At 53.5% G+C, this 57,671-nt stretch carries 48 protein-coding genes, 1 tRNA gene and 5 pseudogenes (1 of these 54 running past the window's edge); 36 read left to right on the plus strand and 18 right to left on the minus strand.

Annotated elements, in window-relative coordinates; all coding sequences use genetic code 11:
- Positions 1-160: 160 nt before the first annotated feature.
- Complete coding sequence (locus Q1W15_RS09235; protein WP_300726725.1) at positions 161-1,081, minus strand: 1-aminocyclopropane-1-carboxylate deaminase/D-cysteine desulfhydrase; 921 nt, start codon at positions 1,079-1,081, stop codon at positions 161-163.
- Positions 1,082-1,277: 196 nt separating this feature from the next.
- Between Q1W15_RS09235 and mrdA the strand changes: the two genes are divergently transcribed.
- The 20 genes from mrdA (at position 1,278) to tnpB (ending at position 26,645) form a co-directional block, all read left to right on the plus strand.
- Positions 1,278-3,173, plus strand: a complete 1,896-nt coding sequence (gene mrdA / locus Q1W15_RS09240; RefSeq protein ID WP_300726729.1) for a penicillin-binding protein 2 — start codon at positions 1,278-1,280, stop codon at positions 3,171-3,173.
- Positions 3,174-4,051: 878 nt separating this feature from the next.
- Positions 4,052-4,492: a low molecular weight protein-tyrosine-phosphatase gene (locus tag Q1W15_RS09245; RefSeq protein ID WP_300726733.1), complete on the plus strand. Its 441-nt coding sequence runs from the start codon at positions 4,052-4,054 to the stop codon at positions 4,490-4,492.
- A gap of 39 nt (positions 4,493-4,531) precedes the next feature.
- Positions 4,532-6,760 carry a polysaccharide biosynthesis tyrosine autokinase gene (locus Q1W15_RS09250; RefSeq protein ID WP_300726735.1) on the plus strand — a complete coding sequence of 743 codons (2,229 nt, stop codon included), beginning with the start codon at positions 4,532-4,534 and terminating at the stop codon, positions 6,758-6,760.
- 314 nt (positions 6,761-7,074) lie between these two features.
- Positions 7,075-8,202, plus strand: coding sequence for a non-hydrolyzing UDP-N-acetylglucosamine 2-epimerase (gene wecB, locus Q1W15_RS09255; protein WP_300726992.1), 1,128 nt, complete (start codon positions 7,075-7,077; stop codon positions 8,200-8,202).
- Positions 8,203-8,273: 71 nt separating this feature from the next.
- A complete protein-coding gene (gene wecC / locus Q1W15_RS09260) occupies positions 8,274-9,533 on the plus strand; it encodes a UDP-N-acetyl-D-mannosamine dehydrogenase (protein WP_300726738.1) in 1,260 nt (419 codons plus the stop codon).
- Positions 9,534-9,649: 116 nt separating this feature from the next.
- Positions 9,650-10,675, plus strand: coding sequence for a nitroreductase family protein (locus Q1W15_RS09265; RefSeq protein ID WP_300726741.1), 1,026 nt, complete (start codon positions 9,650-9,652; stop codon positions 10,673-10,675).
- A 95-nt stretch (positions 10,676-10,770) separates the two neighbouring features.
- Complete coding sequence (locus Q1W15_RS09270) at positions 10,771-12,048, plus strand: oligosaccharide flippase family protein (protein WP_300726744.1); 1,278 nt, start codon at positions 10,771-10,773, stop codon at positions 12,046-12,048.
- A gap of 108 nt (positions 12,049-12,156) precedes the next feature.
- Positions 12,157-13,257, plus strand: coding sequence for a polysaccharide pyruvyl transferase family protein (locus tag Q1W15_RS09275; RefSeq protein ID WP_300726747.1), 1,101 nt, complete (start codon positions 12,157-12,159; stop codon positions 13,255-13,257).
- A gap of 1,062 nt (positions 13,258-14,319) precedes the next feature.
- Positions 14,320-15,339 carry a hypothetical protein gene (locus Q1W15_RS09280; RefSeq protein WP_300726751.1) on the plus strand — a complete coding sequence of 340 codons (1,020 nt, stop codon included), beginning with the start codon at positions 14,320-14,322 and terminating at the stop codon, positions 15,337-15,339.
- Positions 15,336-16,328 (plus strand): glycosyltransferase, encoded by a 993-nt coding sequence (locus tag Q1W15_RS09285; protein ID WP_300726754.1) that lies wholly within the window; start codon positions 15,336-15,338, stop codon positions 16,326-16,328. The genes Q1W15_RS09280 and Q1W15_RS09285 overlap by 4 nt, the downstream gene beginning before the upstream one ends.
- Before the next feature lie 216 nt (positions 16,329-16,544).
- Positions 16,545-17,240: a WecB/TagA/CpsF family glycosyltransferase gene (locus Q1W15_RS09290; protein WP_300726757.1), complete on the plus strand. Its 696-nt coding sequence runs from the start codon at positions 16,545-16,547 to the stop codon at positions 17,238-17,240.
- A 307-nt stretch (positions 17,241-17,547) separates the two neighbouring features.
- Complete coding sequence (locus Q1W15_RS09295; RefSeq protein WP_300726759.1) at positions 17,548-17,910, plus strand: hypothetical protein; 363 nt, start codon at positions 17,548-17,550, stop codon at positions 17,908-17,910.
- An 82-nt stretch (positions 17,911-17,992) separates the two neighbouring features.
- A complete protein-coding gene (locus tag Q1W15_RS09300; RefSeq protein ID WP_300726995.1) occupies positions 17,993-19,105 on the plus strand; it encodes a polysaccharide biosynthesis/export family protein in 1,113 nt (370 codons plus the stop codon).
- A gap of 13 nt (positions 19,106-19,118) precedes the next feature.
- On the plus strand, positions 19,119-19,778 hold the full coding sequence (locus Q1W15_RS09305) for a YjbF family lipoprotein (RefSeq protein WP_300726762.1): 660 nt from the start codon (positions 19,119-19,121) through the stop codon (positions 19,776-19,778).
- On the plus strand, positions 19,775-20,542 hold the full coding sequence (locus tag Q1W15_RS09310; protein ID WP_300726765.1) for a capsule biosynthesis GfcC family protein: 768 nt from the start codon (positions 19,775-19,777) through the stop codon (positions 20,540-20,542). The genes Q1W15_RS09305 and Q1W15_RS09310 overlap by 4 nt, the downstream gene beginning before the upstream one ends.
- Positions 20,539-22,620 carry a YjbH domain-containing protein gene (locus Q1W15_RS09315; protein ID WP_300726768.1) on the plus strand — a complete coding sequence of 694 codons (2,082 nt, stop codon included), beginning with the start codon at positions 20,539-20,541 and terminating at the stop codon, positions 22,618-22,620. Before Q1W15_RS09310 ends, Q1W15_RS09315 begins: the two co-directional genes overlap by 4 nt.
- 329 nt (positions 22,621-22,949) lie before the next feature.
- The gene (locus Q1W15_RS09320; protein WP_300726771.1) at positions 22,950-23,720 is read left to right on the plus strand and encodes a helix-turn-helix domain-containing protein; all 771 of its coding nucleotides are present in this window, start codon (positions 22,950-22,952) and stop codon (positions 23,718-23,720) included.
- A gap of 57 nt (positions 23,721-23,777) precedes the next feature.
- Positions 23,778-24,596, plus strand: coding sequence for a hypothetical protein (locus Q1W15_RS09325; protein ID WP_300726774.1), 819 nt, complete (start codon positions 23,778-23,780; stop codon positions 24,594-24,596).
- 238 nt (positions 24,597-24,834) lie between these two features.
- Positions 24,835-26,151 (plus strand): undecaprenyl-phosphate glucose phosphotransferase, encoded by a 1,317-nt coding sequence (locus Q1W15_RS09330; protein WP_300726778.1) that lies wholly within the window; start codon positions 24,835-24,837, stop codon positions 26,149-26,151.
- A gap of 134 nt (positions 26,152-26,285) precedes the next feature.
- Entirely contained in the window at positions 26,286-26,645 is a 360-nt protein-coding gene (gene tnpB / locus Q1W15_RS09335; RefSeq protein ID WP_300726782.1) for an IS66 family insertion sequence element accessory protein TnpB, read from the plus strand.
- Positions 26,646-26,759: 114 nt separating this feature from the next.
- On the opposite strand, the pseudogene Q1W15_RS09340 reads toward tnpB, so the two are convergent.
- Positions 26,760-26,939: pseudogene (locus Q1W15_RS09340) on the minus strand (transposase); the annotation flags it as partial.
- A 167-nt stretch (positions 26,940-27,106) separates the two neighbouring features.
- Between Q1W15_RS09340 and Q1W15_RS09345 the strand changes: the two are divergent.
- Positions 27,107-28,963 carry an acyltransferase family protein gene (locus tag Q1W15_RS09345; RefSeq protein ID WP_300726785.1) on the plus strand — a complete coding sequence of 619 codons (1,857 nt, stop codon included), beginning with the start codon at positions 27,107-27,109 and terminating at the stop codon, positions 28,961-28,963.
- 131 nt (positions 28,964-29,094) lie between these two features.
- Here Q1W15_RS09345 and Q1W15_RS09350 read toward each other — a convergent pair.
- Positions 29,095-29,275, minus strand: a pseudogene (locus Q1W15_RS09350) (transposase domain-containing protein); the annotation flags it as partial.
- A 55-nt stretch (positions 29,276-29,330) separates the two neighbouring features.
- On the opposite strand from Q1W15_RS09350, the pseudogene Q1W15_RS09355 reads away from it, so the two are divergent.
- A pseudogene (locus Q1W15_RS09355) lies at positions 29,331-30,659 on the plus strand (IS66 family transposase); the annotation flags it as partial.
- A gap of 7 nt (positions 30,660-30,666) precedes the next feature.
- Here Q1W15_RS09355 and Q1W15_RS09360 read toward each other — a convergent pair.
- A pseudogene (locus Q1W15_RS09360) lies at positions 30,667-30,831 on the minus strand (phage holin family protein); the annotation flags it as partial.
- 93 nt (positions 30,832-30,924) lie between these two features.
- Between Q1W15_RS09360 and Q1W15_RS09365 the strand changes: the two are divergent.
- Positions 30,925-31,245: a type II toxin-antitoxin system RelE/ParE family toxin gene (locus Q1W15_RS09365; RefSeq protein WP_300726788.1), complete on the plus strand. Its 321-nt coding sequence runs from the start codon at positions 30,925-30,927 to the stop codon at positions 31,243-31,245.
- Positions 31,242-31,529: a NadS family protein gene (nadS, locus tag Q1W15_RS09370; protein WP_300726791.1), complete on the plus strand. Its 288-nt coding sequence runs from the start codon at positions 31,242-31,244 to the stop codon at positions 31,527-31,529. Before Q1W15_RS09365 ends, nadS begins: the two co-directional genes overlap by 4 nt.
- 205 nt (positions 31,530-31,734) lie before the next feature.
- Here nadS and Q1W15_RS09375 read toward each other — a convergent pair whose 3' ends face one another.
- A complete protein-coding gene (locus Q1W15_RS09375; RefSeq protein WP_300726794.1) occupies positions 31,735-32,148 on the minus strand; it encodes a hypothetical protein in 414 nt (137 codons plus the stop codon).
- 46 nt (positions 32,149-32,194) lie between these two features.
- Entirely contained in the window at positions 32,195-32,389 is a 195-nt protein-coding gene (locus Q1W15_RS09380) for a hypothetical protein (RefSeq protein ID WP_300726998.1), read from the minus strand.
- Between the two features lie 64 nt (positions 32,390-32,453).
- Between Q1W15_RS09380 and Q1W15_RS09385 the strand changes: the two genes are divergently transcribed.
- Both Q1W15_RS09385 and Q1W15_RS09390 read left to right on the plus strand, forming a co-directional pair.
- Positions 32,454-32,735, plus strand: a complete 282-nt coding sequence (locus Q1W15_RS09385; RefSeq protein ID WP_300726797.1) for a BrnT family toxin — start codon at positions 32,454-32,456, stop codon at positions 32,733-32,735.
- A 3-nt stretch (positions 32,736-32,738) separates the two neighbouring features.
- Positions 32,739-33,107, plus strand: coding sequence for a BrnA antitoxin family protein (locus Q1W15_RS09390; RefSeq protein WP_300726800.1), 369 nt, complete (start codon positions 32,739-32,741; stop codon positions 33,105-33,107).
- A gap of 473 nt (positions 33,108-33,580) precedes the next feature.
- On the opposite strand, the gene Q1W15_RS09395 is transcribed toward Q1W15_RS09390, so the two are convergent.
- Positions 33,581-33,654, minus strand: a tRNA-Cys gene (locus tag Q1W15_RS09395).
- 355 nt (positions 33,655-34,009) lie between these two features.
- Between Q1W15_RS09395 and Q1W15_RS09400 the strand changes: the two genes are divergently transcribed.
- A complete protein-coding gene (locus tag Q1W15_RS09400) occupies positions 34,010-34,441 on the plus strand; it encodes a hypothetical protein (RefSeq protein WP_300726803.1) in 432 nt (143 codons plus the stop codon).
- A 154-nt stretch (positions 34,442-34,595) separates the two neighbouring features.
- On the opposite strand, the gene Q1W15_RS09405 is transcribed toward Q1W15_RS09400, so the two are convergent.
- The gene (locus Q1W15_RS09405; protein WP_300726806.1) at positions 34,596-35,159 is read right to left on the minus strand and encodes a helix-turn-helix domain-containing protein; all 564 of its coding nucleotides are present in this window, start codon (positions 35,157-35,159) and stop codon (positions 34,596-34,598) included.
- Here Q1W15_RS09405 and Q1W15_RS09410 point away from each other — a divergent pair.
- The 7 genes from Q1W15_RS09410 (at position 35,118) to Q1W15_RS09440 (ending at position 42,440) form a co-directional block, all read left to right on the plus strand.
- A complete protein-coding gene (locus Q1W15_RS09410) occupies positions 35,118-36,182 on the plus strand; it encodes a DMT family transporter (protein WP_300726808.1) in 1,065 nt (354 codons plus the stop codon). The two genes, Q1W15_RS09405 and Q1W15_RS09410, sit on opposite strands and share 42 nt — an antisense overlap.
- A 179-nt stretch (positions 36,183-36,361) precedes the next feature.
- Positions 36,362-39,286 (plus strand): monovalent cation/H+ antiporter subunit A, encoded by a 2,925-nt coding sequence (locus tag Q1W15_RS09415; protein ID WP_300726813.1) that lies wholly within the window; start codon positions 36,362-36,364, stop codon positions 39,284-39,286.
- On the plus strand, positions 39,286-39,630 hold the full coding sequence (locus Q1W15_RS09420; RefSeq protein ID WP_019829081.1) for a Na+/H+ antiporter subunit C: 345 nt from the start codon (positions 39,286-39,288) through the stop codon (positions 39,628-39,630). Before Q1W15_RS09415 ends, Q1W15_RS09420 begins: the two co-directional genes overlap by 1 nt.
- Entirely contained in the window at positions 39,627-41,312 is a 1,686-nt protein-coding gene (locus tag Q1W15_RS09425; protein ID WP_300726831.1) for a monovalent cation/H+ antiporter subunit D, read from the plus strand. Before Q1W15_RS09420 ends, Q1W15_RS09425 begins: the two co-directional genes overlap by 4 nt.
- On the plus strand, positions 41,309-41,797 hold the full coding sequence (locus tag Q1W15_RS09430; RefSeq protein ID WP_300726834.1) for a Na+/H+ antiporter subunit E: 489 nt from the start codon (positions 41,309-41,311) through the stop codon (positions 41,795-41,797). The genes Q1W15_RS09425 and Q1W15_RS09430 overlap by 4 nt, the downstream gene beginning before the upstream one ends.
- A complete protein-coding gene (locus tag Q1W15_RS09435) occupies positions 41,794-42,072 on the plus strand; it encodes a K+/H+ antiporter subunit F (RefSeq protein WP_300726836.1) in 279 nt (92 codons plus the stop codon). The genes Q1W15_RS09430 and Q1W15_RS09435 overlap by 4 nt, the downstream gene beginning before the upstream one ends.
- Entirely contained in the window at positions 42,069-42,440 is a 372-nt protein-coding gene (locus tag Q1W15_RS09440; RefSeq protein ID WP_300726839.1) for a Na+/H+ antiporter subunit G, read from the plus strand. The genes Q1W15_RS09435 and Q1W15_RS09440 overlap by 4 nt, the downstream gene beginning before the upstream one ends.
- Positions 42,441-43,062: 622 nt before the next feature.
- Here Q1W15_RS09440 and nadA read toward each other — a convergent pair.
- Positions 43,063-44,121 (minus strand): quinolinate synthase NadA, encoded by a 1,059-nt coding sequence (gene nadA / locus Q1W15_RS09445; RefSeq protein ID WP_300726842.1) that lies wholly within the window; start codon positions 44,119-44,121, stop codon positions 43,063-43,065.
- Positions 44,122-44,398: 277 nt separating this feature from the next.
- Between nadA and Q1W15_RS09450 the strand changes: the two genes are divergently transcribed.
- On the plus strand, positions 44,399-46,594 hold the full coding sequence (locus Q1W15_RS09450) for an OsmC domain/YcaO domain-containing protein (protein WP_300726845.1): 2,196 nt from the start codon (positions 44,399-44,401) through the stop codon (positions 46,592-46,594).
- A 60-nt stretch (positions 46,595-46,654) separates the two neighbouring features.
- On the opposite strand, the gene Q1W15_RS09455 is transcribed toward Q1W15_RS09450, so the two are convergent.
- Both Q1W15_RS09455 and eutH read right to left on the minus strand, forming a co-directional pair.
- Positions 46,655-47,011: a DUF1937 family protein gene (locus Q1W15_RS09455; protein ID WP_300726848.1), complete on the minus strand. Its 357-nt coding sequence runs from the start codon at positions 47,009-47,011 to the stop codon at positions 46,655-46,657.
- Positions 47,012-47,065: 54 nt separating this feature from the next.
- Positions 47,066-48,313, minus strand: a complete 1,248-nt coding sequence (gene eutH / locus Q1W15_RS09460) for an ethanolamine utilization protein EutH (protein ID WP_300726850.1) — start codon at positions 48,311-48,313, stop codon at positions 47,066-47,068.
- Positions 48,314-48,800: 487 nt separating this feature from the next.
- Here eutH and Q1W15_RS09465 point away from each other — a divergent pair, with 487 nt between their 5' ends.
- The gene (locus Q1W15_RS09465) at positions 48,801-49,580 is read left to right on the plus strand and encodes a DeoR/GlpR family DNA-binding transcription regulator (protein ID WP_300726851.1); all 780 of its coding nucleotides are present in this window, start codon (positions 48,801-48,803) and stop codon (positions 49,578-49,580) included.
- Positions 49,581-49,659: 79 nt separating this feature from the next.
- Here the strand turns inward: Q1W15_RS09465 and Q1W15_RS09470 are convergent, their stop codons facing one another.
- The 7 genes and pseudogenes from Q1W15_RS09470 to Q1W15_RS09505 all read right to left on the minus strand — a co-directional run.
- The gene (locus tag Q1W15_RS09470) at positions 49,660-51,075 is read right to left on the minus strand and encodes an FGGY family carbohydrate kinase (protein ID WP_300726853.1); all 1,416 of its coding nucleotides are present in this window, start codon (positions 51,073-51,075) and stop codon (positions 49,660-49,662) included.
- A 26-nt stretch (positions 51,076-51,101) separates the two neighbouring features.
- Positions 51,102-52,340: an NAD(P)/FAD-dependent oxidoreductase gene (locus tag Q1W15_RS09475; RefSeq protein WP_300726856.1), complete on the minus strand. Its 1,239-nt coding sequence runs from the start codon at positions 52,338-52,340 to the stop codon at positions 51,102-51,104.
- Positions 52,327-53,736: an NAD(P)/FAD-dependent oxidoreductase gene (locus tag Q1W15_RS09480; RefSeq protein ID WP_300726859.1), complete on the minus strand. Its 1,410-nt coding sequence runs from the start codon at positions 53,734-53,736 to the stop codon at positions 52,327-52,329. The genes Q1W15_RS09475 and Q1W15_RS09480 overlap by 14 nt, the downstream gene beginning before the upstream one ends.
- Positions 53,737-54,947: 1,211 nt before the next feature.
- Entirely contained in the window at positions 54,948-55,451 is a 504-nt protein-coding gene (locus tag Q1W15_RS09490) for a peptidoglycan recognition family protein (RefSeq protein WP_300726864.1), read from the minus strand.
- A 248-nt stretch (positions 55,452-55,699) separates the two neighbouring features.
- Positions 55,700-55,969, minus strand: a pseudogene (locus tag Q1W15_RS09495) (PAAR domain-containing protein); the annotation flags it as partial.
- 670 nt (positions 55,970-56,639) lie between these two features.
- Positions 56,640-57,458 carry an alpha/beta hydrolase gene (locus tag Q1W15_RS09500; RefSeq protein ID WP_300726867.1) on the minus strand — a complete coding sequence of 273 codons (819 nt, stop codon included), beginning with the start codon at positions 57,456-57,458 and terminating at the stop codon, positions 56,640-56,642.
- Between the two features lie 90 nt (positions 57,459-57,548).
- Positions 57,549-57,671 carry the 3' portion of a LysR family transcriptional regulator gene (locus Q1W15_RS09505; protein WP_300726870.1) on the minus strand. The gene runs 777 nt beyond the window's last position, so 123 of the gene's 900 nt are visible here — the last part of the coding sequence; the start codon falls outside the window, past its right edge; the stop codon is at positions 57,549-57,551.

The raw sequence follows: 57,671 nt of genomic DNA on the forward strand, positions 1-57,671 counted from the left end.
CGGTACACAAGTAGCCCGCCCCTCCTGCCAGATCCGGGACTTAGGCTTTACGATCGCTGCGCAATCGGACGTAGCCTCGCCCGGCTCGGCAACTGCTACGGAACACACCGCACGCGCTGTTGATCTTGATCTTGATCTTGAGGCCCCCTTTCAGCAGGCCTCACCCCACCTCAAACCCACGCCGCCCTTGCAACCCTCCGGTGTGCACAAACACCACACGCTGCCCTCTGGCAAACCGCCCCGCCGCCACGGCCTGCACCAACGCCAACAGCGCCTTGCCGGTATACACAGGCTCCAACGGCACGCTGCTGGCCGCTTCTGCCTCGCGCATAAACGCCAACAACTCATCATCAACCCGGGCAAAGCCGCCACGGCTGGCATTCAGCAATTCAACCGCGCACGTCGTGCGACCAGCCGCTCGAACAATGGCTTCGATATGAGGCACCACACCGTGGCCATCCGGCACGGCCAAGGCTCCATATACCCGGCGCCCGGCACTTTCTGCCAACGCTAGCCCGGCCAGGGTGGTGCCCGTGCCGGCGGCCAGCCACCAGCCGTCGTAATCCGCCCAGCCAAGGGTCGCCAACTGCTGTCGTACTATCGTCACCAGCGCTTCACACCCCAGCGCCCCCGCCAACCCGCCGCCGCCTTCAGGCACCGGGTGCAGGTGCGGGTACTGCGCAAGCCAGGGGGCCCAAAAGCCGGGCGCATGCCGCGCCCGGTAACCGGCAAACCCCAGCCAATGCAGGTGCATACCAAACCGCTCGAGGTCTCGGGTGGTCGGCGTGTGCTGCGCATGCCCGCGCATGAGCCCGACAGTGCTAAAACCAAAACGCTGCCCCGCCGCCGCCAGGGCATGCAAATGGTTGGAATGCGCACCACCCAGGCTGATGAGCCCCTGCGCGCCACTCGCCTGGGCAGCACGTACATGCTCAGTCAGCTTGAACCATTTGTTGCCACTGATCAGCGGGTCGATCCGGTCCAGGCGCAATACCGCCACGTCTACCCCGGCCGCCTCGAACGCCGGCAGGTGAAGGCAGTGCAGCGGCGCACGCGGGTGCCAGTCGATCAAAGGCCACATGCAGGCAAGCTCCCAACAAAAAACAACAGTTTACCCCACCGTACGCCTATAGCAGCCTGTCGGCTTTCATCAATATGTGCAGTAATTAACCGACTCACCGGGCCGCTTCTTGATAAGGTATGCGCCCTCTTTTGTAGCCCGCCCGTGTCAGGGCGAGCGACTGTTTTTCTGTTGACCGATGTGAGACACCCCCGAGATGCCCGAACCGATCCCTCTTAAAGATCACGACACCGAAAAACGGCTGGTCAATAAAAGGCTGATTGCCTGCGCCGTGCTCGTGCTGGCGATCAGTTGCGCCCTGATCGGCCGGATGTACTTTTTGCAGGTCACCGAGTTCAGCTACAACTCCACCGTATCGGAAAATAACCGGGTGCATGTGTTGCCGATCCCGCCAGAACGCGGGTTTATCTATGACCGCAATGGCGTGCTGCTGGCCGACAACCAGCCCAGCTTCAACCTGACCCTCACCCGCGAGCGGGCTGGCGACACCGCCAAGGTGCTGGACACGGTCATTCATATTCTGCAATTGCCCGAAGAAGACCGCGCCGTGTTCGCCAAGGCCATGAAGCAGGCGCGCCACCCCTTCGACCCGTCTACGCTGCTGTACGAGCTGAACGAAGAGCAAATTGCGCTGCTGGCGGTGAACCAGTTCCGCCTGCCCGGCATTGATGTCGAAGCGCAATTTGTGCGCCATTACCCACAGGGTGATCACTTTGCCCATTCGGTCGGGTATGTGGGCCGTATCAATGAAAAAGAAGCCAAGCAACTGGACACGGCGCAGTACCGCGGTACGCAGTCCATCGGCAAGACCGGCATCGAGCGGTTTTATGAGAACGAGCTGCATGGCAAGGTCGGCTTTGAAGAAGTCGAGACCAACGCCCAGGGCCGGATCATGCGCGTACTGCGCCACACCGATGCCGTGGCGGGCAAAAATATCGTACTCAGCCTCGATATCAAGCTGCAGGAAGCCGCCGAAGAAGCCCTGGGTGACCGGCGCGGGTCAATCATCGCCCTGGACCCGAAAACCGGCGAAGTACTGGCCATGGTCAGCAAGCCCAGTTTCGACCCCAACCTGTTTGTCACGGGCATCAGCACCAAGGACTACTCGGGGCTGCGCGACTCCCTCGACAAGCCCCTGTTCAACCGGGCCTTGCGCGGGTTGTATGCACCCGGCTCAACCATCAAGCCGGAAGTGGCCATTGCCGGCCTGGACAGCGGGGTGATTTCAGCTTCGACCCGGGTGTTTGACCCCGGCTACTTCCAGCTACCCAACGTCGACCACAAATACCGCAACTGGAACCACAGCGGCGACGGCTGGGTTGACTTGAACGCGGCGATCATGCGCTCCAACGACACCTACTTTTACGACCTGGCCTCCAAACTGGGCATCGACCGCATGCACGATTACCTGTCGATGTTTGGCGTGGGGCAGCACGTGTCACTGGACATGTTTGAAGAATCTGCCGGCCTGATGCCCTCCCGCGAATGGAAACGCAATACGCGGCGCCAGGCATGGTTCCCCGGCGAAACCGTGATTCTGGGCATTGGCCAAGGTTATATGCAGATGACCCCGCTGCAACTGGCGCAAGCCACGGCACTGATTGCCAACAAGGGCGTGTGGAACCGCCCGCACCTGGCCAAAACCGTTGACGGCACACCACCGGTGGACGAACACCCGATGCCCGATATCGTGCTGCACGACCCCAAGGAATGGGAACAGGTCAACCATGCCATGCAACTGGTCATGCACGACCCGCGCGGCATCGCCCGCGCGTCGGCCACCGGCGCGCAATACCGCATAGCCGGCAAAAGCGGCACCGCCCAGGTGGTCGCCATCAAGCAGGGTGAACGCTACGACCGCCTGAAAACCGCCGAGCGCAATCGCGACAATGCCCTGTTCGTGGGCTTTGCCCCGGCCGAAGACCCGCACATCGTCATTTCGGTGATGATTGAAAACGGCGAAGCCGGTGGCCGCGTGGCCGGGCCCGTGGTGCGCAAGGTGATGGACGCCTGGCTGCTGGACAATCAGGGCACCCTGAAACCGCAATACGCAAGCCCGCCGGCCAAACCCCACACAACCCCGTCGGTGTAACCCCGCCCAGGCTCAGGCCCGCTCATCGCTGCCACACACCAGCGCGCGCGGGCCTGACCCAGATCAAGCCGGGCATAATTGGCAGACCGGCCGGTACAGATCTAAACACCCAAAAAGAATACTTAACAGGCTGAATACAACAACAGTGTGATAAATCGTCAAACTTGCCGCCGCCTAAATAGCGCTTTATCCCTGTGCAACACCGCACTCCAGGCACTAACTTGATGCGCTGTATATTGAACTCATCTTCTGAGCTTATTGCGCCGGGTTATTAAACCCATTCACCGTCAAACATCAAAGTGCCATCACCGAAGTTTCACTGCGTTTTTACAGCAACTCAAACACCTCACACACGGGTTCAAAAGCGAGCGTGGCACGCTTGCCCCAGGCACCGCGCAGGTGTTCGCGCGATTGACACGGCACACTCAACGTACACCCGCGCGCCCTGCACCACCCACAGGCCTGGAAGCCACGGAATGCATCGCTTCGAGCCCTACCACACGCCGATCACCGTCGTAGGCACATACAGCAAAATGTTATTTTTAGTCAGTGTTAATCCGTCAAAATGTTATTTATTGTCGGACAAAAGTCATTGAAAAGCCCTATATATAGCGCCTGTCTGCCTGAAGGGATATAAAGGTTGATATCTGCAACGCTTCGCAGTTAATATTTTCCGATCCAACACTTCACAACGCCCTTTTATACGCATGATTAAAGAGGGGGCTGCAGTCCTCTTGTGAAGGGCGTGACCCCAACAAACATGATGCACATGGCTTTGGCGGGTGAACATGAACCACTTCCTTAAACAGGTTGCCGGGTTCTGAGGACACGTTAAATGCTCTTGCCGGCTGAGCATGTTTGGCACAAAGGAATCTGCCTTGTTTAAACGAATCATGATTGTCTGCGTTGGCAATATATGCCGCAGCCCCACCGCCGAGATCCTGCTGAGGGAGGCCCTGAAGCCTGCCGGCATCGCCGTGTCTTCGGCGGGCCTCAGCGCACTCAAAAACAAGCCCATCGAGGCCACCGCCCGCCTTGTGCTTGAAGAACACGGGCACACCGTGACCGAGCACAGCGGCACGCAATTGACCGCCGCCCTCATCAACGAGTCAGACCTGATCCTGGTGATGGAACCGGCGCACCAACACGCAGTCCTAGAGCTGGCCCCCGAAGCCAGAGGCAAGGTGCTGTTATTGGGCAAATGGCAAAACGACCGCGAAATTTCAGACCCATACCGTCAAGGCAAGCCTGCCTTCGAACACGCGTATGCGCTAATCAAAGAAGCTGTGAATGCATGGGCTGCGCGCCTGGTGCGCTGATCCATTTCTCGAATTACTTGTGAAGAAAAGAACCGACTTATGCAGCAAGCACCCGTAACAAAGCCTATCGACAACGATGTCGACAATGACGAAATTGACCTGATGGGCTTGCTGGGCACGCTGATCGACCACAAATGGCTGATCGCAGGCGTGACCGGTGTATTTATGGCTGCAGGCGTGGCATATGCCCTGCTGGCGACACCGGTCTACCAGGCTAATGCACTGATTCAGGTAGAGCCCAAGAAAGGCGACCCACTAGGTTTCTCTGATATCGGCAGCATGCTGGGCAAAGAATCGCCGTCGGCAACAGAAATTGAACTGATCAAGTCGCGTAAAAATATTGGTGCTGCGGTTGATAACTTGCAGTTGGATATTGAGATTGAGCCTAACTACTTCCCAATTCTTGGAGAGTTTGTTGCCCGTCGATTTAAACCCGAAGCAGGCACTAGTGTGGCCAGCCCAGTGCTTGGAATGAACAGCTACGCATGGGGCGGTGAGAAACTAGCAATTACCGCATTAGAATTGCCCGAAGAGCTACTAGGTAAAGACCTGACCCTGATTAACGGCGAGGCCGGGAACTTTGTCTTGCAGGACGAAGACAACAATATTCTGATCAGAGGCAAAGCCGGTCAGACTTATGACAACAATGGTATTAAGTTAATAATTGAACAGTTGCAGGCTAACCCAGGAACTGAGTTCACTATAACTCGCTACCCTCGGTTAACGGCCATTTTAAAGTATCAAAAAGCATTAGATGTTGCTGAGCGCGGCAAAGAATCCGGCATGATTAGTCTTGCGTTAGAGAGTTCTGAACCCCCTAAAGCCATCCAGACCCTAAATGAAATTACTCGCCTGTATGTCCAGCAAAATATCGAGCGCACCTCCGCCGAAGCTGCGCAGAGCCTGGGCTTTCTAAAAGACCAACTGCCGCAAGTACGCCAAGACCTAGAAAAAGCTGAAAATGCTCTAAATGCCTTTCAGATTCGCAGCAAGTCAATTGATATTAGCCTTGAAGCCAAGGCCATTCTTGACCAGATTGTGGCGCTGGATACCAGTATCTCCACACTGAAGTTGCAGCAAGCCGAGATGGACCGCAAGTTCACCCCTCAGCACCCGGCCTACCGTGCCTTGATGGGACAACTGGCTGAGCTGACCAGCAAACAAAAACGCCTTGCCAAACAGGTTGAAGGGCTGCCAAGCACTCAACAGGAACTGTTAAGCCTGACCCGCGACCTTAAAGTCAGCACCGAGATCTACACGCAACTGCTGAACAAATCCCAGGAACTGGACGTGATGCGGGCTGGCACAGTCGGTAATGCACGCCTTATCGATGTGGCCGATGTGGATTTGCGAAGCCCGGTCAAACCCAAAAAACCTTTGATCGTACTGATTGCCACTTTGCTCGGCGGAATTCTTGCCGTTGGCTATGTACTGTTTCGCAAAGCCCTTAATCGCGGCGTGGAAAACCCCGACGATATCGAAAAACTCGGCTTGCCGGTATATGCCTCCATTCCTTTCAGTTCGCTGCAAAAAGTGGAAGACGATAAAAGCACGTCCGGTCGTGGTCGCCGCACCACCCCCCTGCTTGCCAGCAGCCACCCGACAGACCTGGCGATTGAAGGCTTGCGCAGCCTGCGCACCAGCTTGCACTTCGCCATGCTGGAGGCCGACAACAACCGCCTGATGATTTCCGGCCCAAGCCCCAAGGTGGGCAAGTCCTTTGTTTCGGCCAACCTGGCGGCCGTTATCGCCCAGTCCGGCCAACGCGTACTGCTGGTGGACGTGGATATGCGCAAGGGCTATATCCATAAGATGTTTAATATCCCCGTCGAGAACGGCTTATCCGACCTGTTGACCAAACGATGCGACCTGAGCACAGCCACCCATAAAACAGACGTCGAAAATCTGTTTGTGATTGGCCGCGGGCAAATCCCGCCGAACCCGTCCGAGTTGTTGATGCATATCAACTTCACTACATTCCTCGAAGAGATCAGTGCGGAATACGACATGGTCATTCTTGACACCCCGCCATTCCTGGCCGTAGCCGATGCCGCCATTGTCGGCCGTCAGGCGGCCACCAACCTGATTGTGACCCGTTTTGAACTGAACCCGGCCCGTGAAATTGAGTTGACCATGCGTCGCTTTGCCCAAAATGGCATTGACCTGAAAGGCGCTATTTTCAACGGCGTAGAAAGACGTGCCTCGGCCAAATATGGCTATGGCGCATATGGTTATTACAACTACGAATATAAGTCCGACAAAGCTTAACATTCGCTTAGTTATTTCTACCCAAGCGCCCTGATGAGTTAAGGGCGCTTTTTTAGTGCCTCTGTAGCATCGACTATTGCAAGAAAAATGACTTCATTCGCTTTCAGGGAACAGTAAGTAATCCTGGGGCGGTAGCATGCCTGATCAACAAAAAATGATATTAACTAAATTAATTTCATGACTCTCAACGAGCCATAGGGGTATTGGCTGCATCCCCCCCTTCAACTCGCTTGAGCCTGAACCTGCCTAGACACCCGATTGGTTATTAACACAACTTCCAACCTCTGACTAACGAGTACATCATGAAACGCCCCATGAAAACCCTGTGTATTTTCGGTACGCGCCCTGAAGCCATTAAAATGGCTCCGCTGGTACTTGCACTGGCGGCCGACGACCGTTTTGAAGCAAAAGTCTGCGTCACGGGCCAGCACCGTGAAATGCTTGACCAGGTACTGGGGTTGTTCGCCATTACACCCGATTTCGACCTGAATATCATGAAGCCCGGCCAGGACCTGACCGATGTCACCACGGCAATTCTGCAAGGGTTAAAGCCCGTACTCAGCGAGTTCAAGCCGGATATCGTGCTGGTGCACGGCGACACTGCCACAACACTGGCCGCGAGCCTGGCCGCCTACTACCAGCAAATACCGGTCGCCCACGTCGAGGCGGGCCTGCGCACCGGCAACCTCTACTCGCCCTGGCCTGAAGAAGGCAACCGCAAGCTAACAGGTGCACTGGCCACATTGAACTTCGCCCCCACCGACACTTCGCAAGGCAACCTGCTGCGTGAGGGCATTAGCCAAGGCAATATCATCGTGACCGGCAATACCGTGATTGATGCCTTGCTGGATGTGGTTAAACGTCTGGATCAGGACCCGGCCTTGTTGGCGCAAGCATCCGCACCTGCGGAGTTCCTGGACCCGAGTCGCAAGCTGATTCTGGTGACCGGCCATCGCCGCGAAAGCTTCGGCGACGGGTTTGAGCGTATCTGCCACGCCCTGATAGAAGTGGCACAACAACACCCCGAAGTGGATATCGTCTACCCGGTGCACCTCAACCCCAATGTGCGCGAACCGGTCAACCGCTTGCTGAACGGCATTGGCAATATCTACCTCATCGCCCCGCTGGATTACCTGCCTTTTGTGCATATGATGAGCCGCGCCCATATCATCCTCACCGACTCCGGCGGCATTCAAGAAGAAGCGCCATCACTGGGCAAACCGGTATTGGTGATGCGCGACACCACCGAACGCCCGGAAGCAGTAACGGCCGGTACGGTAAAACTGGTGGGCACCCACACGGTGGATATCGTCCGCGAGCTAAACCGGTTGTTACTGGATACGGCGGCTTATCAAGCCATGAGCTATGCCCATAACCCCTACGGTGACGGCAACGCCTGCCAACGCATTCTGGAAGCGCTGCTGAATAAAGTTGCGATCTAAACAACGCAACCCCTTATTTAGGCACGCAGCCTTTTACCTTTTAAGCACTTAACATCTGTCAAGGAAGTCCCATGCCGTTCACTACTATTTCCGTTGTTGGCCTCGGCTATATCGGCCTGCCCACTGCCGCCGTGTTTGCATCGCGCAAAAAAACAGTGATCGGTGTCGATGTAAACCAAAAGGCCGTTGATATTATCAACCGCGGGCAAATACATATCGTAGAACCTGATCTGGACATGGTGGTTCATGCAGCCGTGACAGAGGGCTATTTGCGCGCCACCACCCAGCCAGAACCGGCGGATGCGTTTCTGATTGCCGTGCCTACGCCGTTCAAGAACAACCATGAACCAGACCTGACTTATATAGAGTCCGCCAGTAAAAGCATTGCTCCGGTATTGAAGAAAGGCGACCTGGTCATTCTGGAGTCAACATCCCCAGTAGGCGCGACCGAGCAAATGTCGGCCTGGCTCGCAGAAGCGCGCCCGGATTTAACCTTCCCGCAAACCCATGGCGAAGCCTCCGACATTCGGATTGCACACTGCCCGGAACGCGTACTACCCGGCCATGTTCTGCGCGAACTGGTACAAAACGACCGCGTTATTGGCGGCATGACCCCAAAATGCTCCGAGCTGGCGATCAGCCTGTACAAAATCTTCGTACAAGGCGAATGCATCGTCACCAACGCCCGCACAGCGGAAATGTGCAAACTGACCGAGAACAGCTCCCGAGACGTGGGCATCGCGTTCGCCAACGAGTTGTCGATGATTTGTGACAAACTGGATATTAACGTCTGGGAGCTGATCAGCTTGGCCAACCGCCACCCACGGGTCAATATCCTGCAACCGGGCCCAGGTGTAGGCGGTCACTGCATTGCAGTTGACCCGTGGTTTATCGTAAGCAAAACCCCTGACCAGGCGCGCCTGATTCGCACCGCTCGCGAAGTCAACGACAGCAAGCCACAATGGGTCATCGATAAAGTCAAACTTGCAGTCGCTGAATTCCTTCAAGCGAATCCAGAGAAGACAGCCAAAGAAGTTACTATCGCTTGCTATGGTCTTGCTTTCAAACCAAATATTGATGACCTTCGTGAAAGCCCGGCAGTTGCGATTACTCAGCAAATCACTGCCTCACATCCAGGGCAAGTATGGGCGGTTGAGCCCAATATCGAAAGTCTGCCATCGTCGCTTGAAGGTAAGCTTGTATTAAAAAGCTTGGATACTGCGATTGAGGAGTCTGACATATCAGTTCTATTAGTAAATCACAATCAATTCCAAGCTTTGCCGCGCAAAGAGTTCTATGTAGACTCCGTAGGCTCGCTTGATAAGTCTTAATATTTAATAATAAACTTTACCGCCCCACCCAACATTCACAGTTGGGGTGGGCATGTAGCGGACTAAATACAAACTCTAAGTCAGCGCCCACCCCTCATTATTGCGAAAACAATACAGTGGCCAAATTTAATGTGATTACAAAAGCGAAGAAAATTCTTACACCTCCTCAAAAAGAAAGAATCAAGTCTGCAATAGAATGCGCATCAATGCTCCCCAACTATCTTGTCGACATGTTTAGATATATTAGAGAGTCTGCAACAACAAAATCCGGCTACAGCAAGGAAAAAACAAGAGCACTACTGATAAAGAACTATCACGTTATAGAAAAAGGATTAGCACTCCCAGAGCCTAGACTAGGCTTTGGTTCAAGCTTACTCCATAGAGTTATCCATTTCGCAGACACTTACATTCAGCGGTACGGCATTGATGAAGTTTCATGCCATGCTTACAACGCAATAAACTCATATGTTGAATTCCATAAAGCTCATGAACTGAACTTTCCACACCTAAATAGTTTTCTTGATACTCACAGAGCCGCCGTCGCAAACTTAAACATCAATGAAGGAGGGACAAGAAAAATCCGTGCGGTAGATTTTATAGAAGGATCAAAAGGAAACTTTGAAGCCTTAACTAATGCCCGGTGCAGCGTACGGAATTTTTCAAACAAACAAATAGACAACCATAATATCATTAAGGCCATTAATTTAATTAGACGAACTCCATCGGTCTGCAATCGCCCAACCACCAAAATTTATGCATACTCCGATGAAGAAAGAAAAAGAAAAATTTTGGAACTGCAAAACGGCAACAGAGGTTTTGGGCATACCGCCAGCCATGTTTTCATCGTGACAGCAGATTTAAGATGTTTCAATGGATCAAAAGAACGCAATCAGTCCTTTATTGATGGTGGACTTACAGCAATGAGTCTGGTTTATGCATTGCAATCTCAAGGGATTGGAACATGCTTCTTAAACTGGTCAGTTAACTTCCCTCAAGACGCCAAGTTAAAAAAAGCCGCTGGCCTACCAAAAAGCGCTGTAATAATAAGCCTGATCGCAGCAGGTCATTTGCCTGAAGAACTCCTTGTAGCTCAATCGCCAAAAGTCAACATGGATGATTTTTTCGAACTGGTCGAAACTTAAAAAACCTCTCAATACAGCTCTAGAAAAAACCATGCAACAAATAAAATTTGCTGCATTAAACTAACTTTACAGATGCAGACTTTAAAGCCCCTATCATGATTAGCATAAAAGAAGTTCTCAAACCTAATCAGCTATTCGCTCTAATTGCGAAAGGCTTGGAGGGCGCCAAAGTCATAATTCTGAATATTATAATAGCACGCTATTTCGGCCCAGAGACTTATGGAAAGTTTGCTTTTGTTACGGGGATCGCCACATTAATAGCATTGATTGGCGAGTATAGACTCATAAACATAATTATGAAAGAGATAGGGGAAAAACCTAAATCAACAGGGAAAATCATTGGATCTGCATTAGCGGTAAATTTACTCTTCTCACTGATTGGTGCCTGCCTTCTCCTTGCCATAGCCACTTATTACCACCGAGATGATGTTATATTTTACGGACTAATCATTTACAGCACTTCGTATATATTCAAAATACCTAGAGCATTTAAAGCTTACTTCGTTGCGCTAGGGAAGAACATCTACAATGTAGCCTCCGAACTTTTCGCCTCCATAATATGCATACTATCAATTGCAATTGTAATTTTAAACTCCGGCAGTATTTATGAGATAGTTTTCTACAGAGTGCTTGACTTCTTATACGTCTCCATCGCATTAACAATATGTTTTTGGAGCCTTAAAGACAGACCTGCTATAGAGACAAATTTAAAAATCGCAAAAGATCTAACCAGGTCTGCTTTACCTTTGGCGATCTCCGGGTTTGCATTAATACTATTCCAGCGAGTAGACCTATTTGTAATCAAGTACTACCTAGGAGACGAGCAAGTCGGCTACTACTCTGCCGCAACAAATTACATGATGCTTTTTACAATTCCAACCATAGTACTTGCTGAGTCCATGGCACCCAAGATGTTCTCTGCCGGAACACAGCACGCCAGGCATACTTATACAAAAACAATTACATGGATTGGTGCACTCATGTCGATAATTATGCTTTTGACTGCGTGGTTTTTTATACCTCTCCTCTACGGAAAAAATTTCTCGATCAGCTTAAGTTGCGCACTCATTCTAGCAACAGTTCCATTTCTAATAGGGCTCGGGTCTAGCGCTGGACAGCTTATTGTGAAGGATGGAACACAACACAAAGCAGTTACAAAAAGCTTCTTTGCTTGCCTGCTAAATATTTGCCTGAATTTAATACTCATCCCCCGATGGGGTATTAACGGCGCAGCAATCTCAAGCGTGATTTCCTTCTTCTTTGCATATTTTGTTAGTCACTACATAATCAAAGACTTAAGAGGTGTTTTTTTCGAACAATGTAGAGCGATTACTGGACGACCAATAAATCCTCGCCAAGATATTAATAGTTAAAAAAAAGCGATCTATCATAACACTCGCAAAATCAAACTAAATATTAATGACGTTTAGAGCCCTACAAACCAACTTAACCGCCATGCAAAATATGGACTTAATCCGCATATGAATAACACCGAAAAAAAAATATATATAGTTACATTTCACCATGTTTTAAACAATGGAGGCTTACTACAGGCTTATGCCCTTGTTAAATTTCTTCGGAGTAAACACCTAAATGCAGAGATACTAAATTACAAGCCATGGTACTTTCTACTTCAAACTTATAGACCCGCCAAAGGGATCAAAAAAACCCTTTCGAAAATAAAAAAAATATTGGCGTTCGGGAAGTTTAGAAGAAAAAATCTATCAATATCAACCAAAAGCTATTACACCAGCAAAAGTTTGAAGAAGATAAATAACGCAACTGCCTTTATATGCGGCAGCGATCAAATATGGAATGGGAACTTAACGGGCGGCAGCATTGATCCAGCTTACTACCTCAACTTTGTAGACTCAAACGTAAAAAAAATCGCATACGCAGCTAGCGCTGGCAACAGTCCGGTTACGTCAAAATGGAGTTCAATCGGTCCCTTATTAAAAGATTTTTCTGCAGTCGGACTTAGGGAGAAAGCCACTTATCTAGAGATAGCAAAACTTGCCCCAGAACTAAAACCAAAGTTAGTAGTGGATCCATCACTATTGATAGATAATTATGACGCTATTGCAAATTTCACCCGAGTCCCTAAAGGCGATTTCCTGTTGACCTACATTGTCGGTTCGGGAGAAAGTTTGAGGCTTTTTGACGAATTCGTCTTAAACTCGAAAAAAATCATCAATCTGCCTGTCGTGCATATTGGCGCAAAAAATATTAACTCATGCGATTTCTTTTTTGACGGTGTTGGTCCAGATGAGTGGGTCGCATTCTTCAAGAATGCAAAGTTTGTTATAACAAACTCTTTCCACGGCACCGCATTTTCAGTAAACTTCCAAAAGCAGTTTATTTTCTTCCCAAACTGCAATGAACTACTGAATGAAAGACAAATGACTTTGCTGTCCTCATTAGGCATAGAGGATAGAAGATTAACAGAACTTACCCAGCCTTCGGAAGACACCCCTCTACCAACTATTGATTATGAGATAGTCACACCTCGACTTAATTCGATGGTGGAGAAATCAAGCCGGTTCCTCTTAGAATCTTTGACTGAAAATAAAAATACTGCTTGAACTAAGCGCCTGCGAGCACTCTATGCTCTCACCACCTGATCCCGTCTAACGTTCTAAATCAACTTTTTGGCTCCATTAAGGACGGTAAGCGCAAAATATTCTGCCATGCGCGGCTCTTACTCAAATCGGTCAGGTGGTGCTTAAGCGGGCGTATTAGATAATTTCAACTTAGAGATTATGTTCCCATTCCCTTGCTGAAAATTAGTTCTCGTTTAGAAGCTACTCCATAGAATAAATACTTAAAGAATCACTGCCATGTGCTCGATCTCTTGCTTCATACGAAGCACATCAACCCGAGCACCAGGAGCATTAGTTTTAAGATTCTATTAGAAACAGTGTTCGGCTGTTCTACTGTTCTACTGTTCTACTGTCGTATATCGATGGTTTCCAATTGTGTCAGTGTTGGACTTCCTACAAAATGAAATGAAAAATTATTTCACCACGTCGGGCAACAAGCACAAATTCGAAAATATGAAGAGACACATCCTTGATGTTGGTGAAAAGCACATAGCAATCACTCAAATGTATATTCAGTCGAATCCTTGTATGGCTCGAACACAGGTACTGTTTTGCTAGTTGTGTCTTGCGAGGAAAATGGAACCATGGCGAGGATTAACCCATTATTGATCAAATAAGGGCGTTAACAATGTGTATATCGTAGTGTGACTTCGCTGAAGTATAATTCAACGCAGCTGTTATCAGTAAACTTTTATTTACACAAGTTTTGAAGTAGCCACATACCCGATTAAAACACTTCAAATTTCAGATACTAATGAATCGACTTCCAGCATTTCTAGTTAATGCCCATAAAAATTCTTTAGCTTGCGTTAAACTAATCCGGAGCCGGCAAACCGCCAAATCACTATGCTTTTAAAGAAAAAATTTTTGATACCCTTTTTGTGCATATTGTTTTCACTCGACAGTCTCGTCAAGCTATCGCTTCCTGCTCTCCGAATTCACCCAGCGCACTTGTTAATTATATTTTTTAGTTGCTTATTACTAACAACCCCTCACGGCCGCTTTCAAGCATATAGCTTCATCAGGGACAACAAGGCAATCTGCATGTATATTGCTTTATGCCTGCTGCAATCATTCCAAGCCAAGGACATCAATCAATATATATTTGTCCTTACCTATCCAATAATAATGATGTTCGTATTTTATTACTTCTACACATACCGCAATTCTATAAATTTCAATAAAACATTTAAAACGATGACTTTGATTGTGATTTACGGAGGCATTACACAATACCTATTAAACTCACTTTTTGGCTACCAACTAGCGCTGGGCGGGATTGATACCACTTACTATCTTCGAGGAACAAGCGTTGAAGGTAGGATGCGCGGATTTTTTTTAGAACCTAATTGGTTCGGCCTTTTTTTGACATTTACCTTTCTTGGATATGCACTAACTTTAAGCCGAGTAAAACAGAGTGATATAGTTCTATTTGTTGCTGTAATGGTGTGCGCCTTTCTTAGCGGAAACAGATTGAGCAATTACTTTCTTATCATCACTTTCGCAGTAACATTTTTCTCAAAACGGTCCCCGCGGCTTACTCTTTTAGCTGTTGTCTTACTTGGCTTACTCCCATTGCTATACTTCATTTCCTCACTAGATTTTTTCTTCGCTCAGACAATAGATACTGATGATCGCTCACTTGCCGCCAGAACGATAACAGCTTCTCGAACAATTAGTTACATGATAAGCAACTTCGAATGGTACAACTGGCTATTTGGCCACGGACTATCCAACTGGTCACATATTGCGCTCGATAACGGCCTCACCATACGATCTGAAGCCCTAAGCACAGGACAATCTCTACGAGACACAAGCGAAAGCTATATATTGATGATAGAACATGGTGTTTTGGGCTGCCTGATACTTCTCATCGATTCAGTATTATTTATAAAAAGATCTTATTCAAAGGGTCGGGCTATAGCCCCATATGCAGCTATAGCCTCAATGTTTCTTTTAACATCAACTTTCCTTTATCCGATTTTTTTCTTTATGATGTATCTCGCCCCATACTTACTAATAAGATGCTATTTTTTAGTCAACCAAAGGCCTAAGTATCAATGAAAATTTTACATCTTATCAACTCTGCAGAAATTAAGCGGGGCGGCGCACAGAAAATACTCCATCAGATTACCTTGGCTAGTCCAGAAACCCAGGAGGTCTTCGGTATTTTTCATACTCAAGATTCCAATACACGTATGAACAATCTACTTTGGCCTTTTAGACTGTTACGCCGCATTATAGTCTCTAGACCTTCGATAGTTGTCGCGCACAGCCGTATTTTTTTACCAGCAATTTTCGCTCTCGAGAAATTTACCAGTATAAAAACTGTTTTCATCTGTCATAACCTATTTATCGATAAACATTGGTTTTTCCGTTTCTTTAAAATAAAGAACTATGTGGCCATCTCAAACACTGTTAAAGAATACTTATCCGCATATATTTCTCCCAACAGTATAACTACTATCTTTAACGGAACACATTTCAATTCCTCCACCAAGCTTGAAGACTGCTCTTCTGATGAACAAACTTTTCAAGTCGCATACATTGGATCGCTCAATAAGGTGAAAGGTGTAGACATCGCTATAAGCGCATTAAACTCATTTACTAACAGCACGGGAAGAAAAGTTGTTTTTCACGTTGTTGGTGACGGCCCAGAAATTGATTCTTTGAAGTCGCAAGCAGCAGCTGGACATATTAGTGTGCTTTTTCATGGTTATAGCGAAAATCCATTTTCACTCATTAAAAAAGTTGGCTTGGTATTAATCCCATCACTTTACGAAGGATTTTGTCTGGTTCTTGTTGAAAGCATTATCAACGGTAAAGCGGTTTTTGCTTCGGACTTACCTGTATTGATCGAAGTAGCGGCAGGAGTATCCACCGTCCGTCATTTCCCGACAGGTAGTGAGAGCGGCTTACTGCGCTTGCTTATAGACCACTCTACCCCCCTGCCTCCTCGAGAGGAACGACTCAAATCTTCACTAATTGCAAGCGAACTATATTCACTTGAACGTATGCAGAAAAATTATATTAACTATTTCAAATCCATTTAGCGTCATTTATAACGATGACTGATATACATTCAGCAAAAAATGCTTTATGCGATTTGAATGGGAAGATCCTGACCATTCAAAATGCCTATCGGTTTGAATAGGTTCGGATAATATAGCTTTAGGATTAATATTCCTTGGCATTCCATAAATGCTTTCGTTCTGAGAAAAATCATGCATAGGATTGAAGTACTTGGCTGCCCGATGGACGTGGCCTCTATGGACCAGACGGTCGAGAAAATTCATCACTCCGTCGCAGCAGGACATTTTACACAGCATGTGGTGGTTAACGTCGCCAAGCTTGTCAACATGCGCGACGACTCTCAGTTGAGCGAATCCGTTCGTTCTTGTGACATTATCAATATCGACGGCATGGGTGTGGTGTTGGGGGCTCGCTTTCTCGGCCACTCAGTGCCTGAACGCGTCGCGGGTGTCGACCTGTTTCATGAATTGCTGAAGATGAGTGCGGCGAACCACTTTTCGGTGTTCTTGTTAGGTGCCACGGACGACGTCGTTTCCACAGCAACCAGCAAAGTGAAGGCGCTTTACCCAGACCTGAAAGTCGCCGGCTATCATCACGGCTATTTCTGGGATGACGAGGCTGCGCTGGTCGAAAAGGTGCGTGCATCCGGTGCCAAACTTTTGTTTGTGGCTATCACGTCCCCCAAAAAAGAGAACTTCATCAATCGCTGGCGTGACCAGTTGGGCGTTGATTTCGTGATGGGCGTTGGCGGCACATTTGATGTGGTTGCGGGTAAGGTCAAGCGTGCACCGCAATGGATGCAACGCTACGGCCTGGAATGGCTGTATCGGGTTATTCAAGAGCCGGGCCGTATGTGGAAGCGCTACCTCACCACCAACTGTAAATTTGCCGTGTTGCTGTTAAAGGAAAAGTTGAAACGCCTTTTTCGCTGACCCCTTCACTGCCCGCCTATTAGGTAAACAACGGTTCACTTAACCCGCTGTAGCACTATGCCGTAATTTGGCTTAATGGGCTTGCCGCCAATGTTATAAAAGGTCAGCAACCAGAATCTCCCTGCACAGGTATTCTTGAAGGTGTATTGGGAAATAAAACACCTGTAAAGAACCCTTTGAATGCCATGTCCGTTGCTGACTACAGCAGTGCATAACACTGAGCACTCCCGCAGGTTTCAGGCTTGAGCCTGTATAGGCCTTCAAGTACCCTCTTCACTACAGACTATTCATCCAAAAGGATTTACTTATGAACAAATTTCTCGTTTCCGCCCTCGCAATGGCCCTGAGCGCCTCGGTTTTCGCGGCTGACCCGGCTCCGGGCTCTGCCCCTGGCACTCCACCCGCACCTGGCGCAGCCCCAGGTGCAGGTACCGGCGCAGGTACGGGCGCTGGCGCTGGCGCAGGTACGGGCGCTGGTGCAGGGCTTGGGGCTGGGTCAGGCCTCGCCATCGGCGGCACGGTCGTTTCTACTACAACGCTGGGCCTGGCCGCGGCAGCCGCCGCAGCCGCAGCCGCAGCGGCCTCGAACAGCGGTGGCGGTGGCGGTGACAACGGCGGCACGGGTGGCACCACAGGTGGTGGCACAGGTGGCACAACGGGCACGCGTTAACGCCCGGTCAGGTCGAACTAAACCACCTGGTGCAAGCCAGGTCTTTGATTTTGATGTGTTTCTTTTACAAGTGTCCTCAATGATGATTCGTAGTTTGTCGCTCGCGGTACTTGCAGGGCTTGCCCTGCAAGGTTGTATGTTTGCGCCCGGTCAATACCTGGACACCAGTGAGATCGGTAACGAAGGCTCTGCGCAAAGCAGCCGGGTCGAGTTAATTCCTATAACCCCCAAGCTGATTGCGCAAAACGCGGCGACCTACGTTTCCAGCTCGGTGCCAGCGCCCCTGCTGGCATTCAAGCCAGAGGCCTACCGGATTGGTGCCAACGATGTGCTGTATATCACCGTATGGGACCACCCCGAGCTGACGGCACCTTCGGGTGCGCAGCAACAGATCGATGCTAATGGCCGGCTGGTTCGGCCAGATGGCACTATTTTCTACCCCTACATCGGCAAGCTCGATGCGGCCGGTAAAAGCATCGAAGAATTGCGCTCAACGATTGCCCAACGCTTGGCACAATATGTGGACAGCCCCCAGGTGGACTTGAGCGTATTGCGTTTTGCCAGCCAAAAGGCAATCGTCTCCGGGGCCGTGCTAAAAGCGGGGCCGATACCCATTACCACCTCCCCCATCACCGTGGTGGAAGCGCTCGGCGCAGCTGGGATAGAACCCAATAATGCAGACCTTTCCAGCCTGGTGCTGACGCGTAACGGTCAAGAATATGTACTGAACCTGGATGCACTCAACGACCAGGGCTCGCAACTGCATAACGTGTTTCTCAAAGACGGCGACCAGTTGTACCTGCCTTACAACGACCGTAAACGAATTTACGTGATGGGCGAAGTGTTGGCCCCTCAGGCGCTAAGGTTCAAAACCAGCAATATGAACCTGGCTGATGTGGTGGGTTCTGTGGGTGGTTTAAACCAGACCACGTCCAACGGTAATGCGCTGTATGTGATTCGCGGTGCCAGCAACCTGGAAACCGAGCCGGTTAAGGTTTACCAATTGAGTGCCGAGTCACCCACCGCTTTTGCCATTGCCAGCCACTTTCAATTGAAGCCCCAAGACATTGTTTACGTGGGCCCGGCGCAAGTCACTCGCTGGAACCGCCTGATCAGCCAGTTGTTGCCTTCCGCAACCATCCTGGGTACCGGCGCAGCCGCGCAAAATAACCTCAGCGAAGCCAGCAGCCGATAAGGGTTGAGCCGTTTTGAAAACTCTTCGTAACCGCTCCTGGCTGGTGGTAGCCCTGTTGCTGACTGGCTGTAACCCGTTGATGCAGGCCTCGCTCGACACCTTCAAGGCAGCCGTGAATAGCGTTGAACCGCTGCCCCTGACACAGGCCGAGGTCGAGGCCATTCCTTATGCGCAAATAAAGGTCACCACCCGCTCCAATGAAGGGGTGATGGCCAGGTTGCGTGAACAAGGGGACTTGCACTTCTGGGTGGCCTCGGGCAAGCAGGTGCTGATGACCCGTAACGGCCTGGTGGTGCGCAGCGTGGGCCTTGAGCCCGGCCTGGATGGCACCCGCTTTGACGGTGAGTCACCGTTCAAGCGTGGCCTGCAGCACGTAGCCGATGGCCAGACCAGCACCCGCTGGATCGACCTGTATGAAGGCCAGCACATCGGGCAGGCGGTGAACAGCCGCTTCTACCGCAAGGGGCTGGAAACCGTAACTATTATTGATCGCTCTTATGAGTTACAGCGTATCGACGAAAAAATCGAGATACCGGGCCTGGGGTTTAGCGCCACCAACCGGTACTGGGTCAGGCCGGCTGACGGCCTTATTTTGCAAAGCGAGCAGTATGTGACCCCGGGGCTTTTTTTGAAAATCGTCAACTTGCGCCCTGATTGGGAGGCTGCACCGTGAGCCCGTTGAAAAAACTGCTCGCGTGCCTGTTGTTGAGCCATGCGGCACTGAGCCAGGCCGATGTGGCCGTTAGCGGTGATGTGCTCTACCCCGGCACCTATCCTTATAGCCCCAACCTTCGCCTGCTGGAGCTTATTACCCGGGCGCAGCCCAACCCGGAAAGTTACTGGCTGGCCGCCGCCTGGTTGCACCAGCCCTTGCTGGAAACGCAAACACGGCTTAAGGCCGGGGTGTTGTTTGACTTGAAAATGCTTGAACGCGGTGCATTGCTGGCCAATAAGCCTGCACTTGCCGCCGTCGCCAGTGGCTTGCATCAGCAGGTTAACCGGCTGCCGGTCACCGGCCGCAAGGTGGCGGTGCTGGACCCGGTTGCAATGGAAGTCGGTTTTGTCCGCAATTATGTGCTCAGCGATGGCGACCAACTGATTTACCCGGCGCGCCCCACTACGGTCACATTGGTGGGTGCCGTGGCCGAACCCTGCCGCCTGCCCTATGACGCCCGGCTGCAAGTGCGCGAATACCTGGCCCACTGCCCGCGGCTGCCTGAGGCCGATGCCGATTACCTGTGGCTGATTACCCCCGACGGCCGTTCTCGGCGTGTCGCGGTCGCCGCCTGGAATCGGCAGGACGGTATTTATGCCGTGGCAGGCAGTACCATTTTGGTGCCTGTGCGCAATGACAATGCCGATTTACCCACGCCGGATTTGAATGAGCAACTGGCTCAGTTTCTTGCCACTCAACCGCTGGCTGAGGTTGCCCCTTGAAGTTACGTTTTGCTGTTGTTGTATTACTGCCGTGCAGCTTGGCCCAGGCTGAACCGCGCTATACCCAGAATGATTTTGGCGGCGTCGGGTTACTGCAAACCCCCACAGCGCGAATGGCACCTGCTGGCGAGTTCAGTTTCAATGCCAACCGCACAGAGCCTTATTCACATTACAGTATCTCATTACAGCCACTGGATTGGCTGGAAGGTACATTTCGCTATTCCGCACTTACCAATCGTCGATATGGTTTGGAGTCTTTAAGTGGCAAACAAAGCTATAAAGATAAAGCCGTAGATGCTAAAGCCCGAATTTGGCAAGAGAGCCATTGGCTTCCTGAAATTGCATTAGGCTTCCGAGACATTGGTGGTACTGGATTGTTTTCCAGCGAGTACTTTGTCGCGAATAAACGGTTTAATGACCTTGATTTCAGCTTCGGGGTCGCGTGGGGCTATATTGGTAACCGGGGTGACTTTGATAATCCGCTTGGATACGTGGATGGTCGTTTTGACGACCGCCCTACGAGTTCGCTGGCTGGCGATGTAAACACGAGCTCATACTTTCGAGGAAAACCCGGTCTCTTTGGCGGAGTTTCCTATCAAACTCCCTGGACCCCTTTAAGTCTGAAACTCGAATTTGACGGTAATGATTACAAACACGAACCGCTTAATAGCAGCTTTAAGCAAGACTCTCCGATCAACATCGGTGCAGTTTATAAGCTTAGCGACGCGATCGATTTAACGGCGGGCTGGGAACGCGGCAATACCGCCATGTTCGGTATTACCCTGCACACCAACTTCGTCAGTCGCAAGGCTCCACCCAAACACTTCGACCCGCCCGCACAACCGCTGCCTGCATCAGCACCGACTACCCCCCTGGACGAAGTGGACTGGGCCAAGGTGTCACAGCAACTGCATCACAATGCCGGTTATACCGTTGAGCGTATTGCCCAGCGTGATTCCGAGCTGGTTGTGTATGGCGAGCAGTCCAAGTACTTCTACGCGGCCAAGGGCGTAGGCCGGGCCAGCCGTATTCTCGACAATAACGCCAATGACGATATTCAGTGGTTTACCCTGGTCAACAAGCGTTATGACATGCCCGTGGATGAAACCAGCGTACCGCGCACCACGTTCCGTAATGTGGTGAACAACGATCAAGACCTGGTGGACCTGCACCGTACAACTGAGGTCAACCGGCCTGCAGCCCACACCGAGAACCTGTTGTATCAAGGCAAGCCAGCCCCCTTCACCTATGGTTTTGGCCTGGGTTACCAGCAAAACCTGGGGGGGCCTGACAACTTTTTGCTGTACCAGATCAATACCTATGCCGAAGCCCAGTACCGCTTTGCACCCGGCACCTGGGCCAGCGGCGGCGTTACCTTGAACCTGCTGAACAACTATGATCAGTTCAAGTACGACGCGCCCAGCGGCATGCAGCGGGTGCGCACCGACCTGCGCAAGTACATCACCACCTCTGATGTAAACATGCCCGCTTTGCAACTGAACCGTGCCAAACAACTGGACCAGGACTTGTACGCGATGGTGTACGGCGGTTACCTGGAGTCGATGTATGCCGGTGTCGGTGGCGAAGTGCTGTACCGCCCCATGGGTGAGCGCTGGTCGTTGGGCGCCGACCTTAACTACGTACGGCAACGGGACTTTAACCAGGGCTTTGGCCTGCGCGATTACAAAACCATCACCGGGCACGTCACCGGCTACACCAAATTGCCCTTTGACCTGGATGCAGCGGTCAGTGTGGGCCGTTACTTGGCGCGTGACTGGGGGACGACGATTGATATCTCCCGTGAGTTTACCAATGGCGTGAAATTTGGCGGCTGGGTGACCCGTACCACGGCCTCCAAGGAAGAGTTTGGCGAAGGCAGTTTTGACAAGGGCATTTATATCTCGATTCCTTTCGACGAGATGATGGCCGTGTCGACCACGAGCCGGGCCAACATTACCTGGGCCCCGCTGACCCGAGACGGTGGCGCAATGCTTCATCGCCAGTACTCACTGCACACCATGACCAACGGCCGCAACCAGGAAGCGTTTTACGAAAACTTCGAGAAAGTCGTCGAGTAAAAAGGCCACTCAGCGCTGCCCCATCTCGGGGCAGGCTGCGGCTAAGGGCAAGGTGATTGTCACCTTGCCCTTAGCCTTCAACTCAGAAAACTGCCGTGCTGCCTACGCGGGATGCACCGAAATACTGGGCAGACATGGCCGGCGAGGCAGACAATTTCTCACACCCCTTGGCACTTATGCTGGGTAGACGCACCAAAATAGACCTCCACGGAAATCGTCAAAAAGCAAGCGCAGCCTGTCGCCCAAGGGGGTATTTAGGGGCTAATCGCACGATTAAAGGCATATACAGCCCTGCCTTCAGGCGGTAACATCACCTGACAATGTTATAAATGGTCAAATCTCATACAGACGGCTATGGCAGAATCGAGCCGCCTTCATGTATTTGGTTGGGTGATATGCGTTTCGCAGGATGTAACACAGACTCACAGCCGGTTGCAGTGCTCATTTTTTTGCACACCGAAGCGTTGATCGATGACTTACAACAACTGACCGCCTCAAGCCAGCAGCCGTTTTACGCCTGCCATGACCTGTCACAACAAGTTGATAGTCTTGACCGGGTTGAAGCTGTTTTTATTGAAGTAAATGCGCCAGAGGGCTTGAGTGAACGCCTTGAACTGGTGAAATCCATTCGGCTGAGTAATCAGACCGCGTGCATTTTCATACTGGTCACGCACACCAAGTCATTTTCCAGTATTAACTGTTATCTAGCCGGGGTTGATCATTGCCTTAAATTGCCTGTCGATCCACATGAAAAAAAGGCCTTATTGGCCAATGCCGTTGGTGATTCGCACTGGAAAGTGCCCGCCCGGCTGGCACTGGATCGAACACGGTTGTTTCTAAGTGGCACCAGCAAAAAAATTGAGATTTCTTATACCGAAATGATCATCCTGGACGCCCTGTTGCGGGCACCTCAACATGTCATGAGCCAGGACGATATTGCAAAAACCCTGGACCCCAATGTTGTTTTTTACGACCCCAGGGCCTTGGAAAAAACCATTAGTCGCTTAAGAACCAAAATCAAGAAAGCGTACAATGTTGAACTTATTTTCAGTGTTCGCGCTTATGGCTACCGGCTTCGTCGAGGCTCGGTATCCGGCTAAAACAACTGCTCGCCACAGCCGCACCCCGGCAGCACTACCACTGATTAGCCAGGAAGCATGGCTGCACTTGACCGACTGGCATTGAGAGATTTAGTTGGTTTACGTCAAAAAACCAACGAAAGGAGGAGTTGGACAATGAAGGTAACGCTTAGCGTATTCAGCTATATAACTCATGCAAACGAGTTTATGCCTGAGCACAACAACAGCCTGCCGGCCCTTCATCAGAACAGGATGGCTAATGCTCATCAGCGCAGCTTGACGCCTGAGCGCCCGCACCAACGGCCATGCGCGCACAGCACCCGTACATATGGCTCCTGGAACGCCCTGCTTTCACGACGCCAGGCGTACCCGCCCGCAAGCCACAACGACATGCTGGGCTTGGGCGGCGCAAAAAAAACACCCTGGCTCAACAGTCACTCCTACCCACCCAGCGTTTTTGCGCCTGCGCTGTTGGGCTTAAGGTCAACGTTCAGTGTTCCCATGACAGCCAATCAGTCACCCTCATCGCTTAGCTTGGCATCCGGCGTATTGTTGTTCAGCTTTTCTACAAGAGAACTGCAAGGAGCCACAGCGCGTATCAAACTCACTGCCATTGAAGCGATGCTGATTAAAACGCTGACCCTCAGCGAGTCACGCATTTGTAGCAAACATGAACTTATTCTGGGCATTGAAAAGGATATAAACACTTACAACGGCCTGGAGATGTGCCTGAGCCGGCTGCAAAATAAATTCCGGGCTGCATTGGGTGAACGCCTGTTCAGATCCGTGCGCAACCGTGGCTACTGCCTGGTACAGGATGTTAAAACAGCAACCCCGATGAATAATGCCCCATTGACGTGCAGCGCACCTGTTAGCGCTCGCACTCAGTGCAACTGACGGCTTCGTTATACATCGTCGAGCGCCACGGCTTTTTAACCTGTTTCTCGCCATCCTGTTTAGCGAGACACTGCTTAACCGTATGCACAGCAAGAAGCGGACCCTGACATGGCCCTCTGGCCCGGTCGCTTACCACTCGCCAAGCACTTATTACAAGGCTGATACCTTGATACATACTCGCCTAGATCGAAAAACTGTCGCACGGGGCCTTACCTTTTGGGGGCAATGGCTTATTTCCATGAGCCTTGTCATCTCCCTGTTATTAATGATGGTGTACACCAAGTTCGGTACTATTGACTTTCACTACCGCGTGCTCGCGGTAATTGTATTACTGATATCAGCCCCTGCTTACTCGATCATCCACGCCTATTACAGACGGCACCATTACGTTAATGGCTTGCTCAGATTACTGCTGGGCTGGATATTGACCTTAACCTGCTTGAGCACGGTCGGGTTTATTACAAAATCCAGTGAAGTCTTTTCGCGGGAAATTTTAATTACCTGGGCACTGCTGGGCTATGCGATACAAATTCCGCCTTACTTGTTGATTCATCACCTGTCACGGTTTTATCACCTGCGCAATAGCCATCATTACAACAGTTTGATTATTGGCGCTGACGGCGTGGCACTTAAACTGGCCGACAACTTTATTCAACAAAACCAGTTTCCATTAGTGGGTGTGGTGAGCGCCTCACCGTTTGAAGACACAGAAACCTCCCCCCTGATTGTCGGTGAACTGGCGCAACTGCGCGCGCTGATCACTGAACATAATATTCGCCGCCTGTATATCGCCCTGTCCTTGCAGGATGCCCAGCGCATTGAAGAGCTGTATATCGACCTGCTGGATATGAACGTGGATGTGGTCTGGGTCCCTAACCTGGACAGCATGATGCTGCTCAACCACTCCATCAGCGAAGTGGGCGGCCGCCCGGCCATTCACTTGAATGAAAGCCCACTGACCAGCCACCCCACGGCCGCCTTCAGCAAGGCCCTACTGGAACGCACTCTGGCATTGGCGGCGATTGTTTGCCTGAGCCCGGTGCTTATCTCCCTTGCCTTGGCCGTAAAGCTGTCATCGCCGGGGCCTGTTCTGTTCAAACAGCAACGGCATGGCTGGAACGGCAAGGTCATTCAGGTCTGGAAGTTCCGCTCCATGAAGGTTCATGACGACAAACAGGTGCAGCAAGCCAGCCGCAATGACTCACGCGTCACGGCCGTGGGGCGTTTTATTCGCCGCACCTCGCTGGATGAACTGCCCCAGTTATTCAATGTGCTGCACGGCGATATGGCCCTGGTAGGCCCTCGGCCCCATGCCGTCGCACACAACGACTACTACACGGGTAAAATTCACGCCTATATGGCCCGCCACCGCATCAAGCCCGGCATTACCGGCCTGGCTCAAATCAGCGGGTGCCGCGGCGAAACCGACACCCTCGATAAAATGCAGCGCCGTGTCGAACTGGACCTGCACTACATCAACAACTGGTCAATGTGGCTCGATATTAAAATCATGATCAAGACGCCCTTTACCTTGATCTCAAAAGATATTTATTGAACTCTGCCAATAGCATAAAAAATCCGCAGCAAATTTCCTGCGGTTTTTTGTAAGCGCTCCATGAAGCCCACATTCCAAGTCGAAATCTGATGTCCGATGCTGTGCTCCCGAACTCTTTCTGGAGCCAGCACCTCATGATGCGACTCGATGCAAAAGTTGAAAAAGTGTACCTCTACCCCAAGCCCGTAGACTTTCGAAAACCCATCGACGACCTCACCGCCCTGGTCGAACTGGATATCAAAGTCGCCGTATTCGACCCGGTGCTTTTCGTCTTCCTCAACAAAGCCCGCAACCGCGTGAAGATTTTGTACTGGGAGCGCAACGGCTTCTGCCTTTGGCTCAAGCGCCTGGAATCTGAGCGTTTTAAAACGTCGCCTGATATCAGCGACGAAGCGATTGTCATGAGTGTCCAGGAACTGAATTGGTTGCTCGACGGTTTTGATCTGTGGCGCAATCGTCCGCATCAGGTGCTGACACCCCGTTTTGTTGCCTGACCCAGTATAATCCGGGGTATGATTTGCATGCCCGACGACCTTCCTGATGACCCCATTCTACTCAAGCAAATGTTGCTTGAAAGTTATGCTGCCCGCGCACATGAACTGTTACCGCTCCAACTCGCGCAGCCTGGACAGCAATGATGCGTCCATATCGCCGAAGTTGGTACGCCACTTGTAGAGCATAGCCGAACTGATGCCATGTTCGCGGTATAGCTCTGCCGCAGGAGTTCCTGTCTCGGCTTGCTTGAGGATGGCCAGGATTCGACTGTCTGAAAAACGCGATGTCTTCACGCAAAATTTCCTTGATCCGGTCAGGAGAAAACTCTACTTCTGATGAGCACTTTTTTCATGGGGGATTATCCGTTTTACACCGCGAGATTTGAGAGTGCCTAGGAAACCCGGGGCTATTCACTTTCTAATAATAGAAGTATACAATTCTCATGAATTTGGGGGGGTGTATGCAAAATAATAGTTTTAGACAAGATATTAATGGTCTCAGAGCAATTGCAGTCATTGCTGTGGTGCTATTTCACTTTAATGCTTCTTGGATGCCTGGCGGTTTTGCTGGGGTTGATGTTTTTTTTGTTATTTCAGGTTTTTTAATGACTGGAATAATATTTAGAGGGATCGAAAAAGAAAATTTTTCTATTATAAAATTTTATATTGCGCGTGCTAACCGCATCATTCCTGCTTTAGCTGTACTCTGCTTGGTGTTACTTATTTTTGGTTGGTTCTTTCTTGCTCCTTTAGATTACAAGGCTCTGGCTAAACATGTCGCTGGCAGTATGGCTTTTTTATCAAATATTATATACTGGAGAGAATCTGGTTATTTTGACGCAGCTTCTCACGAAAAGTGGTTGCTACATACTTGGTCACTATCTGCAGAGTGGCAATTCTATATAATTTACCCATTAGTTCTTGTTTTTATGCGGAAGTTCATGTCTGTCACGGCTATGAAATTTTTATTATTGATAGGAACAGTATTAGGCTTTATTTTCTGTGTTATCTCGACATATAAATGGCCTAATCCATCTTATTATCTATTGCCTGCTCGTGCTTGGGAAATGATGCTTGGGGGTATCGCGTATCTATATCCGTTGACCTTGCAAGAGAATAGAAAAAAGCTATTCGAATGGACAGGGTTGGGCTTAATTATTGGCTCTTATTTCTTAATATCCTCGGAAAACCCCTGGCCTGGTTATCTTGCAATATTTCCTGTACTTGGTTCATTCCTCTTAATTCAAGCGAATAGAAATAATAGTATCGTTACCAATAACTTTGTTTTTCAAAAAATAGGAACCTGGTCTTATTCTATCTATCTTTGGCACTGGCCCCTAGTCGTAGCAATCTATATTTTTTCGTTAAATGAGTATTATACGTATCTAGGTGTTTTGCTTTCTGTCTTTCTAGGTTTCTTAAGCTATCAATATGTTGAGAGACTAAAGTTCAGAAATGACTTTTCTGAATTTAATCAATACATTAAATTTGCACCAGCATATATGTCTTTAATTTTAATTGTATGTGGTGTAGTGGCTTTTATTGAAAATGGTTTTATAAAATTATCTCCTGCAATTTACCAAAAAGTGGTTAGTACAGCCGTACCAAGTCCATATCGTGATAAATGCCATATTAATGAGTACCAGCAAGCAAAAAAATCCTGTGAATATTTTTCATCTAATGTTAGATGGGCAACGTTCGGAGACAGTCATTCTGTTGAACTTGCGTATGCCCTCGCTAAAAGGTTACAACATAATAATATAGGACTAAAACATTTTAGTTTTTCTGGATGCATACCTTCTTATAAGGAAGGTGATAGCTTCAGCAAGTGTGCTAAATGGTACAATGAGTCTGCTAATTATATTTTAAAAAATAAAAATATACAAAATGTAGTGATTGTGCATAGATATCCAAATCAGTTATCAAATCCGAATAAAAACACAATAATCGAAAGAATTAATAATGTTGAAAAATTAATAATTGATTTGGCAAAAGAAAAAGAAAACGTTTATGTTTTATATCCAATACCTGAGTTAAAAAATCACATACATAGCATTATAGATAAAGAGTACAGAGCTAGTGGTGACATTGAAAATATAAATGGAATCAGTACGGCCTCCTATAAAGAGGCTAACAGTATTATTATTAATTATTTCAATAACTCCAATTACCCTAAAAATGTACATTTGATAAGATCTCAAGATGCATTTTGTGATGATAAAAACTGTTTCTCAGTAAAAGATTCCTCTAGTATGTATTTTGACGATAACCATTTATCTACAGCTGGGGCAGCCATGCTAGCTGAACTTATAAAGTGATTTGATTTAATTGGAGTGGCTGTCAGATATTTATTTATGGCCGCTACCCTAATTTCCATATTAACTATACTTGACATAAGATCTCTGTAACCGTTCCATGAACCCCACCTTTTAAAGGTGGGGCTCTATGGCTATCTTGGAATTCGTGGCGTGCAGTTCCACGGCAACAAGGCTTCGTAGTCGTCCACCGATGAAGCATGCGGCAACCGCTCAAGGCTCAAGTACGTGGCGCAGCCACGTATAGGGTTCTTGGCCGTTGAGCTTGGCGGTCTCGACCAAACTGTAGATCTGCGCACTCGCCGTCGCACCTTTGTAAGCGCTCCATAAACCCCATCGATCTTAATATGGCTGGCGCGGTCAGCTAGGCGAAAGCGATCCACTGCTGGCCGTAATTGACGATGTCGACGAAGAAGTTGTTGCCCTGGTCAAACGTCGGGGTAAGCGCAAGCCGCTGTCAGCAGACCTGCCGCGCATTGAAGTCATCCACGAGTTACCCGAACACGGCCTGACCTGTGCCTGCGGTTGCCGCAAGCATGTCATTGGTGAGGAAACCAGTGAGCAACTTGAGATCGTGCCGATGCAGATCCGCGTGATCAAACATGTACGCAAAGTGTACGGTTGCCGTGGCTGTGAAGTTGCGCCGGTTACCGCTGATAAGCCAGCTCAGTTGATCGAAAAAAGTATGGCCAGCCCCAGTGTGTTGGCGATGTTGCTGACCACCAAATATGTCGATGGTTTGCCGTAGCACCGATTTGAAACGGTGCTAAGCAGACATGGCATCGAAATCCCTCGTCAAACCTTGGCCCGCTGGGTAATCCAGTGCAGTGATCATTTTCAGCCGCTGCTGAACTTGATGCGTGACCGGCTGCTGGAAAGTCCGGTGGTTCATTGTGATGAAAGCCGCGTTCAAGTATTGAAAGAGCCGGATCGAGACCCAACCAGCCAATCCTGGATGTGGGTGCAGGCCAGCGGGCCGCCGGATCGAAAAGTTGTGTTGTTTGACTACACCACCAGCCGCGCGCAGGAAGTGCCTTTACGCCTGCTGGAAAGTTATCGTGGCTATGTCATGACCGATGACTACGCCGACTATAACGCCTTGGCGTTGCAGCCCGGTGTTGAGCGTTTGGCCTGCATGGCCCATGCACGACGCAAATTCGTCGAAGCGCAAAAAGTGCAGCCCAAGGGCAAAACGGGGCGTGCCGATATCGCACTGGCGATGATCAACAAGCTGTACGGTATCGAGCGTGAACTGAAAGAGCTCAACGACGAACAGCGATTTATCGGCCGTCAGGAAAAGAGCCTACCGGTTCTCGCCCAATTGAAAACTTGGCTGGATAAAACCCAGTCCCAAGTGACGCCACAAAGTGCACTGGGCAAGGCGGTTAATTATCTGGGTAACAACTGGAGCCGGCTGGAGCGGTACGTGGAGGCCGGTTATTTGCCGATCGACAACAACGCGGCCGAGCGAGCGATAAAACCGTTTGTTATCGGGCGCAAGGCCTGGCTGTTCAGCGACACGCCTAAAGGTGCGACGGCGAGCGCGCAGATCTACAGTTTGGTCGAGACCGCCAAGCTCAACGGCCAAGAACCCTATACGTGGCTGCGCCACGTACTGGAGCGGTTGCCGCACGCTTCGTCGGTTGAAGACTATGAAGCCTTGTTGCCGTGGAACTGCACGCCACAAATTCCAAGATAACCATAGGACCTTTGCGCGAACCGCCTCGGTAGACGATGCGCAGGGCGGATATCAACACGGACAAACCGGTGGCATAAATCACCGGGGCGTTCTGGATGATCCAGGCCAGGACAATGGCCCAGGCTGTGGGGTCTTTGCTGGATGGCATGCTTCCAACCCTCCAATGCTCCATTACCGATTAAAAAATGGTTACAACTGATCGGATGCACTCCAATGGCAACGGGATTAGGATTGCAAAAAAGTAAGCCATTGGCGTACATTGACTATGATTTTCATTGAGACCCCAATCTTCACCCGTCGCGCCAAAGAGCTGATGGACGATGACGCCCATATTGCCTTGCAGAAGGTGCTGGTGCTGAACCCGTCAATGGGCGATGTAATTGAAGGTACAGGCGGAATTCGCAAAATTCGGGTCGCGGCCAAAGGCCATGGCAAACGGGGCGGAGCTCGAGTGATCTATTACCACTTCGTCTCAGACGCAGTGATCGCTCTGTTGATGATCTACCCCAAAAATGAACAGCAAGACCTGACGGCTGATGAGCGCAGAGCGTTGAAGGCCGTCATTGAACACTGGAGATACCCATGAGCAAATTTTTTGATGAGCTGATGGAAAGCGTGCAACAGATGGATGAAATCGTGCGAGGTGAACGTCAGCCCTCCCGCGAGTTTCATGTCGATGCGCTTCAAGTCAAACAGATCCGCAAGGCAACCGGTTTGACCCAGGCCAAATTCGCCGCCTTGATCGACGTCCAACTCGGTACGCTGCGTAACTGGGAACAAGGTCGACGCGACCCGACAGGGCCAGCCAAAGCCCTGCTCAAAGCCATTCACAATGATCCGGTGAATGTGCTGAACGCACTGGCCGACTGAAGCGCCCGAACGTCCGTCGAAATAAAAAAGCCCTGCGGCAGAGGCAGGGCCAGCGGGGCGCCGCTTGAGGGAGGGAACTCGGGCACAGGTAAAACAACATAGTGATCTTTTACCCCCGAACGGAAAGCACGTGAAGCGCCATTTTTCGGCCTGTGGAGTTGACGCACAGTCGGCGCAGGGTTGAGGGAAGCACCCTGACAAACGGTCAGGCAGCGCGGTGATTGGCGCGCCTTAACAAGTCGCTCATCACCTGCTCGTGCAGGCTCTGAACCCAGTTTCGATAAGTGCGATTTGCTGTCGACGGCAACGCCAGCAACTGCATCTCCCGGGGCACCGACAAGGCAGGCTCAGGCAGATAGCGCAGGCTGGCGAGCTTGACCAACAACTGTCCACGTTCACCCCGGTGCTCCAGTCGAGCCAGGGCCGCTTCAATTTCGCGGGCAATATGATCCGGCCCTGCCCCGTTGGCCATCAATTCACGCGGCCCCGGCAGATTACGCGGCATACCCCCGGCAAACTCCATCAAGGTGCCCATCGGGCTGCTGAGGCTGGCTTCCATGCCGCAGCGCCGGGTCTGCTCGGCCCAGTGCTGCATCAGGGTTTCGATTTCAGCGATCATCGGCGCTTACTCCCACTGGTGACAGAGCCGGTGACACTGGTGACACCTAAGCTGGCGAACGCTCGGCCTCCGGCCGCAGCCAGAAAGCAGCCGCCAGTTCAGCGTCACGGAAAAATCCACCGGGTTTGTTCCAGGCATTGCCTTTAGGCACCCTCTGGCCGGGCTCAATCGGGACCAAGGCCAAACCGAACACTTCGATGTACTTCCTGGCCCATTCGGCCAGTGAGGAAAGCTCAGCCATCCGTTCTTTCCTCACAGACAAGCGGCTCTTCAATTCACTTTTTTATACATATGAAATATGCATAATGAGAACATTCAGGACTCAATACGACGAAGTTAAAAATGCCGCGAACAAGAAGAAGCACAAGGGCGTCAGCCTGGCTGACGCTGAGGCGGTATTTTATGACGACGCAGCCCTGACTATTCAGGATCGGGACCATGATGAAGATCGCTGGGTCACCATGGGAAAAAGCGCAACCGGACAGATTCTGGTGGTTGCCTATACCTACCGGGATCCAAATTTCATACGCATCATCAGCGCTCGCCTCGCATCCAGAACCGAGTGCCGCCAGTATCTGGAGGGTTGAACCATGAAAGACGAATATGACTTTAGTACGGCCAAGCGCGGGGCTGTTGCCAATACCAAAGGCAAAACCCGGATCACCATCATGCTGGATGACGCGGTGATTCAGGCAGCCAGAGAAATGGCCGAAAGTGCCGGGATGGGTTATCAAACGATGATCAACAACATCCTGCGTCAGCATTTGCTACCCAAAAGCACGCCTAGCCACAGGGCCGTTACCGAAGATCGCCCAAAGGTGCTTGAGGTCATCAATGATGGCATCAGTCCATCGGAGGTACAGGCCCTGGAGAAACAACTCATGGCCGTAGCGAGTGAGTTGAAGCGTGTCTTGGGTAGGGAAACGCCTGATACACACAAAACCAAAGCAGGTCAGTGAGGTCACCGACCTTATTGGACATCCTGCACAAACGTAAAAGCTTTGCATGATGCAGCCCTAAGCCGCCGCTTTCTTTGCACGGCTGCCAATTGGACGAATCTCGATTGCCGAACACCGTCCTTGGGCATCAATACTGATTCGTACATCGCGCTCAGAATGGAGCATCTGTGATACAGCGCTCTGGGTAATACCCTGTAAGCGCCCAAGCTCCGGCTGAGTGCGGCATTTAGCAAAATCCCGCAACGGGACACCCATTTCGTCTGCCACGGCTGATTACCATCAGATGAAAAACACTCGATCCAAAAACACACCGGTCGCTTTTTGCTTATCAAAACTGCTGAGTAAAAATCGGCCATCGCGCCCCCCTGGCTGGCCATGATATTTACAGCTCCAAAAAGCCAGATTGCGGAAGCGACCCTCAAATCCCAGCCACAAAAAAACCCCGTAGACGTGAATCTACGGGGTTTTCAAGGTGGAGGCCGAAGCCGGAATCGAACCGGCGTGGGCGGATTTGCAATCCGCTGCATAACCATTTTGCTATTCGGCCAGTTGTGCTTGAAATTTCGCTGGAAACTTCAAATACAAGAAGCTGGGCTTGGCTTATTTCGCGACAAGCAGTTGATTCTTCAGCATTTCAGGGGTGTGCCCCGTGCTGATGGCGCGCATTATGGACCAGTTGCTTCACGCTGGCAACCCCCTGAATTCTAATAATTTTTGGTTGAGCCGCCACGTGCGTGAAGGCCCGGGGATTTGGCTCTGGATGGCTCGTTCCAGAGTCCTACGTAAGTGACTCGCCATGCCCACAGCCAGAAAGGATCGAGCTGGCTTCTATCTTGCCGGCACCCACATAAAGTCTCACCGCCGTTCACGAACGGACTGACGAACTTTATTGGAGTTTTATAATGAAAAAAATAGGGATAGCTTCTGCGGCAATCGCAGTCGTTTTGGCAACCAGCGGCTGTACAAGCCATAACGTTAGCCAGCCTCACGCCCCGGTGACTGGCGCTGTGACGGCGGATCTGAAGGCTAATATTGAAGTCGGTGGCGAGATTTCCGGCCAGTCCAGTTCGAATATTCTGTTCGGCCTGTTGAAAATCAGTGGCGACAGCGAGTTTGCTGACGGTGTGACCTATGGCGGGGCCGCGCCGGCCTTTAGCCTGCCGGATCCGGTGTCGGCCACCAAGGCCGCTGCTGCCTATAAGGCCGTGAAGAGTTCCGGTTCGGATTTGATTGTGGCACCGCGCTACTCGGTGTCGGTTGAAGACTATTTCATCTTCAAGAAGGTCAATGTGACCGTGACGGGTAACAAAGGCAGCATCAAGAGCATCCGTTAAGCGCTCTCCTCCAGGCTGCCGGCTTTCGGGCCAGCTCGGGCTGATCCCCCAGTCAGCACATACCCCCCGCATACAGATGTCCTGATGATCTGTTTGTGTGGCGAGCGGCATGAAAGCGCCAGTCAGGACTGGCGGGGCGCAGGCCCCGTCACTTTCAAATCACTACATTGCGAATAAACCGCACTACGCTATCGCCCTCGTTGCCATAGGTATGGGGCCGGTCACTGGCGTACATGTAAAATTCGCCCGCCCTGAAGTGCAAGGTTTGTTGCTCCAGCATCAGGGTTAAACACCCTTCAAACACGTAGAGCTGTTCGCTCCAGCCTTGGGCATCGGCCTGTGAGTGGTAGCATTCGCCCGGTTCAAGGGTCCATTCCCACAGTTCGACCTCCCGGGTAGCACTGGCCTTGGCCAGCAACACGGCTTTGCTGCCAGGTACTTCACCGCGCCACGCCACTTCATTGATGCGGCTCGTGTCGGCCAGGCCCGGGGCCTGGATCAAATCGCTGAAGGCCACCTTCAAGGCTTCCGCCACCCGGTCGAGGGTGCTCAAGCTGACATTCTTTTCCCCAGCCTCGATGGCGACCAGCATCCGCCGGCTAACCCCCGACAACTCAGACAACGTACTTTGGCTCAGTTGCGCCAGCAGCCGCAGACGTCGAACGTTTTGGCTGACATGTTGCAGTACCGAGGCACGCTGTGGATTTTCTTTGTGCACTATATTGCTCACCTTGTGGGGCTGCGCAGTATACTGCCCAGCTTTGGCGCATTGTGCGTCTCTCTTCCAGTAGCGTGCAAGGTTATGACGGCGTTGAAAACCTCCAGACTCGTGTCTTTGACTTCTCGGTTCAGCAAAGCGGAATGCGTGTTGATCCTGATCACCATGGTGTGGGGAGGCACGTTTCTTTTAGTCCAGCATGCGCTCACGGCCAGCGGCCCGATGTTTTTTGTGGGCCTGCGGTTTGCGGCAGCGGCGTGTATGGTGGCGCTGTTTTCGGTGCGCCATTTGCGGGGTATCACGCTGTTTGAGGTCAAGGCCGGGGTTTTTATAGGGACGGCGATCATGTTGGGTTATGGCTTGCAAACCGTCGGCCTGCAGACCATTCCCAGCAGCCAGTCAGCCTTTATTACTGCGCTCTATGTGCCATTTGTGCCGTTGCTGCAATGGCTGGTACTGGGCCGTCGGCCCGGCCTGATGCCGAGCTTGGGCATTATGCTGGCGTTCACCGGCCTGATGCTGTTGTCGGGGCCTAACGGCGCGTCGCTGAATTTCAGCCCTGGTGAAATCGCAACGCTGATCAGCGCTGTCGCTATTGCGGCGGAAATCATTTTAATCAGTGCTTACGCGGGCAAGGTCGATGTTCGCCGGGTCACTGTGGTGCAACTGGCCACGGCTTCTATCCTGGCCTTTCTGATGATTGTGCCGACTCGCGAAGCGATCCCTGACTTTACATGGCTGCTGCTGGTCAGCGCCGTGGGCCTGGGGGCCGCCAGTGCCATTATTCAAATTGCCATGAATTGGGCGCAGAAGAGCGTTTCACCTACCCGCGCCACGTTGATATACGCCGGCGAACCGGTGTGGGCAGGTATCGTTGGGCGCCTGGCGGGCGAGCGTTTGCCGGGCATTGCGCTGGTCGGGGCTGTATTGATTGTTGCGGCGGTCATCGTGAGTGAGTTAAAAACAAAGGTTAAAACACCCGACGCGTCAGAGAGCGACCCGGAAAACAAAGCCTGCGAATGATGGACAGGCATTAATATTGCTTCCTCTGACTCACACTCAGGAGCGCTCGTACAAGGACGGAGTGGGCCTTCCTTCAAATGGTTTGCACACATTTTGTAGGATTCATCTGCAGCTTCACTGTTGGTGATCCTCCAACCGCCACGTATGATCGCTCACATACTCCTGCAGATTAGAAGCCTATGTCCCTGATAGTTCTACTGCTTCTGCCCTTTATCGGCAGCTGTCTGGCGGCTGTTTTGCCGCACAACGCCCGCAACAGTGAGTCGCTGTTGGCGGGTTTGATTGCATTGATCGGCACCCTGCAAGTCGCTCTGCTCTATCCGGAAATAGCCCATGGTGGCGTCATTCGCGAAGAGTACATGTGGCTGCCCAGCCTCGGCCTGAATTTTGTTCTGCGCATGGACGGCTTTGCCTGGTTGTTCTCCATTCTGGTGCTGGGCATCGGCACGCTGGTGTCGTTGTACGCCCGTTATTACATGTCACCCGAAGACCCGGTGCCGCGCTTTTTTGCGTTCTTTCTGGCCTTTATGGGGGCCATGCTCGGCCTTGTGCTGTCGGGCAACCTGATCCAGATCGTATTTTTCTGGGAGCTCACCAGCCTCTTTTCATTCTTGTTGATCGGTTACTGGCACCATCGCTCCGACGCCCGGCGCGGTGCCTATATGGCGTTGATGGTCACCGGCGCAGGCGGGCTGTGCCTGCTGGCGGGGGTTATCCTGCTGGGCCATGTGGTGGGCAGCTATGATCTGGATGCCGTGCTCGCGGCAGGTGACAAGATCCGCGCGCACACTTTGTACCCGATCCTGCTGCCGCTCATTCTGATTGGCGCGCTCAGCAAAAGTGCGCAGTTCCCGTTTCATTTCTGGCTGCCCCATGCCATGGCGGCACCGACCCCCGTTTCGGCTTACCTGCACTCGGCAACGATGGTGAAGGCCGGCGTGTTTTTGCTGGCACGCCTGTGGCCCTCCCTGTCCGGCAGCGAAGAGTGGTTCTGGATTGTCAGCGGTGCCGGAGCCTGCACCCTGGTGTTGGGCGCGTATTGCGCCATGTTTCAGAACGATCTCAAAGGCCTGCTGGCCTATTCAACCATCAGCCACCTGGGCCTGATTACGTTGCTGCTGGGCCTTAACAGCCCGCTGGCCGCCGTGGCCGCCGTGTTTCATATTCTTAACCACGCCACCTTCAAGGCCTCACTGTTTATGGCGGCGGGCATCATCGACCACGAGAGCGGCACGCGCGACATTCGCAAACTCAGTGGCCTGTTCAAGCTCATGCCTTACACCGCGACCCTGGCCATGGTGGCCAGTGCTTCGATGGCGGGTGTGCCGCTGCTTAACGGTTTCCTGTCCAAAGAAATGTTTTTTGCCGAAACCGTGTTTATCAACTCCACGGCCTGGGTTGAAATTGCCCTGCCCGTGGTGGCCACGATCGCCGGTACGTTCAGCGTGGCGTATGCCTTGCGCTTTACCGTGGATGTGTTCTTCGGCCCGCCGGCCACCGACCTGCCGCATACCCCGCACGAGCCTCCGCGCTGGATGCGGGCACCGGTGGAGTTGTTGGTGTTTACCTGCCTGATGGTCGGGATTTTCCCGGCGCAAACCGTCGGCCCCTTGCTGGCGGCTGCCGCACAACCGGTGGTGGGCGGGCCCTTGCCAGAGTACAGCCTGGCGATCTGGCACGGTTTGAACGCGCCGATGATCATGAGCCTGATCGCCATGTCTGGCGGTATTGTGTTGTATGTGCTGTTGCGCAAGCAGCTCAAGCTCGATCGTTTCCCGTTCCCGCCACTGATCCAGTATTTCAATGGCAAACGCTTCTTTGAACGCGCGCTGGTGATGATCATGCGCCGGGCGCGCCGTATCGAACGGCGTATCAGCACCCAGCGCCTGCAAACGCAATTGTTCCTGCTGATTCTGATGGCCGTGATTGCGGGCCTGATTCCGATGTTCTACAGCGGCCTGAGCTGGGGCGACCGGCCCAAGATTCCCGGATCGATTGTGTTTGTAACGCTGTGGTTACTGGCCATCGCATGTGCACTCGGCGCTGCCTGGCAAGCCAAGTACCACCGGCTGGCGGCCCTGACGATGGTCAGCGTGTGCGGCCTGATGACCTGCGTGACCTTTGTGTGGTTCTCCGCGCCGGACCTGGCGCTGACCCAACTGGTGGTTGAGGTGGTCACCACTGTTCTGATCCTGCTGGGCTTGCGCTGGCTGCCCCGGCGGATCGAAGAGGTGTCGCCATTGCCGGGCACCCTGAACAAGGCACGGATACGCCGCCTGCGGGACTTGCTGCTGTCGACGCTGGTCGGTGGCGGCATGGCACTGCTCAGCTACGCCATGCTCACCCGGCAGACGCCCAATGACATTTCCTCGTTCTACCTCAGCCGGGCGTTGCCCGAAGGCGGCGGCAGCAACGTGGTCAATGTGATGCTCGTTGACTTCCGGGGCTTTGACACCCTGGGTGAGATCACCGTACTGGCCGCCGTGGCCTTGACCGTGTTCGCCCTGTTGCGCCGCTTCCGCCCGCCCAAAGAGAGCATGCAACTGCCGGCGCAACAGCGTCAGTTGGCTAAGGATGTGGTTACCGACCTGGTCAACCCGCGCAGCGCCAGCGACACCGCGCTGGGCTTTATGATGGTGCCTGCCGTGTTGGTGCGCTTGCTGTTGCCTATCGCGTTTGTGGTGTCGATGTACCTGTTTATGCGCGGCCACAACCAGCCGGGTGGCGGTTTCGTTGCCGGCCTGGTGATGTCGGTGGCGTTTATCCTGCAGTACATGGTGGCCGGCACGCAGTGGGTTGAAGCGCAGATGAGCCTGCGACCGTTGCGCTGGATGGGCACGGGGCTGTTGTTCGCCACGGTGACCGGCCTGGGCGCGATCCCGCTGGGTTATCCGTTCCTGACCACGCACACCGCGCACTTCACGTTGCCGCTGCTGGGCGAGATTCACGTGGCCAGCGCGCTGTTCTTCGACATCGGCGTGTTCGCCGTGGTGGTGGGCGCGACCCTGTTGATTCTCACGGCGCTGGCTCACCAGTCCGTGCGTGCCCACCGGCCGAGCAACCAGCCGGTGACTCAATCTGACCCTACTGCAGGAGCCGCCTGATGGAAGAAGTCATCGCTATCGCTATCGGGGTTCTGGCTGCCTCAGGCACCTGGCTGGTATTACGCCCCCGAACCTTTCAAGTGGTGATGGGGCTGTGCCTGCTGTCGTATGGCGTGAACCTGTTCATCTTCAGCATGGGCAGCCTGTTTATCGGCAAGGAGCCTGTGATCAAAAACGGCGTACCCCAGGATTTGCTCAACTACACCGACCCGTTGCCCCAGGCGCTGGTGCTTACGGCCATCGTCATCAGTTTTGCCATGACCGCGCTGTTTCTGGTGGTCTTGCTGGCCTCGCGGGGCCTGACCGGTACCGACCACGTGGATGGCCGGGAGCCTAAAGAATGAATTTGATGCCGCACCTGATTGTCGCGCCTATCCTGCTTCCCCTGCTAACCGCTGCCTGCATGCTGTTGCTGGGCGAAAAACACCGCCCGTTGAAAGCCCGAATCAACCTGATCTCAACCTTGATCGGCCTGGTCATTTCCGTGCTGTTGCTGAACTGGACCCAGCAACAAGGCAGCCCGGCGTCGATCGGCGTGTACCTGCCGAGCAACTGGGATGTGCCGTTCGGCATTGTGCTGGTGGTTGATCGCCTGTCCGCGCTGATGCTGGTGCTGACCGGCGTGATCGCAACCTGTGCGCTGCTGTTTGCCATGGCCCGCTGGGACCGCGCCGGGGCCAGTTTCCATGCGTTGTTCCAGATACAACTGATGGGCCTGTACGGGGCCTTCCTGACGGCCGACCTGTTTAACCTGTTCGTGTTTTTCGAGGTGCTGCTGGCCGCGTCTTACGGGCTGATGCTGCACGGCTCGGGCAAGTCGCGGGTGTCGGCGGGCCTGCATTACATCTCCATCAACCTGCTGGCCTCGTCGCTGTTCCTGATTGGCGCTGCGCTGATTTATGGCGTTACCGGCACGCTGAACATGGCCGACCTGGCGCTTAAAATCCCGCTGGTGCCCGAGGCGGATCGCGGGCTGTTGCACGCCGGTGCCGCGATTCTGGCGGTGGCGTTTCTGGCCAAGGCCGGCATGTGGCCGCTGAACTTCTGGCTGGTACCGGCGTATTCGTCGGCCAGCGCACCGGTGGCGGCACTGTTCGCGATCATGACCAAGGTGGGGATCTACACCGTGCTGCGGCTGTGGACCCTGCTGTTTTCGGGGCAGGCCGGCGCTTCGGCGTACTTTGCCAGCGACTGGCTGATCTATGGCGGCATGGCGACGATTGTCTGCGCTTCCATTGCGATTTTGGCGGCGCAGCGGCTGGAGCGCATGGCCAGCCTGAGCATTCTGGTTTCAGCCGGTATTTTGCTGTCGGCGGTGGGCTTCGCCCAGCCCAACCTGACGGCTGCTGCCCTGTTCTACCTGGTGAGTTCCACGATGGCCCTCAGCGCGTTGTTCCTGCTGGCCGAACTGATCGAGCGCTCGCGTTCGTCCACGGAAGCACCGATGGATGAAGACGTCGAGCCGGTGATTATTGTGGTCGACCCGCTGACCCCGCCACGGGGCACCAACCTGGACGATGACCAGAAGGTGGTGGTGGGGCAGATTATCCCGTGGGCGATGGCGTTCCTGGGGCTGAGCTTTATCGCGTGCGCCCTGTTGATCATCGGCATGCCGCCGTTGTCCGGGTTTATCGCCAAGCTCAGCCTGCTCAATGCCCTGCTCAACCCGCTGGGCTTGGGCAATGCCAGCGACGCGCCCATCTCGACCGCGGCGTGGAGCCTGCTCACGCTGTTGATTCTCTCGGGGCTGGTGTCGCTGATCGCGTTCTCGCGCCTGGGCATTCAACGCTTCTGGACGCCGCTTGAGCGTGCCTCACCGATCATGCGCCGCATTGAATGCGTGCCCATTGTGCTGCTGCTGGGCCTGTGCGTGCTGCTGACGTTCAAGGCCGAGCCGGTGCTGCGCTACACCCAGGCCGCTGCCGACACCCTCAATAACCCCGAGCAGTATGTGATGGCGGTGATTGGCACCCGTCCCGTACCGAGCCCGCAAACCAAAGCCGCGCTGCAGGAGGCTCAGCCATGAAGCGCCTGTTTCCTGCCCCTTGGTTGTCCTTGGCCCTGTGGGTGCTGTGGCTGTTGCTTAACCTGTCGCTGAGCGCTGGCAACTTGCTACTGGGCGCGGCATTGGCCTTTCTCGCCCCGCTGATGTTTGCACCGCTGCGGCCACTGCCCATTCGCATCCGTCACCCGGGCGTGATCCTCAAGCTGTTTTTCGGCGTGGGTCGGGATGTGGTGGTGTCCAATATTGCAGTGGCCTGGGGCGTGCTTCGGGCCGGCAAGCACCCGCCCCGCTCGCGCTTTATCAAAATCCCGCTGGACCTGCGCGATGCCAACGGCCTGGCCGCCCTGTCGATGATAACCACCGTGGTGCCGGGCACCATCTGGTCCGAACTGGCGCTGGACCGCAGCGTGTTGTTGTTGCACGTGTTCGACCTGGATGACGAAGCGCAGTTTATCCAGCACTTCAAAGACGCCTACGAACGCCCACTGATGGAGATCTTTGAATGAGCGCCCTGCTCTCCACAGCCATCGTTATCAGCCTGTTTGTGTTCAGCCTGGCGATGGTATTGACCGTGATTCGGCTGTTTAAAGGCCCTTCTGCCCAGGACCGGGTGTTGGCGCTGGACTACCTGTATATCCTCGCCATGTTGATGATGCTGGTGCTGGGTATTCGTTATGCCAGTGACACGTACTTTGAAGGGGCGATGCTGATCGCCCTGTTCGGATTTGTCGGTTCTTTTGCGCTGGCCAAATTCCTGCTGCGTGGCGAGGTGATCGAATGAATTCACTCAGTGAGTTATCGCTGTGGATTGAAATACCCGTGGCGGCCCTGCTGATCCTCAGCAGCCTGTTTGCGCTGACCGGGGCTGTGGGGTTGTTGCGCCTGAAGTCGTTCTTTCAGCGCATGCACCCGCCCGCGCTGGCTTCAACGCTGGGGGCATGGTGCGTGGCACTGGCCTCGATCCTGTACTTCTCGGCGCTCAAATCCACACCTGTGCTGCACGCCTGGCTGATCCCGATTTTGCTGGCCATCACCGTGCCCGTGACCACCTTGTTGCTGGCCCGCACCTCCCTGTTCCGCAAGCGCATGGCCAATGAAGATGTGCCCGCGGAAGTCAGCAGCGGCGGCCGCAACGAAGGCGGCAGCTAACCCCCCAGCCGCCTGTCGCGGCGATTGCTCGCGATCTCATCAACATCAAAAGATCGCGAGCAAGCTGTAGTGGTCCAGCGTTTGTAGGAACGAGCTTGCTCGTGATCTGTTGATCTGGTTTTTGATCCAAGGGCCCCTTAAACCACGCTGGCCTCACACAAAGCTTTTAAAGATCAAAAGATCGCGAGCAAGCTCGCTCCTACGGATAACGGATGGCAGCGTTTGTAGGAACGAGCTTGCTCGTGATCTGTTGATCTGGTTTTTGATCTAAAAGGGCCCCCTTAAACCACGCTGGCCGAACGCAGGTTTTGCGCAGTGGGTAACCCGGCAGGATGCCGGGTTACCCGCGACACGGCCAAGGATGGCCGATCGCGGCGGGCCCACGGAGCAAAGCCTGTGGTGAGGGCATGCCGAGCCACAGCGAGGCACCGAGTGGTAGGAGCATGAGCGTTTGGTTACTTTGCGCTCCATCAAAGTAACACGGCGTAAAGCCGGAACCTCAAGTGGCCGTGACCGCAGCAATGGATCTGGTTGCTGAACGACAGCGCGGCGTCATTGAGCTTTTAAAGATCAACAGATCGCGAGCAATCGAGCGTCGACCGGCCCTCCTAAAGGTCCGCTGTTAAGCGTTACCCGCCAGTTTCAAGCGTGCCGCCTGGGTGAAGTCCAACATGCGCTTGAGCGGGCGAACGGCGTGGGGCACCAGCGCCGGGTCGACAAAGACTTCGTTCGTGCCCTGTTGCAGGCACTCCAGGGTGCGTTCCAGCGTGTTCATGGCCATCCACGGGCAATGCGCGCAACTGCGGCATGCCGCGCCGTTACCAGCGGTCGGTGCCTCGATAAAGACTTTGTCCGGGCACAGTTGCTGCATCTTGTAGAAGATGCCCCGATCGGTCGCCACGATAAACGTCTTGTTCGGCAGGTTCTGTGCGGCGGCAATCAGTTGGCTGGTGGAACCCACGGCATCGGCCAGGTCAATCACCGACTCCGGCGACTCCGGGTGCACCAGAATCGCGGCTTCCGGGTACAGCGCCTTCATGTCTTCAAGCTGCTTGGACTTGAACTCCTCATGGACGATGCACGCACCGTCCCACAGCAACATGTCGGCCCCCGTCTGGCGCTGAATGTAACGGCCCAGGTGCTTGTCCGGCCCCCAAATGATTTTCTCACCGTTGTCCATCAGGCTTTCGACGATTTCCAGCGCACAACTGGACGTCACCACCCAGTCGGCCCGCGCCTTGACCGCCGCCGAGGTGTTGGCATACACCACCACGGTGCGTTCCGGGTGTTGATCGCAGAACGCCGAGAACGCTTCCACCGGGCACCCCAGGTCAAGGGAGCAGGTTGCTTCCAGCGTCGGCATGAGAATACGTTTTTCAGGGGTGAGAATTTTTGCCGTCTCGCCCATAAAGCGCACGCCCGCCACCAAAATGGTCTTGGCCGGGTGGGCCGCGCCAAAGCGGGCCATTTCCAGCGAGTCGGACACGCAGCCGCCGGTCTCTTCGGCCAAGGCCTGAATCACCGGGTCACAGTAAAAATGCGCCACCAGCACCGCGTTGCGGGCCTTGAGTTCGGCAGCAATGTCAGCCCGCAGAGTCGCCTCTTGCGCAGCCGTCAGGGGTTGGGGTTGCTTGGCATCAAGGTGGGCTTGAACCAGAAGTCGTTCAGAAATTTGCGTCATGTTCGCAAGACCTGCAAGCGCTAGTGCGCGAAAGTCGAGTGTACCACCGGCTCCGGACTATCAAGTCCCGCCGGGAGAATGTGTGTTATCAGGCACGGGACAGCGGTTTAGCGCGCTAAGGCTACAGAATATGCAGGGGATTCAAAAGTTTATTGTCACAATCACAACCCCATTACCACACTCCAAAGCGTCAATCGCGGCACATGAGTACTTTTATGCACACGCGCACGCCATAATGGCGGCCAATTTGTTTCTCACGTTATGCTGGTAATTCCCCATGGAAATCAAGGTTAACTTTCTCGACAACCTTCGACTTGAAGCCAAGTTCGATGACTTCACGGTGGTGGCCGACCAACCTATCCGTTATAAGGGCGATGGCTCGGCCCCGGGCCCGTTCGATTATTTCCTGGCCTCGTCGGCGCTGTGTGCCGCTTACTTTGTGAAGCTGTACTGCGAGACACGCAATATTCCCACCGAGAATATTCGCCTGTCGCAGAACAACATTGTCGACCCGGAAAACCGCTACAACCAGATTTTCAAGATTCAGGTCGAATTGCCAGCCGATATTTCGGCCAAGGACCGCCAGGGCATCTTGCGCTCCATCGACCGCTGCACCGTGAAGAAAGTGGTGCAGACCGGGCCTGAGTTTGTGATCGAGGAAGTGGAAAACCTGGACGCCGATGCCCAGGCCTTGCTGATGCTGAACCCGGCGTCGCAGACCCACACTTTTATTGCCGGCAAAGACCTGCCGCTGGAACAAACCATCGCCACGATGTCGGGCATTCTGGCCGACCTGGGCATGAAGATTGAAATCGCGTCGTGGCGCAATATCGTGCCCAATGTGTGGTCGCTGCATATTCGTGATGCGCACTCGCCCATGTGCTTCACCAACGGCAAAGGCGCAACCAAAGAAGGCGCACTGGCGTCGGCTCTGGGTGAGTTTATCGAGCGCCTGAACTGCAACTTCTTCTACAACGACCAGTTCTGGGGCGAAGACATCGCCAACGCGGCGTTTGTGCATTACCCGAACGAGCGCTGGTTCCAGCCGGGGCCCAAGGATGAGTTGCCGAAAGAAATTCTCGACGACTACTGCCTCGAGTTTTACAACCCGGACGGCGAGTTGCGCGGCTCGCACTTGTACGACACCAACTCCGGCAATATCGAACGTGGCATCTGCTCGCTACCGTTTGTGCGCCACTCGGACAAAGAGGTCGTGTACTTCCCGTCCAACCTGATCGAAAACCTGTACCTGAGCAACGGCATGAGCGCGGGTAACACCTTGGCCGAAGCCCAGGTGCAATGCCTGTCAGAGATTTTCGAGCGGGCGGTGAAACGCGAAATTCTCGAAGGAGAAATCGCCCTGCCGGATGTGCCGCAAGCGGTACTGGCGAAATACCCCGGCATTCTGGCCGGTATTCAGGCGCTGGAAGAACAGGGTTTCCCGATACTGGTGAAGGATGCCTCGCTTGGCGGGCAATACCCGGTGATGTGCGTCACCCTGATGAACCCGCGCACCGGTGGCGTGTTTGCTTCGTTCGGGGCACACCCAAGCTTTGAAGTGGCCATCGAACGCAGCCTGACCGAACTGTTGCAGGGCCGCAGCTTTGAAGGCCTGAACGATCTGCCTCGGCCAACGTTTGACAGCCACGCGGTCATGGAACCGAACAACTTCGTTGAACACTTCATCGATTCCAGCGGCATCGTGTCGTGGCGTTTCTTCAGCGCCAAATCCGACTACGCATTTGTCGAATGGGACTTCTCGGGTCAGGGTGAAAGCAGCAACGAAGAAGAAGCCACCACGCTGTTCGGCATCCTCGAAGACATGGGCAAAGAAGTGTACATGGCGGTGTATGAGCACATCGGTGCAAAAGCCTGCCGCATCCTGGTGCCGGACTATTCGGAGATTTACCCGGTCGACGATTTGATCTGGGACAACACCAACAAGGCCCTGTTCTTCCGTGCGGACATTCTCAACCTGCACAGCCTGGACAACCGCGAACTCAAGGCGCTGGTCAAACGCCTGGAAGAAAGCGAGCTGGATGATTACACCGACATCACCACCTTGATCGGCATCGAGTTTGACGACAACACCGCGTGGGGCCAGTTGACGATTCTGGAGTTGAAGCTGCTGATTTATCTCGCCCTGAAGCGTTTCGACGACGCCAAGGAACTGGCCGAGATGTTTCTGCAATACAACGACAACACGGTTGAGCGCGGGCTGTTTTACCAGGCTGTGGATGCGGTGCTGGAAGTGCAACTGGACAGTGACCTGGACCTGGCCGACTACGAAGTGAACCTGCGCCGCATGTTTGGCGACACGCGGATGGACGCGGTGATCGGCTCGGTGCAAGGCAGCGTGCGCTTCTACGGTTTAACGCCGACCAGTATGAAACTCGAAGGTCTGGACCGGCACTTGCGCCTGATCGACAGCTATAAAAAGCTGCACAGCGCGCGGGCCAACGTGGCGCAATAAGCCCCTGCGTTCCATGCCGGCAGGTCGATCGATATGACCGACCTGCCGGCGTGCGTTACCTCAGTTGAATTCGTGTCGCACTTCAGACCACAGGCTGACTTTCTGGCCACGGTTTTTGTAGAACTCAATTTCCCGCTTGATCCCCGAACTCAAATCCCAGCCCGGCAAGTCCAGAACGATCAGCTCTTGCATCACATCCATAAACACCGCGTCCACCGGGGCCCACAGCTTGCCGATGGTGGCGCTATCCTTGCCTTCAAAGGCCTGGTTGATGGGGTGTGACATTGAAACCTGACTGAACACGGCATGGCCGGATTCAATGATCGTGGCGGCCACTTTATTGCACTGCAGGTAACGGTCGTGCGTCACCGAAGCGTCTGCGTGGCTGTACGGGCAGGCCAAAAAAATCTTTCTCATGTTTACCTCAATAAAACGGAAGGGAGTTAACCCTTCCTGACGACGAATGACGGTTTAGACGGCGGGAATCGCAGCGCCAGTGCTCAGGGCTGCCCGCTGGGCCTGTTCCTTTTCTTCTTGCTCGTAACGCTGGGCGGCAGGCACGGAGATCTTGATGGCAATCGCTACCGCCAGCAGGCCGCCGAACAGTTTGGCAATCAACACGGGCATGATCAGGGTCGGTTGGAAGTTCGCGGTAAAGGCCAGGTGATCACCAATGGTTGCCTGTGCACAAACGCCCAGCGCCACGCACAGCACTTTGTCGCGGGCATTCATCTTCTTGAACAGGTGATACACCGCGATGATATTGGCAAACACCATGACAAACGCGGCAGCTCCATCGGCGGAAAGGCCCAGGTGTTTACCCATGGTTTCCATCGAGTTTTTGCAGTACCGGTTGAACAGGTAGCAAATGGGGAATGTGCCAGCGAGCATGATGCCGATGTAGCCCGCGATTTCGATGGCGCGAAACAGCTCTTTCTCGTCCGCAAACATCGGGTCGAAGCCCCACACACCGAAGGTTTTCATAAAGAAGCCGGTGAAGTGCTCGACGATGGCGCATGCCAAAACAATCTTGATAAAGGCGTCCATGATCTTGCCGAACACCAGGAAGCCACCCACCATCATGTTGGCCTTGTAACGCAAGCCCGCCGCCAGCAGGAAGCAGAAGACAAACAGCGGCGCGAGCAACTTCACGCAATCCACAAAGCCGAGCGTCAGGTAATGCAGGGCCGGCGAGGTGGTCGACACCATCTCCCGTACGGGCAGGTTGAAGGCGGTGATCATGGTCAGAGAGGCAAGCACCGCAAACGGAATACTGATCAGCCCGGCCATGGCTCCTAGCGCCAGGTACTTGTGGTCTTTGCGGTCGAGCATCATCAGGCCGACCGGAATCAGGTACACAATGGTTGCGCCGGAGGTGTATCCGACGATCATGGCGGTGATCCACATGTCCCGGTTAGCCGCCAATGCATCTGCCAACTGATAGCCGCCCATGTCGACTGCAATGATCGAGAGCGCGGCAATCGAAACGTCCGATCCCATGGCGGTAAACAATGGGCCAAGGGCAAATTCGATGAACCGGGACAGGTAGGGAATTGAAATCATGATGCCCGCTTGCGCAAGAAACACCGGCCCGATGGAGTGAATGCCATTGACGAACTCTTTGCCAAGGCCGCTCTCAGGCTTGATCACCGAGGCGAACGCTCCCACAACGGCGCCTATCATGATCAGATAAATTACGTAATTACCGAATTCCGCCATTGCCCTCACCTACTACACGTGCTGAATCAAATGCTGAATGGGCACCGCCTGAAATGCGTCGCGCCCCCGGAACAGCGTCAAGGCTTATGACGAGTGACTCAATCGCGCCGTAGCCGACCTGGGACTTACCGCCGCAACCCGTACTCGTATGCCCGTTTTGTTATGGATCTGGCACTTCAGTGCTGAATGTCAGCGCTCAAAGCCTTCACCTTCACCGTAATACCAACCACTTCGCATGCCATTTGTTGTTTTAATGTGGTTTTGATTATTAAACCCACTGGAATCGGTCATTTTTATTCCGTACTCTTAACCGACCCCTTTAAAGCTCAGGGCCAGCGCTGAGTGCCGGCCAATGTAAATACCCCAAGGCGACGTGATGCGTTGCAAGCCGAGCTTCACTGCCATCGTTACCCTTGCCACATCTGTGTGCCTTGGTAACAGCCCTGCACTGCCCGAGCGCACTCGCGTAGCACTGAAAGGATGAAACATGCGCCCCAACGAACGCCGCCAACACATTCTTGAACTCCTTCGCCAACGGGAGCGGATCTCGGTTGACGAACTGGCCCGCACGCTCAGCACCTCACAAGAAACCATACGCCGGGACCTGACCGCTCTGGCCGAAGAGGGCCAGGTCACTAAATTCCATGGCGGTGCGTCGCTGCCGCCAAGTGGTGAGCACGAAAACGCGTTTCAAACGCGCATGAACGAATTCTCCCAGGAAAAGCGCGCCGTCGCGAAATACGCCGCCGGGCTGTATGCACCCGGTGACAGCATTTTGATCGACACGGGCACCACCACCCTGTTTTTCGCCAGGGAACTGGCCAAGCTCAATCGCATTACGGTGATCACCAACTCACTGTTGATCGCTGCCAGCATGGGTGCCAGCGGCAACCGTGTGTTCATGATCGGCGGGGAATACCGCCCCGAATCGGAGCAAAACACTGGCGCGTTGGCCATGGAGCAGATTGCTCGCTTTAACGCCGAACACGCGGTGGTTACGATTGGGGCACTGAGTACCGATGGTGCCTTCGACTTCTCCATTGAGGAAGCGGAAATCACCCGTGCCATGATCGCCCGCACGCGCTACTTAACCGTAATCGCCGACTCGTCGAAGATGGGCAAGAGAGCGCTGTTCCAGGTCTTCCCGCTTGAGCGTATCGACCGGTTGATCATCGACCGCAAGCCGATGGGCGAACTGGCCAAGGCACTGGCTCAAGCCCAGGTCGAGGTGCTGGAAGCCCCTGCGCTGAACAAAGTGGACTGGTAACAGCGCGCAGGCAAAAAAGGGGCACGCGTTGGCGTTCAACACGTGCCCCCTTCTGCTGTGCGCCATACGCGGGCTGCGCCTAGCGCCAATCCTTGGAGCGATTCACCGCATCAGAAAAGGTGGTGCGCCACTGCAAGGCTTCTTCAGCACTCACTTTCGGGTTGAACGTTGTGCTGGTGTTACGCAGCGCAGGCAACTCGATGCCCAAGCCTTTGGCTGCCAACGCCGCACACCCGAATGAGGTCAGTTCATCAAAGCGCTGAGTAATGATGCAGCGCTGCAAGGCGTCGGCCAGAAACTGCGCAAAATAGGGGCTGCGGGCCAGCCCGCCATCGATGGACAAGCGATCGGTCACGTTTAAAAACCCGTCCATGGCCGTGATGACTTCAACGCTGCGCAGCGCCACGCCCTCCAGCAAGGCCTGGCAGAGATCCTGACGCGTGGTGCCACCATTCATGCCCACCCACAACGCGGCCGCACTGCGGTCCCAGTGCGGGCAGCCGAGCCCGGACAGCGCGGGGACAAAGGCGAGCTGGCGAGCAATGGCCGGTGGTTGATCGAACGCGGCCAACTCTGAAAAGTCCGTAAATAACCCCAGCCTCCCCGCCCACTCCACGGCGGCGCTGGCATCGTAAACACCGCCATCCATTGCATAGGTCGGCTTGCCGTCGATCTGCCAGGCGATGGTTGCCAGCAGCCCCTTTTCCGGGGCCCGGATCACCTGATCGCCTGTCAGCGTCAGCGCAAAAGCCCCGGTGCCAAAGGTGATCTTGGCATCGCCTTCTTGGCGGCAACCGTGGCCATAGAGTGCTGCCTGCTGATCGACAATCGAAGCTGTCACAGGCGTCACGCCGATCTCGCCGAAGTGCCCCACGGTGTCCCGGATCTCGGGCAGCGACTCAATGGGCACACCAAACAGCTCACACAGCTCACTGTCCCATTGCCCGGTCGACAGGTTCATCAGCGAGGTGCGCGAGGCGGTCGTGACATCGGTGGCGAACACCCCGGTGAGGCGGTCCAGAAAGTAAGCGTCGGTGGTGCCCAACCGCAGCCGGCCGGCCGTCAATGCGCTCTTGGCCGCGGGCAGGTTTTGTACGATCCAGGCCAGTTTGCTCGCGGAAAAATACGGGTCCAATGGCAACCCGGCGCGCTCCAGGGTCAACGCCTCGTGCCCTTGGCTGCGCAGCTGGGCAATGTCAGCGGCGGTGCGATTGTCCTGCCAGACGATCACCGGGGATAACGGCGCGCCGGTTTTCGCATCCCATGCCAGGCAGCTTTCGCCCTGGTTGGCGATGCCGATGGCGTCTACGCGGCCTGTGGCTTCCAGGCAACGCTGGATATTGCTGAGCAACTCCAAAGGGTCGTGCTCCACCCAGCCCGGATGCGGGTGATGTTGCTGATGGCGAAGCGACAGCTGGATGTCAGCTGAACCCTCTTGGGTAACGACCAATACACGGGTGCTGGTGGTGCCTTGATCAAGTGCGGCGATACGCATTTAAAGTCTCCTCGGCGGGGTGCTTGTTATTGGCCGACAAAGTCGACTTCGAGTTGCTGTACGCCCTGAGGCACCTTCAAATGAGCAATCGGGATCAAAATACGCCGCTCGGGCAGTGAACTGCCTGAACGCGACCACAGCTCTTTGCCGTTGGCGCGCACCACCAGGCGCCCGGTCACCGCCCGGCTGACGCGCATCTGCAGATGCTCCATACCCGCGACCGAAGAGAGGTTCAGGCGCTGTGGAACACAGAGTTTCAATTCGCCTTTGCAGACGATTTCAATGCTCGGCCCGGCACCAGGCAATTGCCCTTTCAGGTCACGGGCAATCAGGCTGGCGATTTTACGGCCTTCGCGGAACGACCAGCCCGCGGTTTCGACCGGTCGCAGCAGGTTGCCGGCGGCAAAATACACCGGGTCGGAACAGCGCCCGTACTGATCAATCTCCGGCCCGCCGCTGTTGAGGTCAAGCGTCAGCTCACTTAACCGCACAAGGCTGGACTCGGGTACAAATCGCCCGGTCAGCAACACGCCGTCACAGTCAAACAAGCGGTGGCTGCCATCGGCCAGCCGAACCGTGGCCCCTTCCACACGTCCTGTGCCGTGAATTTCAAGCAGTTGCGCACCCATGTGCATAGGCACCCCGCACAGCCTGGGGAACAGCGACAAAGGCCAGCGGGCGGTCGGGCGGTCATTGGCCTCAATCATCGCGACCGGCTTGATGCCGGCGCGGCGGCAACTCATGACCGACGACAAGCTCACCAGCTCGGTACCGACAATCAACGGCCGATCAAACGGTTTAAGGTGCTCCAGGTACAGGTAGGACTGGAACGCGCCGGTGTTGATCACCCCCACCGGGCGATCTCCGCCCACCAGCCGAGCCGAGCGCGGTGTTTCCCTGGCCCCGGTTGCAATCAGCACCCTGCGCGCCTGAATGACAAACGCTTGGTCCGGGCTTACCCCTTCCAGCCGCCCGCCTTCGCCCAGCCGGGTGACCGAGTGTTTGAGCCGAATATCCACGCCCGCCTTGAGGGCTTCCTCAACGTTACGCCGGGCATAGTCCGGGCCAGTGTAGACCCGGCCGTACTCCCAAAACCCAAAGGGCGGATGCCCGCAATGGCGAGGGATACCGCCGGCCTGCGGCTCGCGCTCAATCACCACCACCGAGCCGACCCCTTGCTTGCGCAACTCGACCGCAGCCGACAGGCCAGCGGGCCCGCCTCCAATAATGGCAACATCGACGTATTCGACTTCAACGGGATTCATGGCAAGCACCTGTAGCAAGGGGAATGGCGAGACGGCCGGCGCTGAGCTCTGCCACCCTGGCCCCACAATAAAAACCCTGGCAGCGACCCATGCAGGCGCGTGTTCTACGTTTCAGGCCGCCCAGATCACCGGGGGGAAGCGCACTGGCCAAGGCTTGCTCGATTTCTCTGAGGGTGACCATTTCACAGTGACAAATGATTTCACCGTAACCGGGTCGTTGATAATCACGCGGCAAATGCTCGGCCAGGTTAGGCAGTGTGGGCCATTGCAACTTGGGCTCGGCGATGGGCGAATGGCGACCGTCATACAGGCTAAATACATGCCGGGCGATCCCCAGTGCCGCGGTCAGGCCCGTAGATCGGATGCCGCCGACGGTGATCCAGCTCTGCCCCTCGACCCGACGCACCCGGTACTCTTTCTTTTCCGAGGCCGGGCGCAGGGCCGCGTAAGTGGCCGTGACCGGCATACCCTCAAGCGCCGGAATACGCTCGACGGCCGCGTCGACCAATTGGCGCAGCACCTCGCTGTCGAGCCCCGCATGAACACGGTCTTCCTGTTCTTCAGCCGTAGGGCCCACCAACAGATTGCCGTACACCGTTTTGGTCAGCACGATGCCTTTGGTGCGCTCGTTGGGCACGGGCAAAATAATGTTCGTCAGGTAGCGCGCGGCGGCCTTGTCAAAGACCACAAACTGGCCTTTGCGCGGGTGAATGGAGAAGCTCGATTTACCCAGCAGCTTTTGCTCCAGCAGGTCGCCAAACAACCCGGCGCAGTTGATCACCGTTTTACCGCGCACCACCCCGCTGCTGGTCTCAAGCGTCCACGCCTCACCGTCAAATTGCCCGGCGTTGACCTGCGTGTTGAATTTCACTTGAGCGCCCAGCATCAGCGCCTGAAGCAAATACCCCAACGGGGCCGACCAAGGGTCGATCAAAAACTCCCCAGGCACTTCCACCGCGCCCCGCGCATTGAGCGCCAGGTGCGGCTCGAGGGCATGTAACCGATGGCGATCAACCAGCGCAACGTCGGCGATGCCGTTGTCATGCGCCTGCTGAACAATGCCCTGCAACTTCTGCAAGTCATCCCCGCTCCAGGCAACGACCAGAGCTCCGGATTTCAGCACCGGCAAAGACATCTTCGCGTGGATATCCAGGTATTCGCGGTAGCCGTCTTTCATGCACTGCAGTTCAAGGCTGCCGGTGGGCGCATCGAACCCCGTGTGCAAAATGGCGCTGTTACCTTTGCTCGCGCCTGAAAGAATATCGGCACTTTTTTCCAGCAAAAGCACCCGAGCCCCTTCGAGCGTGAACCGCCGTACCATCGCGCAGCCCACAACGCCGGCACCGATGACCACCACGTCGTAGGCATCGGTCTGATTCGGGAATGATTTCGTCATGATCAAGCCTATCTGATGAAGTGACAGCATCTTTAAATGCTCAGACAGGGTGCAGGGCATATGCCACTGACCGATTGAGTGCCGGGATGACCGATTGGAAAACCCCATTCACCCAGCCACTGATTAACCGCCGCCAAACCGCCCGCGCACATAACGTGCAAAGCATAACTCAGGAGGCCGTTTTTACTGGGTAACGAGCTTAAACAACGGGGGGTGAGCGTACGCGCCAGGCATTGACCGCGGTCAGCAGCGATCTCAGTATTCCGTCAAAACAGGACAAACGCTCCCTGCCTGTGGAGTCAGTCATAAAATCAGAAAGTGTTACCAGGCTACACAACGCGGATAATTGTGGTTACCTTCGCCCTCTTTAAAGGCCAAAACCCTTGTTCAAGAGATACCTTTTGCTGGCATGCACCGAAATGCGATGCCGGTTACCTGCAAAACAATGATTGTTTACACCTGGAACAGACAAAAAATCGGTCACAAAAACGCTTTAACCTAGCGTAACTAACGTAAAACAACATAAAACACACAGAAAACTTGATAGAACGCCCGGCACCTCACATTATTCATACCTTCATTTCGCTCCATACGTCTTCAGGATGAAGGCCCTTAAGCAGGCTTATAACGAGTCAGACAGGGTTCACCACGCCCATGGCACAGCACACACGTCGCAGGACTTCTGCAGCGCTCGGTGAAACTGCGCTGACAACAGGCTCCAGGTGCTCATTTACGACGCGTAACGTTCTGCGCGACTTTCACGCGGGAACTTTACTTAGAGAACCTTCGTTCTGTACGTAAAGGCCAGTCAAGTTTATCTCTACATGAAATTTATAAAATAATAGATGTGCTTCAGAGTGTTCTCCGACTTGCCGCCGCCGTGCGCAAAGTCGATCTGAGCGATTTAGAAGGCAAAAGAAATAATTTCTATTTTCTCTTACACTGGTTAAGCTCTTGCTGGCTTTGCAACGTTGTTGTTATGCCTAACCTATACTTGCAGTACTGAATTACCAAATACCGATCCGAATCGCTTAGCTCACTCAATTTTTTGTCATCTGACTCATTCGCAAAAATATTTTCAAAACTTATTTGAAATGTCGGACTTTTCTTAATGAAAAATACTTTTTCCGGATAGGCATCTTCCATTTTTTCGTACACTCCAACATAGAGAGCAACGACAAACATACTCAACATAATAACCAGAAACGATTTCATGACAAAGGCGGCCGTAAAAGTTTATTTTTAATTCTAAGATCCCTAACCACGCCCATCCCAATATTTCCAGGGCAAATCTTCCCCTCACCCGCTTGCATAGGAAATTCACGATGCCCTCCTAGAGTTGTCACCCTGAAAACACCTGTTAGTGCCTGGATCAAGGTCTGCAGAGCGTCAATTTGTATAGCGGGTATTTCCTGATCAATATTCCCATTGAACATTTCGAGAGCCTGACGTGCGAAAGCAACTATGTCGTTACCTTCTTCTGCAGTTGTCAGGTTTCCTAGCAAAACTATACCAATGACTCCAGTGTTGTAGTTATTTACGCTTGAACCTTTAAATCGAATATCGCGCCCCTCAAATACTTTACCCATACAGTCGATGCCGTAGTGATAACCGATATCATCGAACTTCACCTGATGTGCGCTCTGAATAGCACGCATTTGCCCAGCGCCAGCACCACAGCCGACGCTTCGACCTGCATGATGAAGGGCGATCATCGAGTAGTCCCAGTCATGGCCCATTTCGCCTTTTACATTATGCGCTCCCCAAGATGATCGCTCTACAAACTCACACCCATTTTATAAAGGTGTCTAATAATTGCTTCTCGAGTAGCAGCTCTATCATTGACAGAGATGGCGATGGGATTTGCCGGCTGGCCGGGCTTAACTTCCTGTGCCTTTGCTACCGTAGTGAACGTAGATGGGCCGGTTCTGCGGGGTGCTTGCAGTGTAGATTCTCCGCTCCCATAACAGGCCGTAAACACAGAAGGGATCAGTCGGGCGTTACAGGGGCAATCGCTGAAACTATCCAGCGTGCCGGCCATAAGTCTTCCATGACTATCGATGTATGAAATCCCACCACGGATCCGATAAATTTTTCCGTCCTGTCCACAAAAGACCCGATCGCCTTCCCGAGCATGCAGGAGGCCAAACATGTTGACGCTGTCATCACCATCCAGAACTGTGCCACCGCAGGTGGTTTTGTCACCCAGCCCAATGAAATAACCTTTAGACATTAATTTTTATCTCCGTCTTATCCGAACGCGCACACGATGTTCCCGACCACAGGTTTTGACTGTCAGTGTTAAACTGGCGACGCCGTGAAACAATACAACAGCATCAAGCCTTATCACTTAGTCCCGCCAGATAATGGGTAAAAAGTCCTCTGCCAATTGATAATCACCTCGCCATTGCCATGAGCGCTGCCGACTCGGCAACAGGGCTAATACAGCATTAATTTGTATGATTCTTAACTACTTTCCTGATGCTTTTCTTTTGTCACTTGGGCCAATGCGTCGTGACTTGCGCACATTAAGGTGGTGTTCATGAGTGCAAGAGCTTGATTAAGCGTTGTACAAAATAGCTCTGCGCTCGCTGAGTTTGCCTTGCCTGACCCTCGCTCTAATACGTTTCGTACAGGCCCTGGCAAGCAACACATTGGATCTACGGGTAACAAAAGAAAATAGGAATTTTCCGAAGAGTTCACTTCGCGATAAAGTTACTGACCCGCATAGTCACACCACGCATGGCGCTTGCCCCCAGGCTCTGTACGCAATGTATCTGCGCTCGGTGAAACTGCGCTGACAACAGGCTCCAGGCGCTCATTTACGACGCGTAGAGTCGTGCGACCCCGGTTGTATTCTCGCCTGTTTTCGCCTTGCCAGCGTTTGCTCGGCAGGTTTCTTCTTAGCGGCGACAAACCCGATCTTGCAGGGCCTTGATGCATCGCCACATCAGCACGGGGTTGGAATACATGGGGAAATGCCCGCAGTCGGGAATGCACGCCAACTCCACGCCTTGGGCGGCAATGCTCTCAAGGTAGGACAGGTGTGCGTTGGTCGCGCCGTACAGGTACTGGCGTGGAAAAGGCAACGCGAGAAACATGTCCATCAGTGTGCCCTGATCGGAAAGCTCGACCATCGATTCGAAAATGCTGCGCACCGCCCCTGCACGTACTTTATGGGCCAGGCTGGCCGCATAGAGCGCGCTGGCCGGGTCGCGAGCCAACCGCGTGCGCGCAATAAAATCCTTGAAAAAGCGCGCATCGTCTTCACGGGGATGATCGTGAATCTGCCGGCTGAGAAAGCAATCTTCCGGGGCGATGTTGCCTTCAATATCGACAAAACTCAGCACCCGCCCAGGCTCGGCGTGAGCAAGCATCAAGCCCGTCAGGCCGCCCATGGAATGGCCCACCAGGTGAAATCGGTCGATGCCCAAATGGCCCAAAACGGCTCGTGCCGTGCTGACCATCAAGGGAATGTTGATACGCGTCAGGTCGGCACACACCGTCTCACCGCAGCCGGGGGCGTCGTAGGCAATAAACGGGTGCCCGTCGAAAGCAGCTTGCAGCGTGATGTCGGCATAGTCTTCTTTGGTGGAACCGAAACCGTGCAAGAACAGGATGGGGGCTTTCGGGCCGCCACGGTGGATGACCGCAAGGTCGAGCGCAACACCGTCGATGGTCAACGCCAGTGTCTCGTGTATGAAGCGGGCGGGCTGGGCCACGGTTAAAAGATCCTTCGCTGAAACGGTCACTGTCAACGTCCTGGCCGGGTTTGTAAAATACGAAGCCGCGAAGCCAGCCATAGGCCGAACCTATGGAAAATGGCGTTCCTTCGCCAGGTCGATCATGGCCTCGACCAGTGGGTTGTGGTGCTCGACATGCCAGGCCATGGCGGTGGTCACGACATTGGTTTCCGGGTGCAAGGGGCGCACCAC

The sequence above is a fragment of the Pseudomonas sp. genome (genome assembly GCF_030150285.1).
Lineage (GTDB): Bacteria > Pseudomonadota > Gammaproteobacteria > Pseudomonadales > Pseudomonadaceae > Aquipseudomonas.

What these genes read in the sequence shown, in the direction of transcription:
- Q1W15_RS09235 (WP_300726725.1), bottom strand. Translation starts at nt 1,081, where the DNA reads ATGTGGCCTTTGATCGACTGGCACCCGCGTGCGCCGCTGCACTGCCTT.
- mrdA (WP_300726729.1), top strand. Translation starts at nt 1,278, where the DNA reads ATGCCCGAACCGATCCCTCTTAAAGATCACGACACCGAAAAACGGCTG.
- Q1W15_RS09250 (WP_300726735.1), top strand. Translation starts at nt 4,532, where the DNA reads ATGCAGCAAGCACCCGTAACAAAGCCTATCGACAACGATGTCGACAAT.
- wecB (WP_300726992.1), top strand. Translation starts at nt 7,075, where the DNA reads ATGAAAACCCTGTGTATTTTCGGTACGCGCCCTGAAGCCATTAAAATG.
- wecC (WP_300726738.1), top strand. Translation starts at nt 8,274, where the DNA reads ATGCCGTTCACTACTATTTCCGTTGTTGGCCTCGGCTATATCGGCCTG.
- Q1W15_RS09270 (WP_300726744.1), top strand. Translation starts at nt 10,771, where the DNA reads ATGATTAGCATAAAAGAAGTTCTCAAACCTAATCAGCTATTCGCTCTA.
- Q1W15_RS09275 (WP_300726747.1), top strand. Translation starts at nt 12,157, where the DNA reads ATGAATAACACCGAAAAAAAAATATATATAGTTACATTTCACCATGTT.
- Q1W15_RS09280 (WP_300726751.1), top strand. Translation starts at nt 14,320, where the DNA reads ATGTATATTGCTTTATGCCTGCTGCAATCATTCCAAGCCAAGGACATC.
- Q1W15_RS09285 (WP_300726754.1), top strand. Translation starts at nt 15,336, where the DNA reads ATGAAAATTTTACATCTTATCAACTCTGCAGAAATTAAGCGGGGCGGC.
- Q1W15_RS09290 (WP_300726757.1), top strand. Translation starts at nt 16,545, where the DNA reads ATGGACCAGACGGTCGAGAAAATTCATCACTCCGTCGCAGCAGGACAT.
- Q1W15_RS09295 (WP_300726759.1), top strand. Translation starts at nt 17,548, where the DNA reads ATGAACAAATTTCTCGTTTCCGCCCTCGCAATGGCCCTGAGCGCCTCG.
- Q1W15_RS09300 (WP_300726995.1), top strand. Translation starts at nt 17,993, where the DNA reads ATGATTCGTAGTTTGTCGCTCGCGGTACTTGCAGGGCTTGCCCTGCAA.
- Q1W15_RS09320 (WP_300726771.1), top strand. Translation starts at nt 22,950, where the DNA reads ATGGTCAAATCTCATACAGACGGCTATGGCAGAATCGAGCCGCCTTCA.
- Q1W15_RS09325 (WP_300726774.1), top strand. Translation starts at nt 23,778, where the DNA reads ATGGCTGCACTTGACCGACTGGCATTGAGAGATTTAGTTGGTTTACGT.
- Q1W15_RS09330 (WP_300726778.1), top strand. Translation starts at nt 24,835, where the DNA reads ATGAGCCTTGTCATCTCCCTGTTATTAATGATGGTGTACACCAAGTTC.
- tnpB (WP_300726782.1), top strand. Translation starts at nt 26,286, where the DNA reads ATGATGCGACTCGATGCAAAAGTTGAAAAAGTGTACCTCTACCCCAAG.
- Q1W15_RS09345 (WP_300726785.1), top strand. Translation starts at nt 27,107, where the DNA reads ATGCAAAATAATAGTTTTAGACAAGATATTAATGGTCTCAGAGCAATT.
- Q1W15_RS09365 (WP_300726788.1), top strand. Translation starts at nt 30,925, where the DNA reads ATGATTTTCATTGAGACCCCAATCTTCACCCGTCGCGCCAAAGAGCTG.
- nadS (WP_300726791.1), top strand. Translation starts at nt 31,242, where the DNA reads ATGAGCAAATTTTTTGATGAGCTGATGGAAAGCGTGCAACAGATGGAT.
- Q1W15_RS09375 (WP_300726794.1), bottom strand. Translation starts at nt 32,148, where the DNA reads ATGATCGCTGAAATCGAAACCCTGATGCAGCACTGGGCCGAGCAGACC.
- Q1W15_RS09380 (WP_300726998.1), bottom strand. Translation starts at nt 32,389, where the DNA reads ATGGCTGAGCTTTCCTCACTGGCCGAATGGGCCAGGAAGTACATCGAA.
- Q1W15_RS09385 (WP_300726797.1), top strand. Translation starts at nt 32,454, where the DNA reads ATGAGAACATTCAGGACTCAATACGACGAAGTTAAAAATGCCGCGAAC.
- Q1W15_RS09390 (WP_300726800.1), top strand. Translation starts at nt 32,739, where the DNA reads ATGAAAGACGAATATGACTTTAGTACGGCCAAGCGCGGGGCTGTTGCC.
- Q1W15_RS09400 (WP_300726803.1), top strand. Translation starts at nt 34,010, where the DNA reads ATGAAAAAAATAGGGATAGCTTCTGCGGCAATCGCAGTCGTTTTGGCA.
- Q1W15_RS09410 (WP_300726808.1), top strand. Translation starts at nt 35,118, where the DNA reads ATGTTGCAGTACCGAGGCACGCTGTGGATTTTCTTTGTGCACTATATT.
- Q1W15_RS09415 (WP_300726813.1), top strand. Translation starts at nt 36,362, where the DNA reads ATGTCCCTGATAGTTCTACTGCTTCTGCCCTTTATCGGCAGCTGTCTG.
- Q1W15_RS09420 (WP_019829081.1), top strand. Translation starts at nt 39,286, where the DNA reads ATGGAAGAAGTCATCGCTATCGCTATCGGGGTTCTGGCTGCCTCAGGC.
- Q1W15_RS09425 (WP_300726831.1), top strand. Translation starts at nt 39,627, where the DNA reads ATGAATTTGATGCCGCACCTGATTGTCGCGCCTATCCTGCTTCCCCTG.
- Q1W15_RS09430 (WP_300726834.1), top strand. Translation starts at nt 41,309, where the DNA reads ATGAAGCGCCTGTTTCCTGCCCCTTGGTTGTCCTTGGCCCTGTGGGTG.
- Q1W15_RS09435 (WP_300726836.1), top strand. Translation starts at nt 41,794, where the DNA reads ATGAGCGCCCTGCTCTCCACAGCCATCGTTATCAGCCTGTTTGTGTTC.
- Q1W15_RS09440 (WP_300726839.1), top strand. Translation starts at nt 42,069, where the DNA reads ATGAATTCACTCAGTGAGTTATCGCTGTGGATTGAAATACCCGTGGCG.
- nadA (WP_300726842.1), bottom strand. Translation starts at nt 44,121, where the DNA reads ATGACGCAAATTTCTGAACGACTTCTGGTTCAAGCCCACCTTGATGCC.
- Q1W15_RS09450 (WP_300726845.1), top strand. Translation starts at nt 44,399, where the DNA reads ATGGAAATCAAGGTTAACTTTCTCGACAACCTTCGACTTGAAGCCAAG.
- Q1W15_RS09455 (WP_300726848.1), bottom strand. Translation starts at nt 47,011, where the DNA reads ATGAGAAAGATTTTTTTGGCCTGCCCGTACAGCCACGCAGACGCTTCG.
- eutH (WP_300726850.1), bottom strand. Translation starts at nt 48,313, where the DNA reads ATGGCGGAATTCGGTAATTACGTAATTTATCTGATCATGATAGGCGCC.
- Q1W15_RS09465 (WP_300726851.1), top strand. Translation starts at nt 48,801, where the DNA reads ATGCGCCCCAACGAACGCCGCCAACACATTCTTGAACTCCTTCGCCAA.
- Q1W15_RS09470 (WP_300726853.1), bottom strand. Translation starts at nt 51,075, where the DNA reads ATGCGTATCGCCGCACTTGATCAAGGCACCACCAGCACCCGTGTATTG.
- Q1W15_RS09475 (WP_300726856.1), bottom strand. Translation starts at nt 52,340, where the DNA reads ATGAATCCCGTTGAAGTCGAATACGTCGATGTTGCCATTATTGGAGGC.
- Q1W15_RS09480 (WP_300726859.1), bottom strand. Translation starts at nt 53,736, where the DNA reads ATGACGAAATCATTCCCGAATCAGACCGATGCCTACGACGTGGTGGTC.
- Q1W15_RS09490 (WP_300726864.1), bottom strand. Translation starts at nt 55,451, where the DNA reads ATGATCGCCCTTCATCATGCAGGTCGAAGCGTCGGCTGTGGTGCTGGC.